We start from the raw sequence: 48,818 nt of genomic DNA on the forward strand, positions 1-48,818 counted from the left end.
GTTCTCGGAGAAACCGTTTGAACCAGTTGGCCCGGAGATAGAGGCCGGTGGTCAGGACCATCCGCGTCCGGGCCGGCAGGTCGGCGGCTCGCAGCATGCCGACGATCTTCCCGCCCGTCCGCGAGGCGGTCCAATCGTTGATGACGCGGCACGCCTCGCCGGGGCGGCCGGAGAAATCGACGGTTTGAGGGTCGAGGGCGAATCCATTGCGGAGGGTCGCTCGGTAGGTGTCGAGCAGGGGATAGCTTTCCTGGACCCACACGGAGTTCGCCGTGCGGATCTGATACGAATGGTCCTCCGCGTCATCATTGAGGTCGCGAACCAGGCCCGCGTAGGCGCGGTCGTCATCTGGGAGACCATCCGGCTTGTGCAGCACACGGGCGATCTGCCGGGCCGTCTCCCCCCGCGCGCCGACGTAGACGAGGGCGAGCCCGGCCGACAGGCAAGCGGGCGAGGCCAGCAAGTTGCCGGGACGAGCCCGCAACCTGTGGAAGAGGTCGAGCGCGAACGAGTTGTTCGCGCGGACGACGGCCTCCGCATCCTCGCGCGGCGAGGCGGCGGGCCGAAACAGGGGGAGTGTGGCGGGCCAATCCGGCGGTGCGGCCGGCTTGACGGCCTGCGGGGCTCGCCAGCATCCGACGAGCGCGGCGGCAATCAGCGGGACGGCAAGCGACCTCGCCCAGGATGCACCGTCGACCATCGCTCCCCTCCCGCCGGCGTCGGTGATACGGTCGATGATCCGTGATCGCAGCGTTCTCCGGCGGACCGCACCTTTTGAGATGCTACTCCGCCTTCTGCAGCGTGTAGACCGACACCACCTCGGGGCGGATGACCTTGTCGCCGGACTGGAAGCCGGGGCGGATGCGGGCGGCGAGGGTCTTGGCGAGTGCCGGGTCGGCGGTGGGCACGGTGGCGACGGCGCGCTGGCGGCGGGGGTCGAAGGCGTCGCCGTCGGCGCGGAAGGGCTCGACGCCCTGGCGGTAGAGGACGTCTTCGAGGGCCGTCTGGATCGAGGCCAGGGTGCCGCGGAACTCGTCGGCGTCGGGGGCGACTGCCGCGGCCATCTTGCCGACGTCGTCGTGGAGCTGGATCAGGTCGACGAAGATCGGCCGCTGCATCTTCAGCAGGACGTCCTGCTTGTACTCCTGCAGCTCGGCGTGGAGCCGGTCGACGATCCGCTCGCGATTGGCCTCGGCGCGGACCTCGCGGTCGAACTGGGACTGGAGCCCGTCGAGCTTCCGGCCCAGTTGATCGCCGAGTCGGGCGACGGCCTCGCGGATCTCGTCGGCGATCGACGGCTCAAGGGCCGTGGGCTCCTCGGGCCCGGACTCCGGCTCCAACCCGGCGTCGACGGGGACCGGCTCGGCCTCGGCGGCCAGGGCGGCCTCGACTTCGGCGTAGTCGGCCGGCGGGACCGCCTCGGGCTCGGCGTCGGTCGGCGCGGTGGCGTAGGGGACCTCGGCCTCGGGCTGGGGCTCGTCGCGATCCTCGGTGTCGGGTGACAAGGCCGGGCGCCTCCGGGACGAGGGGTCTCGATCTCCAAAATCCTTCCCCCCTGGCGGGGGAAGGTGGCCGAAGGCCGGATGAGGGGGGGACGAGCGAGAAGGCCGCCGGAGTCGCAGCAAGGTCTTCCCGGGGCCGACGGCTGTGCGGGCCGAGCTTTGAAATCCGAAGCTCCCCGCGCGCGTCCCCCCCCTCATCTGGCCGCTCCGCGGTCTGTCTTCCCCCGCCAGGGGGGAAGACATGAACACGTCGAAAGACGTTGCTTTGCCTGCTCGTCCGCCTTGATTGTCCCCCTCATCCGGCCCTGCGGGCCACCTTGCCCCAGCAGGGGGGAAGGGATGCTCAGGCGCCGGCGGCGGCCTTGAGGGCCTGGAGGGCCGGCTCGTAGTCGGGCTCCTGGGCGATCTCGGGGACGATCTCGACGTAGGTGATCTTGTTGGAGGCGTCGACGACGAAGACCGAGCGGGCCAGCAGCGGCACGGGGAGGCCCTGGATCAGCACGCCGTAGTGCTCGCCGAAGCTATGGTCGTGGGCGTCCGAGAGGTTGGCGATATTGTCGATCTGGGCCTCGGTGCAGAACCGGGCCTGGGCGAAAGGCAGGTCCGTGCTGACGGTGTAGGCGGCCACCTTGTCGCCCAGCTCCTTGAGCACCTCGGCGAAGTGCTTCGTCTGCTTGTTGCAGACCGGGGTGTCGAGCGAGGGGACGACGTTGAACAGCCGGGGCTTGCCGGCGGTCTCGGCCAGCGTGACGAACGCCAGGCCGGCGCCCACCGCCTTGAAGTCGGGCGCGGCGTCGCCGGCCTTGAGCTTCGGGCCCGCCAGCTCGATCGGGTTCCCCTTGAAGGTCACTTCGCCCTTGCGCGTCTCGGCCATGGTTCGTTCTCTCGCTCGTGAAATCCGGGGGTTCGACGGCCGCGTCTCGCGGTCGCCCTCCACCTTAGCCGCGCGTCGCGAGGCGGTGCAAGCCGCGCCCGGCCGCGTCTCTGGCGTCGATCGCGAGTCGGCGGCTAAGATGAAATTCGTTCCCGATCCCCGCGCCGCGCGTCCGCATCCGAGATCCGCCCCCATGGCCGTCCGCCGTCACCCTTACGAGTTCGACGTGATCGTCGTCGGCGCCGGGCACGCCGGCGTCGAGGCCGCCCTGGCCCCGGCGCGGATGGGCCTGCGCACGGCCGTCTTGACGATGAACTGCGACACCGTCGGCCAGATGAGCTGCAACCCGGCGATCGGCGGCGTCGCCAAGGGGCAGATCGTCCGCGAGGTCGACGCCCTCGGCGGCGCGATGGGCGTCCTCACCGACGCCTCCGCGATCCAGTTCCGGCTCCTCAACCGCGGCAAGGGGCCGGCCATGCACAGCCCCCGCGCCCAGTGCGACAAGAAGGCGTACCAGCTCCTCGCCAAGCTTACCGTCGAGCGCCAGGCCAACCTCACCCTCCGCCAGGAGATGGTCGAGGGCCTGGTCGTCGAGTCGGGCCGGATCGCCGGGGTCCGATGCCGGGGGGGGGCCGACTACCGGGCGAAGGCCGTCATCCTGACCACCGGCACGTTCCTCCAGGCCCTGATGCACACCGGCGAGGTCAAGACCCCCGGCGGCCGCGGGGGGGACGCGGCGGCGATGGGACTCTCCGGGAGCCTCCGGGAACTCGGCTTCGAGCTGCGACGGTTCAAGACCGGCACCCCCCCCCGGCTCAACGGCCGGACCATCGACTTCGACCGGCTGCAGGTCCAGCCCGGCGACGCTGAGCCCGTCGCTTTCTCGTTCCTCACCGACCGGATCGTGCAGGCCCAGATCCCCTGCCACATCACCGCCACCACGCCGGCCGTGCACGACCTCATCCGGGCGAACCTGGACCGCGCGCCGATGTACTCGGGGCAGATCCAGTCCACCGGCCCGCGCTACTGCCCGTCGATCGAGGACAAGGTGGTCCGCTTCGCCGACCGCGACTCGCACCAGATCTTCCTGGAGCCCGAGGGCCGCGACACGCTGGAGTACTACTGCAACGGCATCTCCACCAGCCTCCCGCGCGACGTGCAGGAGGCGATCATCCCGCTGATCCCCGGCCTGGAACACGCCGAGATCATGCGCCACGGCTACGCCGTGGAGTACGACTTCGCGCCGCCGGAGCAGCTCGGGGCGACTCTGGAGACCAAGGCCGTCCCCGGCCTCTTCTTCGCCGGCCAGATCAACGGGACGACCGGCTACGAGGAGGCCGCCGCGCAAGGGCTGGTCGCCGGGGTCAACGCGGCGCTCGGCGTGAAGGGGGAGCCGCCGTTCTTGCCGGACCGCTCCTCGTCGTACATCGGCGTCCTGATCGACGACCTCGTGACCCGGGGGGTGGACGAACCTTACCGGATGTTCACCAGCCGCGCCGAGTATCGGCTGCTCCTCCGCCACGACAACGCCGACCTCCGCCTGACCGAGTCGGGCCGTCGCGCGGGGCTGGTCGACGACGCCCGCTGGGCCCGCTTCGAGGCCCGCCGCGACGCCATCGACGGCCTTCGCCAACGGCTCAACGCGACCCGTCGCGGCGGGACGGCCCTCTTCCAGGTCCTCCGCCGCCACGAGACGACCTGGGACGACCTCGTCGCCCTGGACCCCGAGCTGGCCGAGGCGGGCTACCCCGCCGACGTCGTCGCCCAGGTGACGGTCGAGGCGAAATACGACGGCTACGTCGGCCGCCAGGTCGAGCAGATCGAGCGATTCAAGCGGCTGGAGGACAAGACGATCCCCGCCGACCTGGACTACGCCGCCGTCGCCCAGCTCCGGGCCGAGGCCCGCGAGAAGCTCGCGCGGGTGCGGCCGCGATCGCTGGGCCAGGCGGGACGCATCAGCGGCCTGAATCCGGCCGACCTCGCCACGTTGCTCGTCCACCTACGTCGCCGCAACCCCGCGACCGCCGCGGACGAATCCATCCGCTGAGCTTGCCCCGAGCCCGGAAACCGCGAGGCCCCGTCTCCCTTCGCAGACCTTGATCGCCACCCTTCCGTACCCAGTCGCGGAAGGCAACCGAGATTGACAGAAACCCGCATCCGGTATTTGCTGGGCGGCCTGACGTTCCTTGCCGATCTTCCGAAACCCAAGACCGCAGCCTCCACCCTCTCCCCTCATCTTCCCATGAAGGGGCGAAATCGGGCGAGGAGGGTCGGAGTTCTCACGGACGGTGCCGGAGTTGGGGAGGGACGGGGGCTCTGGGCCCGGCTCCTCCTGGATTGACAATCGAAGCCGAGATTTTACAATTGGCTAAATCGGCAATTTCGGTAATTTTTATAGGCTTCGCAGATTTTAACGCTTAGGCTCTCATCAGGGGCGTTAACGGGCTCGGGACGCAGGATCGCCGCCGCAACGATTTCGGGGACGTGACAGGGACGTTTCGCAAGGAGGCCGAACGGGGCGGGCGTCGGGATCGCACAGGGTCGCCGAAGAGGCGTGATGCGGGTCCGACTCGACCCCGATTGGATAATCGGGACTCAACCAACCATGAAGACCGTTTACACGACGGGCGAAGCCGCGAAGATCTGCAAGGTCAGCCAGCAGACCATCATCCGTTGCTTCGACTCGGGCCAGCTCAAGGGATTCCGCGTGCCCGGCTCGCGGTTCCGGCGGATCCCTCGCGAGGCGCTCTATCGCTTCATGAAGGACAACGGGATCCCGACCGACGCGCTGGAGAGCGGTCGCCGGCGGATCCTGATCGTCGACGACGATCAGGCGGTCGTCGACCTGGTGGCCGAGGTCCTGGACGCCGACGGCCGGTTCGAGCACAAGGCCGTGAACAACGGCTTCGGCGCGGGGATGCTGGCCAAGGAGTACCACCCGGACCTCATCATCCTCGACGTGATGCTGCCGGACATCAACGGCCAGGCGGTCTGCGAGCTGATCCGCCAGGACCCGAGCATCTCCGACATCAAGATCATCTGCATCTCCGGGATGGTCGAGGAAGACAAGATCGCCGACCTGAAGACCTCGGGCGCGGACGATTTCCTGCACAAGCCGCTGGATATCGATCAACTTATCGCCCGGATCTGCCGACACCTGGATATGGAGACCAGCCCCAACGCCTGAGCGCGGGTCGTTCGTCGTCCGACCCCGACCCATCCGAGGACGGGGCGGAGGGCGAGAATGGGGTCGGGAAGGAGCCCGATCGTCGTGCGGTTCCAAACGGGACGAAAGCCGCCGGGTGAGCCCCTGCTCAGCCGCCTGAACGGGCTGACGCACCTGCCGGTGCGCCCCCAGTCGGTCCGCGCCGTGATGGCCGCGCTGGCGGCCGAGCCCGAAGGCGACGACGAGGCGGCCGTCGACCGCGCCTCGCGGGCGCTCCTGGACGTCGACCCGGGCTGGCAGCTCGCCGAGAGTTCGCCGGCGAGGCGGGGCCGGGTCCTCGCCCGAGCGGCCGACTCCGCGTGGTGGCCGTCGACGCTCGCCGTCGGCCCGGCCGCCGAGGCGTTGCAGCGGCTTTGGAGGCACGCCGCGGCCACGGCCCTCGCCTGCCGCAACCTGGCCCGCGAGCACGACGACCGCGACCCCGCCGGCCTGATCCGTGCGGGGCTCCTGCACGGGCTGGGCCGCTGGGCCGTCGCCGCGGTCGACCCCGACTGGCTGGCCCGCTGGATGGCCGAGCCCGACCGCGACGCCCGCCGCCGCCGCGAGGCTGTCGACCTGGGCGCCGACCTGCGCGACGTCGGCCGCCGGATCGCCGAACGCTGGGGGTGCGAGCCCCTGGTGGTCGACGCCGCCTGGCTCCACGGCGAGGACGACGCGGCCCTCGACGCCGCCGCCCGCGAGCCGCATCGCCTGGCCCTGGTCCGCGAGGCCGTCCGCCGCGCCGAGGCCACCCCCTGGGCGCTCGACCCGCCCGAGGGACGCGAACCGGGGATGCCCACCGAGCCCCACCTCCGCATCCTCGTCGCCGAGGTCCAGTCGCGCTGCGGCTCCGCGTTCGCCGCCGACGACGCCACGCCCCACGAGGAGCGGATGACCCGCGAGAACGCCCGGCTGAGACTCCGACTCGCCGAGCTTTCCCGAACCGAGGCCAGCCAGCGCCGGCTGATCGAGGCGATCGCCGACTCGGCGAGCGACGAGGACCCCGAGGGCTGGAGCCTTCGCGCCGGCCGGATGTGGTGCGGCGAGCCCGAGGTCAACGCCGCCCGCGTCGTCTGGCGCGGGCCCCCCGCCGATCCGGCCCAGGCCGCCGACCCCCTCGAGCTCGAGGCCGAGCCCGAAGCCACGGATCCGTCGCGCCGGGGGGCCTCGTGGACGATCCCCCTGGAGGCGTCCGGCGAGGTCGTCGGCGAGGTCCAGCTCTGGCTCGACGGCGACGTCGACGCCCTCCGCGATCGGCTCCGACCGACCCGGGTGGTCGACGCCTGGAAGGCCTGGGCCGCCCGCGTCGCCGACCGCGACCTGCTGGAACGCCGCCTCCGCGCGGCGGTCGAGGGCTGCCGGGCGTCCGCCCGCGCCGAACGGGGACGCATCCAGGCCGCGAAGCTCGAGGCCCTGGCGGAGTTCGCCGCCGGCGCCGGCCACGAGCTGAACAACCCGCTGGCCGTGATCGTCGGCCGGTCGCAACTCCTCATGGCCCAGGCCGCCGACCCCGACGCCGCGCGCTCGCTGGGGATCATCCTCGGCCAGGCCCGGCGCACCCACCGGATCCTCCGCGACCTGATGTTCATCGCCCGGCCGAGCGAGCCCCGGCCCCGGCTCTGCCGGCCGGCCGAGGTCCTCCGCGCGTGCCTGGCCGACTTCGAGGCCGAATGCGAGTCCCGCGGCATCCGCCTGGAAGGGTCGTTCGACGAGCCCGAACTCCAGGCCTGGATGGACCCGGAAGACCTCCGCCACGTGGCCGAGTCCCTCCTGCGGAACGCCATCCAGGCCGTCGCCGCGCCCGCGGGCGGGTCGATCCAGCTCCGCGCCGGCCGCCAGGGCCGCGAGCTTCGCCTCCGGGTCGCGGACTCCGGCAAGGGTGTGGGCGACGCCGAGGCCGTCCACCTGTTCGACCCCTTCTTCTGCGGCCGTCAGGCCGGTCGCGGGCTCGGCCTCGGCCTCCCCCGCGCCGCCCGGATCGTGGAACGCGCCGGCGGCGCCCTGTCGTGGACGTCGACCCCCGGCCAGGGGTCCGTCTTCCAGGTCCGCTTCCCCTGGGGCCGCCCCCCCGAGGAGCCCGCCGCGAAGAGCGCATGAGGCCCCGCGCGACAGGGGCTCAAGGAGTCGCGCGGGCCGATCTCATGACGGGACGTCGCTCAGGCGATCGCCTGATGAAGCACCATGCCGTCGGCGATCGCGTGGCAGTCCGGGCAGAGGAACGTCACGTTCAACGGCTCCTCGTAGTCCCAATGGTGGCGTTGCAGGCGCTGGCGGCGACGGCACCAGGAACAGCACTTGGGGCGATCGATCAGGCCCAGCGACTCGGCCAGGGCCGCCGCGTAACGCGCCGAGCGCGTCCGCATCCGCCGGGGCTTGAGCGAGTCGAGACAGATCTCCAGATGACGGCCGAGACGGGCGAAGAGGGCGTGCTGGCGCTTGCGACGGATTTTTTTCATCGTGCGCAACCCGTAGAATGGTGTCGGTGGCCACCTCAGATCGAACGCCGGGAGACGGGACCGAGCGAGTACGAGCCGCGAGCGGGCTGGATGTGACGTCCCTGAACGACCTCTTCCTGACGGCTCGTTCTCGACATCTCCAGTATAGAGCAAAACCAGGACCGACCTTGCCCCCTCTACTCACCTTACGAGGACCGGCAGAGGCAGGTTCTCGCAATTAGACCGAATACGCGGGCGAATCAGCGATTCCAGCCTTCCCGCCCCGCCCTCGCATGACGGCCCGTGCATCGGTACGAGGGCCGGCGCGGCCTGATGTTCCTGGACAGGTAACGGGCACTTCTGCATACTTTGGACGCAGGTCGGGACCCCGGGGTTCGCACGACGGGAGAGCGCTGGACGATGGCTTCGGATCTTGAACATCGGCCCGATAGGTTCGCGTCGGATCGTCGCGGGTTTCTCGCGGGCCTCGGGGGCGGTTTGATCGGCCTGGGCGGCCTCGGGCGCGGTGCGTGGGGCCTGGCGAGGGCCGACGAGGCGTCCGACGGCGCGGACCGTCGCATGATCGTGCGCACCGAGCGGCCGCTCAACCTGGAATCGCCCTCGGCCGCGCTCGACTCGTTCCTGACCCCGAACGACGCTTTCTTCGTCCGCAGCCACCACGGCGCGCCGGCGGTGGGGCTGAGGCCGTGGGAGGTCGTCGTGGAGGGCCTCGTCGATCGGCCCCTCAAGTTGAGCCTGGCCGAACTGGGGGCGATGGAACCGACGACGGTCCCGGCCGTCCTCCAGTGCGCCGGCAACGGCCGGGGGCTGTTCCGGCCCCGGATGCCGGGCCTGGTCTGGGAGCGCGGCGCGGTCGGCCACGCGGAGTGGTCGGGCGTGCGGCTCGCGGCCCTGCTGGAGAAGGCCGGCGTGAAGCCCGAGGCGGCCCACCTCCACTTCATCGGCGGCGACGTCCCGCCGACCACCAAGGCGCCCCCGTTCATCCGCAGCATCCCGCTGGCCCGCGCGCAGGCCGACGACGTGCTGATCGCCCTGAAGATGAACGGCGAGCCCCTGCCCGTGCTCCACGGCGGCCCGGCCCGGCTGGTCGTGCCCGGCTGGGGGGGCAACGCCTGGATCAAGTGGGTCCGCCGGATCGTCGTCTCCGCCGAGGAGGCGCAGACCTTTTACATGCAGACCGGCTACCGCATCCCGCGCGAGCCGGTCCCGCCCGGCCAGACGCCCGACCCCAAGTCGCTCGTCCCGGTCGAGTGGATGAACGTCAAGTCGCTCATCACGTCGCCCGACCTCGGCGCGACGGCCCCGCTCGGGCCGATCGAGGTCCGCGGCGTCGCCTGGACCGGCGAGGGCCACGTCGTGAAGGTCGAGGTCTCCACCGTCGAGGATCCGACCTGGCGCGAGGCCGAGCTGCTGGACGAGCCCCGCCAGGGGAGCTGGCGACGCTTCAAGATCGCCTGGACGCCCCCCGCCGCCGGGAGCTACACGCTCCAGGCCCGCGCCACCGACTCGAAGAGCCAGGTCCAGCCCGAAGTCCCCCCCTGGAACAAGAGCGGCTACCTCTGGAACGGCTACGACCGCGTCCCCTGCGTCGTCTCGCGAGCATAAATTGATGAAAACACTCTTGATCTTGGTGACGCTGGCGGCGATCGCGGTCGCGGGCCTCATGGTCGGCCAACGCCTCCAGCAGCGACGCGCCCTCGCCGAAGCGGCCGCGGAACGCGCCCATCTCGAGGCGGCCCGGGCTGCCGCGCAGGCCAAGGCCGAAGCGGCCGCGCCAGCGTCCGAGGACGCCGACGACGACGACGACGACGAGGCCGCCTACCGCGACGTGATGGCGAAGCGGGCCCTCACGGACAACTGCCTGGTCTGCCACGAGGAAGGCATGTTCACCGGCCAGCGGCTGACCGCCGCTCAGTGGAAGTCCGAGATCGACAAGATGCTGGGCTGGGGCGCCGTGCTCCCCGAGGCCGACCGCCGGCCCGTCGAGGAGTACCTGACGCGGCACTTCGGCGAGGCGACGCCCGTCCCGCCGCCGGGCCGCGCCCACCTGGCCGACGTGCCGACCCACGAGATCCCCGGCGACCCCGCCGAGGGCTCCGCCGGGGCCGACCTCGCGAGCGGCGGCAAGCTCTACCTGGTCGTCTGCGCGAGCTGCCACGGCCCGGCGGCGCTCGGGACCGAACTCGGCCCGGCGCTCGTCGACCGCGCCGTGCTGACCCACGGCGAGGATTACCACAAGGTCGTCCGCGAGGGCCGTCGCAAGATGCCGGCGATGAACAGCCTGCTCACCGCCGACCAGCAGCGCGACATCCTCGGCTGGCTCCGCGGCCTCGACCGCGACGCCGCCGGGGAAGTGGCCTCGAAGTGAACTGAACGAAGGCCTCAGCCCTGGGCGAGCATCTCGCGGGCGAAGAGCGAGGCGCCCAGGACGCCGGCGTCGTCCCCCAGGGCGGCCAGGGCGAACTTGATGGTCTTGTTCGGGTCGGTGATGATCTGCTGGCGGGCCGACGCGGCGATCATGTCCAGGAACGGCTGGCCGAGCGCCAGGGCCATGCCGCCGCCGATGACGACGATCTGCGGGCCGAAGACGTTGACCAGGCCGCCGAGGCCCAGGCCCAGGTAGAACGCCGCGCGCTCGACCTCGCGGATGGCGACCTCGTCCTTGTCGCGGACGGCCTGCGCCAGGTCGCCGCTCTTGAGCCGCCCCTTGCGGAGGATCTTCTCGCCCAGCGGGCACGACCGCTTCTTGGCGGCCTTGACCAGGCGGTTCGACAGGGCGGTCTTGCTGGCGAAGGCCTCCATGCAGCCCTTCGAGCCGCAGCCGCAGCGGGCGCCCCCCGCCTTGACGACGATGTGGCCGATCTCGCCGGCGTTGTTCGTCGAGCCGGCCACGATCCGGCCGTTCTGGATCAGGCAGCCGCCGATCCCGGTGCCGACGAACGCCGCGATCACGTCGCCGTAGCCCCGGGCGGCGCCCAGCATGAACTCGCCGTAGCCGCCGACGCGGACGTCGTTCTGGACCCGGACCGGCACCCCGAGGGCGGCCGCCAGCTCGGGGCCGATCGGGTAGTTCTTGACGTTCAGGTTGGCGCTGAAGAGGATCACGCCGGCGTCCACGTCGAGCGGGCCGGGCGAGCCGATCCCCCCCGCGGCCAGATCGCCGCGCCGGAGGCCGGCCTGGTCCAGGGCCTCGTCGACGCATTCCAGCATCGTCTTCAGGATGGCCGGGCCCCCCTCCTTGGCCGGCGTGTTGCGCTTGCCCCGGCCGAGGATCCGGTTGTCGTCGGCGACGACCCCGGCCATGATTTTCGTCCCGCCCAGATCGACGCCGATCACGGGAGGGCCGCCGCCCTGAACTGCCATAGGATGCGCTCCAAGCCCGATTCGCGACCGCGGCGCGACCGCCGCCTCCGTCGTCCGCACGATTCTACCGGACCGCCGCGGTCCGCGTAACCCGTCTGGCGCCGGCGAGGGGCCGAGGCGCGGCGGTCAGTCGGCGAGGAGTTCGTCGAGATCGTCGGCGTTGAGGGTCTCGCGCTCGATGAGCCGGGCGGCCAGGCGGTCGAGGGCGTCGCGGCGGGCTTCCAGGATCCCCCGGGCCTTGGCCATCGCCTCGTCGACGATCCGGCGGACTTCCAGGTCGATCTCGCGGGCGGTGCGCTCGCTGTAGCCGCGCGCGGCCGAGGGGCCGCCGGGGCGTGCGGCGTCGCGGTCGCCGCCGTAGCGGAGCCGCCCCAGGACGGGGCTCATGCCGAAGTCCAGGACCATCCGCGAGGCGATCTCGGTCGCCCGGCTCAGGTCGCTGGTGCAGCCGTCGGACGCCTCCCCCAGCGCGATCTCCTCGGCGAGCGTCCCCCCCAGCAGGCCGCAGATCGCGTTCTCCAGGGCGGTCTTCGTGTGCAGGAAGCGGTCGTCCTCGGGGCGGTAGAGCGTGTAGCCCAGCGCCGCCGCGCCGCGGCCGACGATCGAGACCTTGTGCACCGGGTCGGTCTGGGGCAGGCTCCGGGCCACCAGGGCGTGGCCGGCCTCGTGGTAGGCGATCCGGGCCTTCTCGTCCGGGCGGAGGAGCCGCTGGCGCTTCTCGGGGCCGGCGATCAGCCGCTCGATGCCCTCCTCGAATTCGGGCCGGCCGACGTGGTCCTTGCCGCGTCGGGCCGCCAGCAGCGCGGCCTCGTTCACCAGGTTCGCCAGGTCGGCGCCGACGAACCCCGGGGTCATCGCGGCGATCTGCCGGAGGCTCAGGTCGTCGGCCAGGGGGACGACGCGCGAGTGGACCTTGAGGATCTGCTCGCGGCCGACGAGGTCCGGGCGGTCGACGACGACCTGGCGGTCGAACCGGCCGGGGCGGACGAGCGCCGGGTCGAGGGTCTCGGGGCGGTTCGTGGCGGCCAGGAGGATCACCCCCCGGTCGGCGTCGAAGCCGTCCATCTCGACGAGGAGCTGGTTGAGCGTCTGGTCGCGCTCGTCGTGGCCGCCGGAGCCCCCCGTCCCCCGGGCCTTGCCGATGGCGTCCAGTTCGTCGATGAAGATGAGCGACGGGGCCTTGGCCTGGGCCCTGGCGAAGAGGCCGCGGACCCGCGCCGCGCCCACGCCGACGAACAGCTCGACGAAGTCCGAGCCGGAGAGCGAGAAGAAGGGGACGCCGGCCTCGCCGGCCACGGCGCGGGCGAGCAGGGTCTTGCCGGTGCCGGGGGCGCCGACGAGCAGCACGCCCTTGGGGATCCGCCCCCCCAGCGACTGGAACTTGCCCGGGGTGCGGAGGAAGTCGACGACCTCGCGAAGCTCGGCGACGACCTCGTCGTGGCCGGCGACGCTCTCGAAGGTGACGCGGGCCTCGTCGGCCCCGTAGACCCGGGCCTTGCCCTTGCCGAAGGCGAGCGGCGAGCCCACCCCGCCGGAGCGGGCGACCACCAGGGTTAAAACCGCGACCATCATCAGGAACATCGCCGTGGGGAGGGCCATCGCCCAGGCCGGCGACGGGGCCGATTCGGCGTCGTAGTCGCCGCCGGGGACGTGGGCCTCCAGCAGGCGGATCAGGTCCTCGTCGTGCTCCATGCCGAGCCGCGAGACCCGGTAGAGCGCGGGGGCGGCCCCCGGCGAGGCCGGGGCCAGGCGGCCCTCGATCGACGTCGGGCCGACGCGGGCCGACGCCACGCCCCCCTCGGCCAGGCGTTTGCGGAACTGGCCGTAGGGGAGGTCCCGGACGGGGGACCGGAGCGGGGCGGACAGGGCGAACGCCGTCAGGGCGACCGCGACGGCCGTCGCGAGCAGGCCGAGATTCCGTCGGCCGCGCCGGGTGCGGTGCGAGAGCGCGTGCGACAGGGAGAGCGAGAGCGGGAAGCGATCCGTCGGGGAGCGTTTCATGGTGCTCACTTCGTCATGACGATCGAACGGGCGGAAACCATCGGAGAGGACGGGGGCGTCACACCGCCGGCGCGTTCTTCCCCAGGCCCCGGGCGGGGTCCGGGCCCCGGCCGCCGCCCGGCTGCGGGCGCGCGAGGGGCATGTGGGGGAACGACGGCTGGGGCTCGATCCGGCGGGCCTTGGAAAGGTCGATCCGCTCGTCGCTGAGGTTGACCTCGAAGCGGTGGTTGCCGACGAGCTGCAGGGGGAGGCGGACGGTGAACGTGCTCCCCTGGCCGAGCTGGCTGCGCAGCTGGATCTCGCCGCCGAGGAGCCGAGCCAGCTCGCGGACGATCGACAGGCCCAGGCCGGTCCCCTGGTGCTCGCGGGTCAGCACGTCGCCGGCCTGGCCGGGGGCCTTGGCCTGGCGGAACTTCTCGAAGATCGTGTCGCGGTCCTCCTCGGCGATGCCGATCCCTGTGTCCTCGACCTCGAGGACCACGAACCGGCCGTCGGTCCGCGCCCGGAGGGTCACCCGGCCCCCCTCGGGCGTGAACTTGATCGCGTTGGAGAGCAGGTTGTAGAGGATCTGGCGGATCTTCCCCGGGTCCTGGCGCAAGAGCGGAATCGCCTCGTCGAGCCGGCATTCCAGCGTCACGTCCTTGCGGTCGGCCATCGGCCTGGTCAGGTTGGTGAGCGCCTCGCAGACGTCGCGGATCGAGAAGTCCTCGCCGTGGACCTCCATCTTGCCGCTCTCGATCTTCGCCAGGTCGAGGATGTCGTTGATCATCCCCAGGAGCATCTTGCCGGAGGTCTGGATGTTCCCCACGTATCGCCGCTGCCGCTCGTTGAGGTTCTCATTGCCGCCCAGGACCTCCGAGAAGCCGATGATCGAGTTCAGGGGGGTCCGCAGCTCGTGGCTCATGGTGGCGAGGAAGTCGCTCTTCAGGCGGTTCATCTCGTACAGGGCCATGTTCGCCTGGGCCAGCTCGTCGACCTTGTGGTCGAGGTCGCCGTTGACGTCGCGCAGCTCCTGCTGCATGGCGACCAGGTTGTGGAGCATGCGGTTGAAAGCGTGGGAGAGGTCCTCGAACTCGTCGCCGGTCTGGATCTGGCTGCGGATGTTCAGCCGGCCGGCCGCGATGGCGTCGGAGACGTCGCGCAGGTGCTTCACCGGCTTGACGATCACGTAGCGGACGATCATGTACGAGGAGACCATCGCCAGCACGGCCGTCACCAGGGCCGCGGTGATCAGCACGGCGCGGTTGCTGTTGATGGCCTTCTTGGTCTGCTCCATCGGCACCCGCACGACCACCGCGCCGGCCAGGTCGCCGGCCTTGACCGGGACGATGTGCTTGCCGTCGGCGGACGGCCGCCAGAAGTGGTTGTTGTCGACGTGGACCTGGCCGCCGCCGAGGTCGTCCAGGCCGGAGTCGTCGCGGCTGTGGCAGTCCATCAGGCAGCTCGGCTTGAAGGTCACCGCCTGGATGTACTGGTATTCCTTCTGGTCCTGGGAGATCCGGTCCTCCCACATCTTCGTGCCGTCCGCGAACGTGTAGGGGTTCGGGCGGGGGGTCCCCGTCTTGATGAACGCCTCCTCGTCGGCCGACGCCTTGAGGAACCGCGCCAGCGCGGCCCTCTCGAAGTCGTCCGAGGGCTGCTTGGCCGGGTCCTTGTCCTTCTCGCCGTAGGCCTTCAGGACGGTCGCCTTGACGTTCGGCAGGTCGTCGAGCGGCTGCAGAGCGCCCCACAGGGTGTCGATGATCGATTCGAAGTTGTAGTTGCCCAGCTTCTTGTAATGGATGTTCATCAACGTCGGATTGACGAGCATCCGGGCCGTCTGCGTGGTCTGGTTCTTGACCAGGCTCTCCGTCTTCAGGCCGTAGAGCAGGAAGCTGACGACGACCAGCATGAAGATGCCCAGCCCGAAGATGAAGCGGCATTTGCGCTCCAGGCTGGTCTCGCCGAGCAGGTGCTTGAAGCTGCGATAGGACACCGGTCAATTCCCTCAACCAGGCTCCGGGGCCGACCGCGGCGCGGCGATCGGGGCCGGGTCCGCGCGGGTCCATGCGACACGACCGAGCTTCCCACCCCCCTGGCGCCGTCGCGAGAGGAATATCCAACCTAATCGAAACCACCGACCCTGGCCAGTGCGAGATCCGGCCTTCGCGCGGCCGGGCCGCGGGCCCTTGGCGTCCGCCCGAGGGTTCCTGATAGGATTCAGGTGGTCGCCGCTCCCGGTCGCCGATCCGCCCCCCCTCCCCTCGCCAGGAGATCCCCGATGTACGTGGTCTACGGGACGTTCGTGAAGCCCTCCTCGCTCGACGGCTGCCTGGCGCTGGCCGACCAGGCCCTGCGCGACCAGGGGCTGGTCGTGGTGAAGGGGGCGGACGGGGCCGACTACCTGGTCGTGGGGGGCGACGACTCCGTGACCCTGACGATCGTCTGCGTCCCCCAGTCGAACGGGACCTGGATCGTCGTCTCGGCCTCGTCGCCCGACGCCGACCTGGCCGCCCGGGCTCGCGACGTGATCCGGGGGATGATCGAGTCCGCCCCCGCCCCCTGACGCCGGGCCGGGGCCGCCCGATCGACTTGCGGTTGACCGATCTTGAGGATGGATCTAAGATCCCGCCGATTTCCAGGGGAACATCGGCAGCGCCCGGTTCCCCCTCGGTCCGCCGACCATCCAGGCTCATGGAGGAGCAACGACGATGCGAGACCACAACAAGGCGTTCTGCCGCCTTGTGGCCGAGACCTTCGACTGCCCGACGCCCATCGTGGAGTTCGGCTCGTACCAGGTCGAGGGCCAGGAAGGCTACGCCAACCTCCGGGGGATGTTCGCGGGCAAGGCGTTCATCGGCTGCGACATGCGGCCCGGCCCGGGCGTCGACCGCATCGAGGACGTCTCGGCCGTCGGCATGCCCGACGAGTCCGCCGGCGCGGTCCTCTGCATCGAGACCTTCGAACACGTCTTCGAGGTCCGCCGCGCGTTCGACGAGGTCTACCGGATCCTCAAGCCGGGGGGGGTCTTCGTGATCACCTCGCCCCTGAACTTCCGGATCCACGCCTACCCGGACGACTACTGGCGGATGACCCCGAGCTGCCTCAAGCGCATGATGCGGCCGTACGACGCCCGCGTCGTCGGCTCGCAGGGCTTCCGGGCGTTCCCGCACTCGGTGATGGCGGTCGGCGTCAAGGCCCCCGCCCCGGCCGACTTCCAGGCCCGCGCCCGCGCCCTGATCGCCGGCTACGACCGCTGCCTGGCCGAGTTCGAGGCCGCGATCCCGCTCCGCCAGAAGCTCCGCAGGCGGCTGGGCATGCTGTATCGCTCCAAGGGCGAGCGGCAGGCGGCGGCCGGCTACTACCACACCGAGTTCAGCGTGGAGACCGGCGCCGAGTCCGTCGCGGCGACGTCCGCCGCGGCCGCGCGGGAGCACCGCGTCGACCCGGCCGCGAACGGCTCCCCCATCCCCATGATCCACGACACCAAGGGCCAAGGCGCATGGCGGCATCCCTCGATCGCGTACTGATCCTCGGCCTCGACGGCGCCACCTGGAGCGTCCTCGACCCGATGCGGCGTCGCGGCGTCATGCCGAACCTCGACGCCCTGCTGGGCTCCGCGGCGCACGGCGTCCTGACCTCGGTCGAGCCGCCGGTGACGACCGCCGCGTGGACCTCGATGTCCACCGGCTGCACGCCGTCGCGGCACGGGGTCTTCGACCACCGCTACTACGACGCCGCCGCCGACCGGATGAAGGTCAACCACTCCGGCCGCGTCCGCACGCCGAACCTCTGGCGGATCCTGTCCGACGCCGGCCGGTCGGCCGCCTGCCTGAACGTCCCCGGCCTGTTCCCGCCCCCCCGGCTGCCGAACGGCGTGGTCGTCTCGGGCATGGACGCGCCCCACCTCGACGCCGCCCTGCAGGGCTCGCCCGAGTTCGCGGCGAGGCTCAAGGCCGAGGTCCCGGACTACACCCTCCGCTACTTCTGGAAACGCGCGCCCCAGACCCTCGACGAGCTGCGGACCAACGCCGGGCTCACCGTCGAGAGCTTCCGGGGACGCGCCGAGGGGGGCCTGCTGGCCGACCGGATGTTCCCGGACTGGTCCGCGCTCATGGTCCAGTTCCAGAACCTGGACCCGTTCCAGCACCGGGCCTGGCGCTACCTGAACGTGGACGAGACGGGGATCGACGACCCCGAGTGGAACGCCGCCGCCGAGGGGGTGATGCGCGGCCTCGACCGCGCGATCGGCCTGCTCGGCGAGCTGGCCTCGGCGCGAGGGGCGGCCGTCCTGGTCGTCAGCGACCACGGCTTCGGCCCCTGCGCGGGCCGGATCGACGTCAACCAGATCCTGCTCGACGCCGGGGTCGCCCAGCGGGCGGGGCTGGGCCGCAAGCTGATCCGTCGCGGCCGCCAGGCCGTCGACCGGCTGCGGGTCTGGGAGGCCAAGCGGCACGACCCGACGGCGCGTTCGGCGTCGTTCGACCAATCGGTCGCCGGCTCGTTCCCGTTCGACTGGTCGCGGACCCTGGCGTTCGCCCCGCACCAGGACACGGCGGCGATGGTCTACGTGAACTCGCCCTCGCGACGGGGCTCCACCCGCCACGCCGCCCCCCTGTTCACCCCCCGCGAGATCGACGAGGCCCGCGGCGCCGCCGCCGACGCCCTCGCCGAGGCCCGCCACCCGGAGACCGGCCGGCCGCTCTTCCCGAAGATCATCGACACCGCCGAGGCCTACGGCGTCGACCCCGCGCGGGAGGGCTACCCCGACCTCATCGCCCTGCCCGACGCCCCCTTCTGGGTCCGCACCAAGCTGGGCTCGTCCGGCGCCGGCAGCTGGGTCCACGCCGACCCGAACCTCACCGGCACCCACCGCCCCGAAGGCGTCGTGGCCCTCGCCGGCGCGGGCCTCGCGCCCGGCCGGAACCTCCACGGCCGCCTGATCGACGTCGCGCCGACGGTCCTGGACCTCCTGGGCCTCCCCGTGCCGTCGTTCATGGAAGGCTCGCCCATCGGCGCCGCCCGCGCGGTCGGGTCCGCCAGCCGCCTCGACCGGCCGGCCAAGCAGCCGCTCAACGGCCCCCACCAGCCCGCCTTCGAGTACACCGACGAGGAGCAGGCCATCCTCGAACAGCGGCTCGCCGACCTCGGCTACCTGGAGTGATCCGGAAGCGGGACCCCAAAGCCTTCCCCCCGCGCGGGGGAAGGTGGCCCGCAGGGCCGGATGAGGGGGAAGACGAGCGAGAAGGCCGATGGAGCCCTGATGAGGCTCGCCGAGGCCGTCGGTCATGCGGGCCGGACGTCGACTCCCATGCTCCCCGCGAGCGTCCCCCCTCATCGGGACGCTGCGCGGTCTGTCTTCCCCCGCGAGGGGGGAAGACCATTGCTCCCCACCACGTCGACTTCAGATCAGGTCCAGCCGCCGGCGGGGGCTGTGGGAGCGGTCGCAGGACGAGCAGACGCCCTCGATGAGGAAGCGGTGGCCCGTGGCGCGGAAGCCGTGGGCCCGGCTGACCTCGTCGCGGAGCTTGAGCAGGTCGTCGTTGCGGAATTCGACCACGCGGTGGCAGACCGTGCAGTGCAGGTGGTCGTGCGCGGGATAGCCGTAGTCGTGCTCGTAGGCGGAGCGGTTGGTCAGGCGAAGCTCGCGCAGGAGGCCGGCCTCGACCAGCAGGCGGAGGGTCCGGTAAACCGTGGATCGGCTGATGGCGTGACCGGCGTCGTGCAGGTCGCGGACCAACTCGTCGGCGTCGAAGTGCTTGTGCGAGCTGTAGATGTGCCGGACCAGGGTGCGCCGGGGATCGGTGAGCTTCTCGCCCCGGATCTCGAGGAACTCGCGGAACTTGTCCTCGGGCGATTCCTTGACGTCCAGCGGGGTCAAGTCGTCGGCTTGAGTCTTCGCCACGGCCGCGTCCTTCCGTCCAAGCTGCGAGCTTGCACCTGGGCTCGATCAGATCCATCGCGTATCAAGAATGGTTCTCCATTGTAGACGACGATCGGCCCGCTGACCAGTCGGGCGCGCGGACGGGCCCGGGGACGGTCGCGAGTCCGCGCCGCCCCGGGATGGGTCGATCCGCATGGGCTCCGGCGGGCTGGTTCAGCGGGAGTCGGCCGGGGTCAGGGGGATGACCGGGGCGGAGGTCGCGGGGAGCGGCGGCAGGACGCGGCTGACGCCGGGGGCCGCCAGGGGAGTCCGGCTCGGCGCGGCGAAGGCCGCCGGGGCGGCGAGCGGCGGCGACGCGGGGCCGGCGGCCGCCGCATCCTCGACCACGGACGCCGGGGTCGAGGCCGCGACGGGCTGGCCGCTGAGCTTGGCCTGGAGGCCCTCGATCAGCGTGTGCAGTTGTCGGACGGAGGGGTCGCAACCCTGGGGATTGCCGGAGTAGGAGAACGGCTGGGCGGTGAGGCGGCCGAGCCGCCGTTCGAAGACGACGACGTGGACCTCCTCGATGTAGTCGCTCGACGGGGTGCCGCAGTGGCCGCGGTTCCGCCCCAGCTCGCCCGAGGAGACCAGTTCGGCGATCGGCCGGAGGTCGGCCGGGGCGAGGCGGTGGACGCCTTCGGAGTCGATGACGGTGCCGTCGGCGTAGATCTGCAGGAACATGCCGAACTGGCCGCCGTCGTTCGACCGGCCCAGGGCCATGCGGGTCAGGAGCGGGTCGGCGTCGGTCGCGGCGTTGCTGACCCGCGATCGGGGGGTGATCGGCGGGGCGGCCGGCCCGCTCTCGGCGACCGCCGGGGTGGACGGCCCCTCGCCCGACGGGCCGGCGGGGGGCGTCGGCGGCGACGCGGGGCCCCGGGAGCCGGCGGGGGGGACGAAGGCGTTCGCGCCGTGGTCGTGGTCGTGGTCGTGGTCGTGCTTGGGGCCGGGGTTGCGCCCGTTCCCGGGCCCGTTGGGGGCGCCGGGCTCGCCGTCGCCGCCGTAAGGCAGGGGCGCCGGCTTGGACCGGGACGAGTTGGCCCCTCCCAGGCGGAAGAGGCGTCCGAAGAGGCCCGTATCATCGGCCGAGGCGGCGCGGGGCGCGGCCAAGGCGGCGGCGGCGAGCAGGCTCAAGCCCGCGGCCGAGAGACGTTTGCGGCGATTCTGCGAGTGCATGGCCGACCTCCTGTCGGTTCGCCCGGATCTTCCTTGCGGGGGTCCGTCGGATCGATTCAGAACGAGACCACGCGGTAGACCTCCTCCACCGTGGTGACCCCTTCCAGAATCTTATCGACCGCGGACTGCTTCAAAGTTCGCATTCCCAGGTCAACCGCGACGCGACGCAGGACGTCCCGGGGGATCTGCTGGAAGATGAGATCGCGCAACTCCTCGCCGATCATCATGATCTCGAAGACGCCGGTGCGGCCTATGTAGCCGGTCTGGAAGCAGGCCGGGCAGCCCGTACCCCGGAAGAGTTCGGCCCCCTGGTGCTCGTCGGGGTCCAGCTCCAGCGAGAGCAGGAGCTTCTCGTCCGGGGTGAAGCAGACCCGGCAGTTGGGGCAGATCTTGCGGACCAGCCGCTGGGAGACGATCGCCAGCAGGCTGCTGGAGAGCTGGTAGCCGGGGATTCCGAAGTTGTAGAGGTTGCTGATGGTGCTGGGGGCGTCCGAGCCGTGGAGCGTGCTGAACACCAGCACGCCGGTGAGCGCCGCGCGGATGCCGATGCGGGCGGTCTCCTCGTCGCGGATCTCGCCGATCATGACGATGTCCGGGTCCTGCCGCAGCATGGCGCGGAGGCCCTCGCTGAAGCTCATGTCGCCGGGGCCGGAGCCGACCTGGGTCTGGTTGACGCCGGGCATCCGGTGCTCGATCGGGTCCTCGATCGTCATGACGTTGCGCAGGGGGGAGTTGATCCGCTCCAGGCAGTTGTACAGGGTCGACGTCTTGCCGGCGCCGACGGGGCCGGCGACGAGGACGGCGCCGTAGGGCTGGACGATCAGGCGGTCGAGGGCCTCGGCCTGGGACTTGTTCATGCCCAGGTGGTGGAAGCCGACGACGTCGGTGAGGACCTCGTGGATTCGGATGACGATCTTCTCGCCGTAGATCGTCGGGAAGGTGGCCACGCGGAGGTCGCGGGGCTTGCCGTTGTACATGATCGTGATCCGGCCGTCCTGCGAGTGCCGGCGTTCCACGATGTTCAGGTTGGACATCACCTTGACGCGGCTGAGGGCCGCGGCGGCGACCGACGACTCGATGAAGAGGATGTCCTGGAGCTGGCCGTCGATCCGGTAGCGGACGCGCAGGCCGTTGTCGAGCGAGTCGAAGTGGATGTCGGTGGCGCGGCAGTCGATGGCGCGCTCGAGGATCTGGCCGATCAGCTCGGGGACGGGGACCGTCTGGGTGAGGTCCTGCAGCTCCTTGCGGATGTCGCGCTGGATCTGGTCGCGGTCGGGCAGGACCAGCATGGTCTTCGTCTCGGCGGGGGAGGCCGGGGTCGAAGTCGGGGCCGGGGCCTCGGGCTGGGCCAGGGCGCGGAGCCGCTCGAACGCGAGCTGGTTGAGCCGCTCGGGGGAGATGAGGTTCATCTCCAGGATGGCCTGCTTGAAGTCGCGGCGGTGCTCCTCGGCGTAGCGGCGGGCCTCCTCGACCTGGTCGCCGGTGAGGACGCCGTTCTTGATGAGGACGGCCGCCAGGGCCGCATCCTCGGGCGACGGCGCGGGGCCCGCCTTGGCGGCGGAAGGGGACGAGGGAGCGAGGGTGGGATCCATGACTCGGGCCTCTCGATACGCCGATGTGTCGCCGGGCGGCGCCGCGCCGGCGCGACGTCCCCGCCGCCCCGGCGCGCCATCGATCCGGGAGGGAAACGGGCCGCGTTCGTCGCCGTAACGCCTTGAACGGCATTCTTTCCCATATCGGGGGGCCGCACAAGACGGAGGTCGGGCCGATTCGCCGATCCGGGGCCTCCCGTCGCCAACCCCGGCTTGCGGCCGAGGCCGATTTCCGGTAATCGGGACGCTGGAGGGGCCTCCCGGCCCCGCGGATTCCGCCATTCGGGGTAGCCCCTGCCATGAACCCAGCCTCGCGCGGTCACGCCTCGAAGTCGCCCCACGGGCGGGCCCCCGCCCGGGATCGGTCGTCGCTCCTGGCCTGCGTCGCGCTCCTGGCGGCCCCCTGGATCCTCCCCGACGGCGACCTGATGCGCTCGGCCCTGGGGCGGCCCCGCCTCGACGGCGAGCTGCGCCACATGGCCACGCGCGGCTATTACGAGGAGCTGATCGACGCCAATCGGGCCCCCGCGAGCCGGGCCCCGGCGGCAGACCAGCACCCCCCGGGCTGGGTCCCGTTCGGCGCCTCCGGCCTCGTCGAGCCGATCCCCTCGTACCTGCGCTGGCGGCTCAGGCCCGGCCTGGACGCGAGCTGGAACGGCGAGAGCTTCCGCACCAACGCCCGGGGCTACCGCACCCCCGAGGTCGCGAACCCCAAGCCCGACGGGGTGTACCGGATCGTCCTCTTCGGCTCGTCGAACACGATGGGCCACGGCGTGGGCGACGACGACGCCTACCCCCGTCTGCTGGAGCGCTGGCTGAACGAGGCCGCGCCGGCGGGCCGCAGGGTGGAGGTCGTCAACCTCTCGATCTCGGGCGACTCTCCGTCGCGACGGCTGATCCGGATGCGCGAGGAGGCCGAGGCCTACGAGCCCGACTGGGTCCTCTGCGACGCCACCGTCCTGGACCCCGCGCTGGAGGAGGCCCACCTGGAGACCGTGGTGAAGGGCGAGCCGCCGGTCCCGATCCCGCTGGAGTACGTCCGCGAGGCCCTGGCCCGCGCGGGGATCTCCCCCGGCGACTCGGCCGAGGCCTTCCGCTCGAAGCTCCAGGGCCAGGCCCAGGCGCTCCTGGAGGGGGCCTACGCCGGCTGGGGCGAGTTCGCGAGGCGGACAGGCCTCCCCCTGGCGATCGTCCTGATCCCCCGGGCCGATGTGGAGGCCGAGAACCCGGAGATCTTCAAGATCATCCGGGCCTCGATCCGCCGCGAGCGGCTCGACCTGATCGACGCCGCCGGGGCCTTCGCCGGCCTCTCGGCCGAGGAGTTCCGGGTCTCCCCCTGGGACAAGCACCCCAGCGTGCGGGGCCATCGGGCCATCTTCGAGTCGCTCCGCGACGCCCTGTCCCGTCGCGGCTCGCTCCCCGGCCTGACCCTGGCCCCGCCCGCCCCCCCGGCGGGCTGACGGCCCGGAGAAGCCCACGCCCTCCCCCTCGCCGCGCGAGCCCCGGCCGCCGCGCGGTCCTCCCCCTCCGAAATCCCCTCGCGACCGTCGCTCCCGCCGCGCGAGGGCCTTGAAAGAGGCCGAATCCGCCGCCCGTCGAGTTCGCACGCCTTCCTCGGCGTTGTAAGGGTGAAGCATGGCGACCGTGACGGAAGTCCGTCGGGCTCCTACGCCTACGCGCCCGAGGCCTCGACGACGAGGCCCGGTCGGGCCGGCGTCCCTGCGGACGCGCATCTCCCGATCCGAAACACCGAGGAATCCCCCATGCTTCCCCCCCTCCGGCCCGGCGTCGGCAAATCCTCCCTCGAACGCAAGGGCCGGGAACGCGCGCGGCGCCGCACGCGCTCCGTCCTGCAGATCGAGCCGCTGGAGAGTCGCCGGCTGCTCACCGCTCGGATCTGGACGGGGGCCGTTTCCTCGCTCTGGTCGAATTCGGGGAACTGGCAGGGGGGCACGGCCCCGGTGGCGGGGGACACCCTGATCTTCCCCGCCCTCGCCTCCAACCTGATGAACTCCAACGATTTCGCGGCGGACACCAGCTTCGCCGGCATCTCGATCGAGGCGTCCGGCTACCACCTCCAGGGGAACGCGGTTTCCCTGGCCGGGTCGCTGACGACGACCCACGTCTCCGGTACGGCGATCGTCGAGCTGGAGCTGACGCTGGCGTCCGACCAGACCTTCTCGGTCGACGCCGGGGGGACGTTCCTCCAGTCGGGGGCGGTCGCGGGGGTGGGGACCGGCCTGACCAAGACGGGCGAGGGGACCCTGACCCTCTCGGGGACGAACACCTTCACCGGCGAACTCCAGGTCGACGGGGGCGTCGTCAACGCCCAGAACGGCTCCGCGATCGCCGACGCCGCCCGGGTCGACGTGGCCGCGGACGGCACCTTCAACCTGGCCGACGCCGAGGCGATCGGCTCGCTGGCGGGCGACGGGACCGTCACGCTCGGGTCCTACACCCTGACGATCGGCGACGACGGGACGTCCACCGAGTTCTCCGGCGTCGTCTCCGGGACGGGCGGGCTGACGAAGGTCGGGGCCGGGACGCTGACGCTCTCCGGGACCAACACCTACTCCGGCGCCACGCTGGTCGACGCTGGCTCGCTCGCGGCGGCGAGCGACGCCGCCCTGGGCTCGACGGCCCTGGGGACGACGGTCACGTCCGGGGCCTCGCTCCTCTTCTCCTCGGCTTCGAGCCTCGCGATCGCCGAGCCCATCACGGCCGCCGGGCTCGGCTCCGCTTCCGGCGGGGCGCTGCGGGCGGCCGCGGGGACGGCGACCCTCTCGGGCTCGATCACGATGACCGCCAACCTCTACCTCGGCGCGGGCGACGGGGCCGCGCTGGAGATCTCCGGGGTCATCGACGACGACGCTTCGAGCTTCTCGCTCTCGACGATCGGCGGGACGTCGGGTCGGGTCGTCCTCTCGGGCGCCAACCTGTTCGACGGGGGGGTGACCGCCGCCTCGGGATACCTCCGCGTCGCCGCCGACGACGCCCTCGGCGACCCGACCTCCTCGACCACGGCGACGATCCAGTCCGGCGCGACCCTCGAGCTGACCGGCGGGATCTCGCTCCCCTCGACCAAGTCCCTCGCCCTGGTCGGGTTGCCGGTTTCGAACACATCCAAAGTCATGAACGTGCTCGGCGACAACGCGATCGCCGGCGACGTCTCGCTCGCCGACAACAACCAGGCGTTCGCGGTCGCGAGCGGCTGGGTCCTGACCCTCTCCGGCGACGTCTCGGGCTCGGTGGACTACGACAAGAACGACGCGGGGACCCTGATCGTCTCGGGGACCACCTCGCATACGGGGAAGATCAACGTCGGCGACGGCACCCTGCTGATCTCGGGGGACGTCTCCGCCAGCTCCTCGATCTTCGCGGACGGCCTCCTCGGCGGCGACGGGGCCATGCCGGAGGTCACGATCAGCGCCATCGGCACGCTCGCGCCGACCCGGTCCGCGACCGTCCCGACGGCCGGCGACGCCAGCCTCTCGACCGGCGCCAAGTACCGGGTCGTGATCGGCGGGACGACGGCCGGGGCGGGCTACACCCAGCTGATCGTCGACGGCCTGGACCTCAACGCCGACTCCGGCGAGGGCGCGACGCTGGAGGTTTCCCTGGACTCCTTCGCCCCGTCGGCGGGCTCCACCTTCAAGATCCTCGACGCCTCGTCGGCGATCGTCGGGACGTTCCAGGACCTGCCCGAGGGGTCCGTCTTCAGCGTGGGTTCCTCCAGGTTCCGGATCTCCTACACCGGCGGCGACGTGGTCCTGACGGCCCTCGGGACCCCGACCGTCTCGCCGACCTCTCCGGCGAATCCGAGCGTCTACGGCCAGGGCGTCGCGTTCTCGGTCACCGTCTCGGGCTCGGGCGTCACGCCGACCGGGACGGCGACGCTGGTCGTGGGCGGCACCCCCATCGAGGCCGTGGAGCTCGTCTCGGGCTCCGCCACCTTCAGCTCGATCGCGTCCCTCGCCCCCGGCAGCTACAGCGTCGTCGTCGAATACTCCGGCGACGCCGCCTACGAGGCGGGCTCCGCCTCCCTCACCCAGACGGTGAACCAGGCCTCCACGACCGTCACGGTCGTCGCCGCGCCGACCCCCTCGGTCTACGGCCAGTCGGTGACGTTCACGGCGACGGTCGCCCCCGTCTCCCCCGGCGCGGGGACGCCCACCGGCACGGTCACGTTCACGATCGGCTCGACGCCCTACGCGGCGACGCTCTCGGGCGGGGTGGCGACCCTCACCACCAGCTCGCTCGCCGTCGGCTCGACGACCGTCACCGCCACTTACAACGGCGACGCGAACTACACGTCCAGCACTGGGACCGCCACCCAGACGGTGAACCAGGCGACCACCACGACCACCCTGGTCGCCGTCCCGGCCGCGCCGTTCTACGGCCAGGTGGCGACGTTCACGGCGACCGTGGCCGCGGTCGGCCCGGGAGCCGGGACGCCGACCGGCACGGTCACCTTCACCCTCGGCTCGACCTCCCAGACGGTGGCCCTGGTCGGCGGCGCGGCGTCCTGGACCACCAGCGCCCTGTCCGTCGGCTCGAACGGGGTCACGGCCACGTACAACGCCGACGCGAACTACGCCGGCAGCACCGGCTCGACGACCGTGACGCAGATCCCCGGCCCCACGACGACCACGGTGGTCGGCTCGCCCAACCCCTCGACTTACGGCCAGTCGGTGACGTTCACGGCCGTCGTGACCCCGATCGCCCCCGGGGGGGGCGTGCCGATCGGCACGGTCACCTTCATCGCGGGCAGTTCGTCCATGATCGCGGTGCTCGTCGGCGGGGTGGCGACCTGGACCACCAGTGCGCTCGCCGTCGGGACGCACGCCGTCACCGCGGTCTTCACCGGCGGGGCGACCCACCTGGCGAGCGTCGGCGCGACCGCCCAGACGGTGAATCAGGCCGACACGACGGTCGCCGTCGTCGGCGCCCCGAGCCCCTCGATCTTCGGCCAGTCCGTCACCTTCACGGCGACGGTGGCCCCGGTCGCATCCGGCGCCGGCACGCCGACCGGCACCGTCACCTTCGTCATCGGCTCGACGACCGCCACCGTGGCTCTCGTCGACGGCGTGGCGACCTACGCGACCAGCGGCCTCGCCGTCGGCGACTACGGAATGTCCGCCACCTACAACGGCGACGCGATCTACGCCGGCTCCGCCGGCGAGGTCGACCATTCGGTCCTCTCGGGCGACACGACGACCACCGTGGTCGGCGCCCCGACCCCCTCGGTCTACGGCCAGTCGGTCACCTTCACGGCGACGGTCGCGGCCCTGGCGGGCGTGCCGACGGGGGCGGTCGACTTCACGATCGGGTCCCAGACGACGGTCGTGGCCCTCGTGGACGGGGTCGCCACGCTCACCGTCTCCAACCTGGCCGTCGGGACCAACACCGTGACGGCGACCTTCCCCGGCGGCGGCGTCTACTCGGCGAGCGCCGGGACGTTCTCGCAGGCGGTCGCCCGGGCCGCGACCGCCGCGACGCTGGTCGCCTCGCCCAACCCCTCGACCCACGGCCAGGGCGTGACCCTGACGGCGACGGTCGCCGCGACGGCCCCCGGGACGGGCGTCCCGGCCGGCGTGGTCGCGTTCTACGCCGACGCGACGCTCCTCGGCACGGCCGCGCTCGGCGCGGGGGGTGTGGCCTCCTTCGTCGCGACGGGGCTCGGGGCCGGGGACCATTCGATCACGGCCGTCTACCTGGGGAACGCGAACTTCTCCGGGGCGACCTCGGCGGCGGTCTCGCAGGTGGTCCGGCGGGCCGCCTCCACGACGAGCCTGACCTCGTCGCCGATCTCGGGGCGGTTCGGCGACCCGATCACGTTCACGGCGACCGTCTCCCCGGCCCGGACCGACGCGACGGTCACGTTCTTCGACGGCGTGACCGCGATCGGCGTCGGCGCGCTCGACGCCTCGGGCGTGGCGACCTTCACGATCGCGAACCTGTCGGCTGGATCGCACGCGATCTCGGCCCGGTTCGACGGCGACCTGGACGTCCAGCCGAGTCTGTCGGCCCCGACCATCGTGACCGTGACCCAGTCGGAGTCGACCGCCGGCGGGGTGGACGCCTCCAGCGGCCAGTTCTACTACGGCGAGGCCGTCGTCCTGTCGATCACCGTCACGGCGGCCTCGAACGGCGGCGCGGCGATGACCGGGACGGTCGCCTTCTTCGACGGGGACGTCTACCTGGGCTCGGCCCCTCTGACGAGCTTGCCGGGGGCGGTCGGGGGGCCCATCGCCCAGACGGCGACGGTGAGCGGCGTGGCGGCCCTGCCGGTCCGGCTCTCGGTGGGCGACCACGTCATCCGGGCGGTCTACTCGGGCGACGCCCTCTATTCGTCCGCCGAGTCCGAGGCGCCGGTCTCGATCGTCGTCGACCCGGCGACGACGGCGACCAGCCTGGCGGTCGCGGCCACGCCGACCCAGCTCATCCTGACCGCCCGCGTCGTCGCGACCTCGCCGGGCGACCCGGCGCTCGCCGGCACGGTGTCCTTCTACCAGGGGACGACGCTCCTGGGGACCGCCCCGCTGATCGACGGCGTCGCGACGCTCGTCGCGCCGGCCCTCCCGCCGGGCGCCTACGCCTACAGCGCGGCCTTCGCCGACGCCGGGGGCAACGCGACGGGGAGCGTCGAGACGACGCTCGCCTCGACCGAAGGCCCCCGGGTGGTCGGCCTCAGCCGGCTCGGCTTCCACGCCCAGCCGACGGTCCTGGTCCTGACCTTCGACTCGCCGCTCGACCCGGCGCGGGCCGAGGACCTGGCGAACTACCGGATCGTCGACTCCCGCGGCCGGGCCGTCCGGCTGGCGTCCGCGACCTACGACCCGATCGCGGGCACGGTGACCCTCCGCCCCGCCCAGCGGCTGAACCTGCACGCCGCCTACACGCTGACGGCCGTCGGCGCCGCGCCGAGCGGCCTGACCGGCTCGACCATGATCCCGCTGGACGGCTCGGGCCGGAATCAGCCGGGGACCGACTTCGTGACCCGCGTGGGCTGGAGGGCGCTCAACGTCCCCGGCCGGCCGCCGGCGGTGACCTTCGCGAACGGCCGACCGACCGGCGCCTCGACGCCCCGGGGCCTCTACATCGCGACGGTCGTGAAGGCGATCCTCCGCAACACGTTCCTGGTCCTGCCCGGCGTCGCGAGCGGGGCGCGGGCCTTCCGGCCGTTCCGGCGTTGATCGGAAGAGAGAGGATCCCCTCCCCCGGGCCTCGCGCCCGGGGGCCTTCGATTGGGATTGCCGGGCTTGCCGACTTCGACTAAAGTCCGTCGCGCATCGGGACGACCGGGGCGCGATTTCGGCGTCCCGGCGTCGGCGTTCGGACAGCCCTGTTCACGGAAGAGCAGCGCCCCAGGATGAGACGATCGCTCGCCGCGGCCACGCTGGTCCTGATCATCGCCCCGTCGCCGGGATGCGGCATGGCGAAGCCGCGGAACTTCCGCAAGATCGAGCATCCCGCGCCCATGGTCCGCGCCCGGGCCCTCAGCCTGGGGGACCGCCGGCCGGGGGCGCAGGTGGTCCCCGCGCTGGTCGCCCGCCTGGACGACCCCGACCCGGTGGTCCGCCTGGCGGCCCACGAGGAGCTGAAGAAGCGGACCGGCCAGGACTTCGGCTACGTCCCCTGGGAAGAGGGGCCCGAACGCCAGGCCGCCGTCGCCCGCTGGCGGGGCTGGATGTCCGGCGATTCGCCGGTCGCTTCGCCCCAGCAGGCCACGGCGGCGGCCCCCGCGGCCGCGCCCTCGCCGCAGCACCAGCCGACGACCCGGATCCGCCGGACCATCCGGCATTGAGGCCCCCATCATGGCGATGACCGCGAGCGCGAACGCGACCCCGACCGGGCCCGCCACCCCGACCTTGCTGGCACCGATCGGCTGGATCGGCCGGGCGGCCTCGGCGATCCTGGGCCACCTCGGCGCCTCGCTGCTGCTGACGTTCGCGGCGGCGGGGGCCGTCCTGCGGGGCCGCATCCACGCGGACGAGCCGTCGCTCCGCGTCGCGACGATGCACGAGCTGTCCTGGATGCTGGGCGCGGGGCTGCCGCTGGTGGGCCTGGTCCACGTGGCGATGGGCTCGTTCCTGTCGATGCAGGCGTACTTCGGCAGCACGTTCGTGGACGGCACGGGGGCCGTGGTGGGCGTCGGCCTGCTGCGCAACCTGGCCTCGATCATGACCGGCCTGACGCTGGCCGGGCTGCTCCCCGGCCGGATTGTCCCCGAGCTGCGGCGGGCCCGAAACGCGGCGACCGCCGGCGACGACGCCGCGTCCCGGCCCTCCCCCGGGCGGCTGGCGGCGGCGCGGATCCTGGCGGCGGTCGCGGCGACCCCGCTGCTCTCGCTCTGGGGCTGCGTGGTGGGGACGGTCGTGGGCTGGAAGTCGTCCGAGGCCCTGATGGGGCTGTCGACGGACATGTACTTCCTGATGCTCGTGCGGATGCTCTGGTTCCGCGACGTGGTCGGCGTGATCGTCAAGGGGATGACCTTCGGCCTGGTCACGGCGGTCCTGGCCTGCGCCGAGGGCCTCGCCGACGGCGGCTCGCGCCCCGGGGCCGACGAGGCGGCCGCGCTCACGACGTCGGTCGTGCGGGCGGCGTGCCTGGCGATGGCGGCGATCCTGCTCATCAACATGACCTGGTTCCTCTTCGTGTACCACGCGGTCCCGATCTACGGGCCTTCGCTTCTGCAACCGCCGACCCCGTGACGGACCGGCCCCCCACGACGGGGGGCCGCGGCCGGGGAGGGAGCCCCAATGCCTTCACGAACATCGACGCGGGAAGTGTGGATCGGCCTGCTGGTGCTGGCGGGCCTGGCCGGCGTGGTCGCCCTGGCGGGGCTGGCCAGCGACGGCCCGGGATTCCTCGCGCCCCACAAGACGCTCGACGTCGTCTTCCGGGACGGCCAGGGGATCCGGATCGGCAGCCCGGTGCGGATCGCCGGGCTCGACGCCGGCAACGTCGTCGACCTCTCGCTGGTGGAGGTCGAGGGCTCGCTCCGCGCCCGGGTCCGGCTCTCGCTGCCGGCGGGGCTGCTCAAGAAGCTCAAGCAGGACGTGAAGGTCACGATCGCGCCGGGGCTCACCGGCATGAGCCACGTCAACGTCGTCGCCTCGGGCTCGTCCGACGTGGGGCTCGTCGACGGCCAGACGATCCAGGGGGTCGAATCCTCGTTCTTCGACCCGATCATCGAGCAGGTCGGGCTCGGGCCCGAGCAGCGCAGCGACCTCAGCCACACGATCGGCGAGGTCCGCCAGACGGTCGACGCCGTGGGCCCCCGGCTGCGGCAGATCCTGGCCTCGTTCGAGGACGCCTCGGGCAACGTGAAGGAGATGAGCGACGCCCTCCGTCCGGCCGTCGAGACCACCGTCGGCCACGTCGAGGATCTGGCCAAGCGGATCGGCGCCACCGCCCCCCGGATCGAGTCGGCGATCACCCGGGTCGACGTCATCACCCGCCTCGTCGAGCTGATCCTGGGGGACAACCGCGAGAACGTCCGGCTCGCCGTCGGCTCGGCCAAGGACGCCGTCGGCTCGGTCAAGGACATCCTCGCCGTCCAGCGGCCCAAGATCGACCGCACCATCGAGCAGGTGGACATGCTCGCCGCCAGGGCCAACCGGGTCGCCTACCAGGCCGACCTGCTGACGACCCAGGGGGTGCAGATCGTCACCAACGGCCGCGCCGACATCGAGCGCTCGATCTCCAACATCCGCGACGCCACCGACTGGGGCGACAAGCTCGTCCAGAAGATCTACACCAACCCGTTCGTCCTCAGCCCGTTCTACAAGCCCTCCAACGAGGACCTGCGCGTCCAGGCGGTCTACGACACCGCCCAGGTCTTCAGCAAGGGGGCCCAGGAGCTGCACGACGCCGCCAAGACCCTGGACGCCATGCAGGCCAAGCCCGCCAGCCCCGAGCAGCAGCAGCAGGTGCAGCTGCTCCAGCAGAAGGTGCTCAACCTCACCCAGGGGCTGGGCCAGACCTCGCAGCTCTTGGCCGAGGGCCTCAAGGCCCCGGCGCAGGCCGGGCGTGTCCGGCGCTGAGAAGTTGGGATCGGACGAGGGGGAGCCGGGATGTACTTTCGCTCGCTGCAGGTGATGAGGGGCTGCGCGGCCGTCGCCGTGGTGCTGTACCACGTCGCCGAGTTCACGGCGTCGATCGGCGGGGCCCCCGACACGGTCTTCCGCAACTTCGACAACCGGTTCTCCATGGGGGCCTGGTTCTTCTTCGCCCTCAGCGGCTTCCTGATGGCGTACATGCTGGACACCTCGTGCGACCGCTTCCTGAGCCGTCGGCTCGTGCGGATCTATCCCACGCTCTGGCTCGCGGCGGCCCTGACCCTGCTCGGCAAGATCGCGGTCTTCGGCCAGGTCGAGAACCAGGGGCTGATCGGCGCGATGACCCTCCTGCCCCGCGGCGGGAAGGTGACGTACCCGCTCGGCGTCGAATGGACGCTCGTCTATGAGCTGTTCTTCTACCTGGTGTGCGCCGCGTTCACCCCCCGGAGGCTCCGGGGCTGGTTCCCGGCGTTCCTGGGAGTCTGGGGGGCGGCGATCGTCGTCGCCAACCTGAGGTTCGGCTTCCCGAGCCCGATGCTCCCCGCGACGAAGCAGATCCCGCTGTCGCTCTTCAACCTGCTGTTCATCATGGGGGGCCTGGGCTACCACGCGTTCAAGCGCCTCGATTCGACGAGCGTCGTCCGGGCCCTGCTGCTGGCGGCGGCGGTCGCGGGGATCGCCGCGACGTACTCCGGAGGGAACCGCGAGGTCGTCCGATTCCTCGGCCTCGGGCTGACGTTCGCCGCCGTGATCGTGCTGGGCTCGTTGCACGACCGCCGGACCCGGCCGCGGCCCGGCGGGTCGTTCTTCGAGAAGCTCGGCGACGCCTCCTACGGCCTCTACCTGATCCACGTCCCGGTCGCCACGACGTTGATGGCCTACCTCGTCCACCACCGGGGGATCCGGCAGCCGACGCTGGTCTCGTTCGCGGCGCTGACCGCGGCGCTCGTCGCCGGCTGGTACTTCGGGAAGGTGGACCTCCGCCTGCACCAGGCCCTCAAGGGCCGCCTGATCAAGGCCCGTATCCCCGCGGGGGGCGGCCTGGCGGGGCCGCATCGCGAACCGGGGCACCCGGCTCATCGCGAGGCGAGATCGACGCAGTTCGCCCCCACGACGCCTGTCTCCTGATTGACTTATCTTGCTTGATTTATCCAACTTGACCCTGGTCATGAAGCGCGGTTTTTTCCGGTTTTGACTCAACCGGCGGGCCCATGGGGCCGATATTAACGACATCGACGCTCGACCTCGGACGTCTAGGCGGTGAATGGAGACCGGAACGGGGAGCTTCCGGCTGAGTGTCAGCCGGGCCGCTCTCGCGAGAACTTCAGCCGTCCTCATCGAACGGCACCCAGATCAGCCGAAGGCCCGGCCTTCGGACACGGCACCCAAACGGAGGCGAATATGGAAATCTTCGGCGCAGGGGGCGCACAAGGCCCTCAACCCATCTTCCCGCGACTGGCCCCGTTCAGCGTCGACGCCGGCACCACCGTGCAGGCCGGCGCCCCGCGCGACCAGGTCGAAATCTCGCCGCTCGGCCAGATGCTCGACGGCATCAGCCGCCTGCCCGAGATCCGTCACGAGCGGGTCGAAGAGATCCGCCGCCAGATCGCCGAGGGGACCTACGACACCCCCGAACGGCTCGAACTGGCCCTCGACCGGATGCTGTCCGAGTTCCTCGGCTGATCCAGACCGACCTAGACCCGGCACCACCCGCCGGGCGATCGTAACGACCAGGCCGGCCCCGGACGCACCATGCATGGCGCGCCCGGGCCGGCCTGTTGACGTTTCGAAGCCTCGCGAAATCGGCTTCGAATTGGCTTCGTTCGCGCGCCGCCTTCGAGCCGATTGTTGAATACAAATCTCAATCTCGTAACAAGTTGCACCCGCAAAGCCAATTGGCTTCGTTCGACGCGCTTTGATGGGGCCTCGAGACGTCGAGGTGACGAGCCGCCGCCGCGACGGGCGTTCAAGACGTTGGGAGCCAGGGACATGTTTCCCGAACGCGAAGAGGCCGACGCGTTGATGCGCCGGCTCTTGCAGGAGCGCGGGTTCGACTTCGACCGGCCCGACCCGGGGACGGCGTGGGCGGCGTTCCTGGACTTCGTCGTCCGGCCCTTGCCGAACCTGGAGACGATCACGATCGGCTATGAGTGCGAGCACGACGCCGGCCGGGACGGCACGCTCTGGCTGAGCTTCATGCGGCGCGTGACCGAACCCTCGGGAAGCGGATGGGACTGCGGCTGCCTGCTCAGCCTCGACGCGCCGCCGGAGCTTTGGAACGTCGGCGAATCGTGGTGGTGGTGGGAGGAGCACGGCACCATCGAGGAGTGGAGGGCCGACGTCGAAGGGATGCGGAGCTTCCCAATCTGCCTCGCCGCGCGCGGCTGGCGCTGGGAGGGCGTCGCCGGGTGACCCGGCGACCGCCGTCCGCACTGGCCTGAAAACGGCCCCCTCGGCCGTAACGTCTTTCCCCAAAAAGAAGAAACGACCCGAACACGCCGCGCGACATCGGCTTCGTCCGACGCGCCACGGCCTCGACCGAGTTCGTCCGCCCCCGGCCGAGCGGCGTCGTCGCAACCCGCCCGTAAACGAAGCCATCGCACGCCCCCCCCTTCTACAATGGAACTTCGGCGGGGCGCGACGCGACGGCGGAGCCCTCCAGATTGATGATGCCTCCGATCGCCGGGTTGGGGGCGCGAGGGGCCGGAAACCGGGGGAATCCGGACGACCGGCCCGGCCGACCCCGTTCCCTCGCCGAGGGCGCGTCCGCTAGAATCGGACGCGGGACGTCGATACGTGCCGTCACGTCTCCCCTTCTTGCTCCGATCCGCACCCGCATGAATCCCGTCCGAGGGCTCCTCCATCATGTTGCGCCTCCTGCTGCTGCTCGCGTCGAGCGCCGCGACCGCCGCTTTGGCGGCCGCGTCGGCCGGCACGCGAGCCGACGCCGACTCGCCGCCGATCCGCGTCCTCTTCCTCGGCGACCGCGGCCACCACGCGCCCGCCGACCGCGCGGCGCAGATCGCGCCGGTGCTCGCCCTGCGGGGCGTCGACGTGACGTACACCGAGGACGTCGCCTCCGCCCTGAAACCGGAGACGCTCAAGGGGTATGACGCCCTGCTCCTCTACGCCAACATCGACGAGATCGCCCCGGAGCAGGCGAAGGCGCTGGTCGACTACGTCGAGGCGGGCGGCGGATTCGCGCCGATCCACTGCGCCTCGTTCTGCTTCCGCAACGCCCCGGAGGTCGTCGCGCTGATCGGCGGCCAGTTCAAGAGCCACGAGACGGGCGAGTTCGAGACCACGGTCGTCGACGCCGAGCACCCGATCATGAAGGGCCTCGCCCCGTTCAAGACCTGGGATGAGACCTACGTCCACGAGAAGCACAACGCCGAGGGCCGCACCGTCCTCCAGCTGCGCGACCAGGAGCCGTACACCTGGACCCGCGACCAGGGGAAGGGCCGCGTCTTCTACACCGCCTACGGCCACGACTCGAGGACCTGGGAGCAGCCCGGCTTCCAGGCCCTGCTGGAGCGCGGCCTCCGCTGGGCGGCCGGCAAGCCGGTGTTCGACTCGCGGCCGACCGTCGCGTCGGGGCTGAAGCCCGCCGCGGTCGTCGACGCCGGGTCGGACATCCCCAACTACCTCCCCTCGAAGAAGTGGGGCGTGCAGGGCGAGCCGTACCGCAGCATGCCCAAGCCGCTGAGCCCCGAGGACTCGCTCAAGCACCTGATCCTGCCGAAGGGCTTCGAGGCCTCGTTGTTCGCCGCCGAGCCGGAGATCGCCAAACCGATCTGCATGGCCTGGGACCACAAGGGCCGGCTCTGGATCGCCGAGAGCTTCGACTACCCCAACACCAAGCAGCGCCGGGGTTCCGAGGGCCGCGACCGGATCAAGGTCTGCGAGGACCGCGACGGCGACGGCAAGGCCGAGACGTTCACGATCTTCGCCGAGGGGCTGAACATCCCCACGAGCCTCTGCTACTACGACGGCGGGCTGATCGTCCTCCAGGCGCCCGACACGCTCTTCCTCAAGGACACCGACGGCGACGGCAAGGCCGACGTCCGCAAGGTCCTGTTCACGGGCTGGGGGACCGAGGACACCCACGCCGGCCCGAGCAACCTTCGCTACGGCCCCGACGGCTGGATCTGGGGGATCGTCGGGTATTCGGCCTTCGACGGCGAGGTCGGCGGCGAGAAGCACCAGTTCGGCCAGGGGATCTTCCGGTTCAAGCCCGACGGCTCGAAGCTGGAGTTCCTCCGCAGCACCAGCAACAACTCGTGGGGCCTGGGCTTCAGCGAGGAAGGGCTGACCTTCGCCTCCACGGCCAACGGCTGCCCCAGCGTCTTCCTGGGCGTCCCCAACCGCTACTATGAGTCGGTGAAGGGCTGGTCGCCGAGCGTCCTGCGGATGATCGCCGCGACCAACAACATCTACCCCGAGACCGACAAGGTCCGCCAGGTCGACCACCACGGCGGGTTCACCGCCGCCGCCGGCCATGCGCTCTACACCGCGAGGGCGTATCCGGCCCCGTACTGGAACAAGACCGCGTTCGTCGCCGAGCCGACCGGGCACCTGCTGGCGACGTTCACGCTCCAGCCGAAGGGGAGCGACTTCGCCTCGTACAACGGCTGGAACCTCGTCTCCAGCGACGACGAATGGACCGCGCCGATCATGGCCGAGGTCGGCCCCGACGGCAACGTCTGGGTCATCGACTGGTACAACTACATCGTGCAGCACAACCCCACGCCCCAGGGATTCCAGACCGGCAAGGGGAACGCCTACGAGACCCCCCTGCGCGACAAGACCCACGGCCGGATCCACCGGATCGCCTGGAAGGACGCCCCGAAGGCCGCGTGGAAACCGCTCGACCCGGCCGACCCCGACGGCCTCGTCGCCGCGCTGGGGAGCGACAATCAGTTCTGGCGTCTGCACGCCCAGCGGCTGCTGACCGAGCGCGGCAAGGCCGACGTGGTCCCGAAGCTGCTCGCCCTGGCCGCCGACCCGAAGGTCGACGCCGTCGGCCTGAACCCCGGCGCGATCCACGCCCTCTGGACGCTCCGCGGCCTGAACGCCCTGGCCGACGCCGAGGCCCGCGCGGCGGCCGTCGCGGCGCTCAAGCACCCCTCGGCCGGCGTCCGCCGCGCGGCCTTGCAGGTCCTCCCGCGCGACGCCGACGGCGTGAAGGCGCTGCTCGCGGCCGGCTCGCTGGCCGATGAAGACGCGCAAGTCCGCCTCGCCGCCCTCCTGGCCCTCGCCGACGTCCCGACCGACCCGGCGGCGGGCGCGGGGATCGCCGAGGCGCTCGTCGCCGGCCTGGGCGCCCGCGATCGCTGGCTGACCGACGCCGCCACGAGCGCCGCGGCCGCGCACGCCGAGCCGTTCCTGAAGGCGCTGGCCGCGACGAAGGCCGGGGGCGAGCCCTCGCCCACGCTGCTCGCGGTGGTCGAGCGGGTCGCCGAGCATCACGCGCGGGGCGGCCCGGCCGAGACGGTCGGCGGCCTGCTGACGGCCTTCGGCGAGCGGGCCGACGACCCCTTCGTCCGCGCGATCGCCGGCCGCGTCGTGCTGGGCGAGGCCAAGGGCTGGCCCGCCGACCGCAAGCCGACGCTCGACGCGGCGACCGAGAAGGCGCTCGCCGGGCTGCTGGAGAAGCTCCCGGCCGACGCCCGGGGCCGGCTGGTCTTCCTCGGCTCGCGGTGGGGGAGCGAGGCCATGAAGGAGGCGTCCGAGGCCGTCGCGAAGACGATGCTGGCGACGATCGCCGACGAGGCCAAACCCGAAGACGAGCGGCTCGCCGCCGCCCGCGAGGTCGTCGCCCTCCGCCCCGAGGACGACGCCGTGGCCGCCGAGTTGATCGACGCGATCACCCCCCGCACGCCCCCGGCGCTGGCCGGCGGGCTCGTCGAGGCGCTGGCCAAGGGCCGCGCCCGCGAGGCCGGCAAGGCCCTGCTCGACGGCCTGCCGCGCATGACCCCCGGCACCCGCTCGATCGCCGTCCGGGCGCTGCTCGGCCGGGCCGACTGGACGGCCGACCTGCTCGCCGCCGTGGACGACGGCCGGCTCGGCTGGGACGACTTCACGCTCGACCAGAAGCAGGCCCTGGCCGCCCACCCGGACAAGGCCCTGGCCGAGAAGGCCGCCATGCTCATCGCCCGCGGCGGCGCCCTGCCCGACGCCGACCGCCAGGCGGTCGTCGAACAGCTCATGAAGGTCGTCCTCGAAGGGGGCGACGCGGCGCACGGCAAGAAGGTGTTCGTCGAGCAGTGCGCCAAGTGCCACAAGCACGGCGGCGAGGGGGGGAACGTCGGCCCCGACCTCAGCGGCATGGCGTCGCACCCCCGCTCCGAGCTGCTCGTCCACATCGTCGACCCCAGCCGGAGCGTCGAGGGGAACTTCGTCCAGTACACGCTCGCCACGACCGACGGCCGGGTCATCAACGGCCTGATGGCCTCGGAGTCCAAGACGGCCGTCGAGCTGCTCGACGCCGACGCCAAGACCCACGTCGTCCTCCGCGAGGACATCGACGAGATGGTCGCCTCCAAGAAGTCGCTCATGCCCGAGGGCTTCGAGAAGCAGATGAAGGAGGGCGACCTCACGGATCTCCTCGCCTTCCTCACCCAGCGCGGCAAGTACCTGCCGCTGGACCTCCGCAAGGCCGCCACCGTCGTCACGACGAAGGGGATGTTCTACGCCTCCGAGTCCCCGGTGGAGCGGCTGATCTTCCCCGACTGGGGCCCGAAGGAGTTCCAGGGCGTGCCGTATCAGCTGATCGACCCCAAGGGGGACCGCACGCCGAACGCGATCCTGCTCAACGGGCCGATCGGCGAGGTCCCCCCGAAGATGCCCCGGGCCGTCGAGCTGGACTGCAACGCGCCGGCGAAGGCGATCCACATCCTGGGGGGCGTGGGCGGCTGGGCCTACAACGGCGGCGAGCCGCGCAAGACGGTCTCGATGATCGTCCGGCTGCACTACGCCGACGGCAAGACGGAGGACCACCCGCTGCTCGACGGCGTGCACCTGGCGGACTACATCCGCCCGATCGACGTCCCCGGCTCCGATCTGGCCTTCACCCTCCGCGGTCGCCAGCTCCGCCACGTCCGGATCGCCCCCGAGCGGTCCGAGGCCGTGGCGAAGATCGAGCTGGTCAAGGGGGACGACCAGACCGCCCCGGTCGTCATGGCCGTGACCGTGGAGACCGAGTAAACCAAGCGGGCCGGCGACGTCATGCCTTCCCCCCTGGCGGGGGAAGGTGGCCGAAGGCCGGATGGAGGGGGGACGAGCGAGACGTCCGTCGGAGCTTCCGAAGCGACCTCCCGAGGCCGACGGCCGTGCAAGCGGGCTTCATAGGCCCACGCTCCCCGCGGGCGTCCCCCCCTCATCTGACCGCTGCGCGGTCTGCCTTCCCCCGCCAGGGGGGAAGACCGTTTTCGGCCGACGCCTCCTCGCGACGTCCGCCTTGATGATCCCCCTCATCCGGCCCTGAAGGGCCACCTTCCCCCACCGGGGGGGAGGGAAGATGTTGAATCGCAGAATCGTGAGATGGAAAGGATCGACCTCGTGAGACGCCTCCTCTTCGGCGTGCTGTTGGCCGCCGCGCCGGCGATCGCCCTCGCCGACGACGCCCCGGCCTGGCAGCCCGCACAGGCCGCCCTCAAGACCCGATGGGCCGACCAGGTCGACCCGGCGACCGTGCATTCCGAGTACCCCCGCCCGCAGCTCGTCCGCGAGCGCTGGGTCAACCTGAACGGCCTGTGGGACCACGCCGTGCGGCCGTCGGCCGAGGCGCGGCCCGAGGCGTTCGACGGGCCGATCCTCGTGCCGTTCCCGATCGAGTCGGCCCTGAGCGGCGTCAAGAAGGCGGTGAAGCCCGACGAGACGCTCTGGTATCGCCGGACGTTCGACCTGCAGGAGCCCGCCGCAGGCACGCGGTTCCTGCTCCACTTCGGCGCCGTCGACTGGGCGGCGACCGTCACCGTCAACGGCAAGGAGGTCGGCTCGCACAAGGGGGGCTTCGACCCCTTCACGTTCGACGTGACCGACGCGCTCGACTTCTCGAAGGAGGCCCAGGAGGTCGTCGTCGCGGTGACCGACCCGACCGACACCGGCAGCCAGCCGCGCGGCAAGCAGGTCCTCAAGCCCGAAGGCATCTGGTACACGGCCGTCACCGGGATCTGGCAGACGGTCTGGCTGGAGCCGGTCCCGGCGACGCGGATCGACGCGCTCAAGATCGTCACCGACGTGGATGCGAAGGAAGTCCGCGTCACCCCGACGGTCGTGGGCGAGCCCGGCGCGGCGGTCCGCGTGCTGGTCTTCGACGGCGACGACGTGATCGCCGAGGCGACCGGCCCGGCCGGCGAGCCGATCAAGATCGCGATCGCCGAGCCCAAGCTGTGGGGGCCCGACTCCCCCTTCCTCTACGACGTCAAGGCGACCGTGGGAGGCGACGGCGGCGACGCGGTGGGCTCGTACTTCGGCATGCGGAAGATCGCGATCGCCAAGGACGAGGCCGGCGTGCTCCGGCTGATGCTGAACGACAGGCCGCTCTTCCAGTACGGCCCGCTCGACCAGGGCTGGTGGCCCGACGGCCTCTACACGGCCCCGACCGACGAGGCGCTCAAGTACGACCTGGACGTGACGAAGCAGCTCAACTTCAACATGATCCGCAAGCACGTGAAGGTCGAGCCCGCGCGCTGGTACCGCTACTGCGACGAGATGGGGTTCCTCGTCTGGCAGGACATGCCCTCGGCCGACAACAAGACCGACGAGTCGAAGGAGCAGTTCGGCGTCGAGTGGAAGGCCGTGATCGACGCCCTGCACAACCACCCGTCGATCGTCATGTGGGTGCCGTTCAACGAGGGCTGGGGCCAGCACGACACCGAACGCGTCGTCGCCTGGACCAAGGAGTACGACCCGACCCGGCTGGTCAACAACGCAAGCGGCTGGACCGACAAGGGGGTGGGCGACGTCAACGACATGCACAACTACCCCGGCCCCGGCATGCCCGCCCTGGAGGAGAACCGCGCGGCGGTGCTCGGCGAGTTCGGCGGCCTCGGCCTGCCGACCGAAGGCCACGTCCTGCTGGAGAAGGGCAACTGGGGCTACGTCAGCTTCAAGAACCCCGAGGAGCTGGGCGCCCGCTACCTGGGGCTGGTCGACCGCCTGAAGGTGCTCGCCGGCCTGGGCCTGGGCGCCGCCGTGTACACGCAGACGACCGACGTGGAGATCGAGGTCAACGGCTTCATGACGTATGACCGCGAGGTGATGAAGTTCCCGGTCGAGGCCGTCGCCTCGGCCCACGCCGGGCTCTACGACGCGACCCAGCCGCTCAAGGCGAACGTCCTGATCCCCACCGCGCAGACCGCCCCGCAGGAGTGGAAGTACACGACCGACACGCCGGCCGAGGGCTGGCAAGGGCCCGACTTCGACGACTCCGGCTGGGCGACCGGCCCCGGCGGGTTCGGCACGAAGGAGACGCCGAATACGGTCATCGGCACCGAGTGGACCACGCCCGACATCCACATCCGCAAGGAGATCGAGCTGGCCGAGGCCCCGACCGGCCAGCTCTGGCTCTGGATCCACCACGACGACGAGGCCGAGGTCTTCCTCAACGGCGAGTCCGTCGCCAAGCTCGGCAAGTGGGTCACGAACTACGAGTTCGTCCCCCTCCCCGCCTCCGCCGCCCAGGCTTTGAAGGCCGGCCGGAACGTCGTCGCCGTCTCCTGCCACCAGGACAAGGGGGGCCAGTCGATCGACGTCGGCCTGATCGAGGTCAAGCAGGCCCAGCCCTGAATTGCTCCAACCTGCAAACGAAGCGGCCCCGCCGGGATCGGCGGGGCCGCTTCGTTTCGAACGCGATGAGTACGCCACTCGGCAGCTTTCCGAGGCGCGGCTTCAGAGGAATGCGGGCGCGACGCCGGGCCGCAACCATCCCCAGATTCGCACCCTTCCGCCTTCCAGGCTGATCGGAGCACCGACCTTTTTCAGGGTCGCGATGATCTCGTCACGCCGGAGATCTGGGCCGATATCCAGCCACTCGATGGTCTCCCAGGGCCGGGGATGATAGATCCACTCGCGATCCACGGTCGCGGGCCCCGGTTCAAGCCCCTGCAGGTCTTTGATGCGGAAGCCTGGCGGGCCGCCTGCCAACCCACGCATCGCCTCGGTCGCCTCACGCCACTTGGTGGCGTTCATCGCCGAGACGAGATTCTCACGGGCGACGTACCTTCGCCAGGCCTCGAGTTCCCGTTCTTGAGCCCGCATGGGTTTCGGCACATCCGACAGAGATCGCCTTGATGGTCCCCCACATCCGGCCCTTCGGGCCACCTCCCCCCACCGGGGGGGTGAAGGAAGGACTTATATCAACAACCGATCATGCAACGCCCGACTCACTTCGGCGCGGCGGCGGTCTCGGGGTCTTTCTTGCTCTCGGGGCCGGGGTCCTGGCGGAGGACGACGACGCGGTCGTGGAGGATGAGGACGAGGTCGGTGCGGCCGTCGCCGTCGACGTCGCCGGCGGCCATCTCGCGGGGTTCGAAGGAGGTGCCGCCCCCCCGGAAGGACTTGCGCTCGTAGAGCTTGAAGGTCAGGGCGTGGAGCAGGTCCTCGGCGCCGTCGAAGGTGGCGACGTCCAGGGCCTGTTCGACGACGTCGGTGAAGATCACGTCGGCCACGCCGTCGGCGTTGAAGTCGCCGGCGATCAGGTCGCCGAGCCGGCCTTCGACGGTCCGGGGTTCGTAGGAGGCGATGACCTTCAGGCGGCGGCCGGTCCCGCCGGTCTGGAGCACGGCGAAGCGGTCGGTGCCGGCGATCAAGAGGTCGTCGCGGCCGTCGCCGTCGAAGTCGCCGACGTGCAGGCCTTCGAAGTTGATCGAGCCGACCGAGAGCGAGCCGGCCTGGCGGTAGACGCCGTCCTTGGGGGTCAGGAACAGCAGCGATTTGGTGCTGCGGTCGAGCAGGACGAGGTCCTTGCGGCCCTCGCCCGTGACGTCGAGGGCCGCGGCGCCCTGGACCTGGGCGGTGCCGCGCGCGGAGTTGTACTGGTCCTCGATCCGCCACTGGCCCTGGTCGTCGAGCCGGACGTGGCGGGCGAACGTGTTCTGCGAGACGATCAGCGCGGGCTTCCCGTCCAGGTCGGCCGCGGTCAGGGCGGCGGGGGTGGAGCCGCCGAGCGGGCCGAGGCTCCCGGCGAACGGCTTGAGGCCCTCGTCCTTCTGGCCCAGCAGCAGCACCGGCGAGCCGAAGGCGCTGTAGGCCAGCAGGTCGGTCTCGCCGTCGGCGTTCACGTCGAACGCCCGGATGGCGGTGGGGGCCCCCGAGAGGCCGGCGATCGGCACGGCCTCGGCGTCGCCGAACTTCACCTCGGCGAACCCGTCCCGGCCCTCGGCGCGGACGGCCCGCAGCTCGAACGTGTCGGCGCCGGGCTTGGTCCGGGCGGCGTAGACCAGGGCCGGCTTGCCCGACTCCTCGACGTCGGCGAGGGCCATGGCGACGGGCTCCCCCTTGATGGGGAGGGCGGACGGGAAGGACAGGCGGCCCTCGTCGAACCGGCTGCGGCCGATCTGCTTCTCCTGCTCGGAGAGGACGTAGACCTCGTCGCGGCCGTCGCCGTCGAGGTCGGCGAGGACCGTCCCCTTGCCCCCCAGCAGGCCGGGGAAGGACTCGCCGGTGCTCAGGCCCGCCTCGCCGGCCTGGCGGTAGAGCCAGACCTGGGCGTTGGCCGGGTCGGTGACGACCACGTCCTTCCGCTTATCGCCGTCGACGTCCCCCACGGCCAGGCTGCGGCCGCGCTCGTTCCCCTTGGGGAAGCCGAAGTAGACCAGGCGGCCCCAGCGGTCGTCGGAGTCGGGAGCGGAATCGTCCAGGGTGTAGACCTTGCCCCGCCCCGACTGCTCCTCGACCGTCAGCAGCTCCACGCCGGGCTTGCCGTCGATCTGGCCGAACGCCAGCGCCCGGGGGCTCGCCAGGGCGAACTGCCGCTCGGGGCCGAGCTTCTTGTCGGCGGTGGCGAAGCGGACGTGGATCGGGTGGTCGGCGTCGCCGTCCATGATGATCAGGTCGGCCGCGCCGTCGCCGTCGAGGTCGTGGATCTTGACCATCCGGGGGGTGGTCGCCGTGTGGGGCGCCCGCTCGGGCTCCGAGAGCACGCCGGGCTCGCGCTGGTGGATCAGCACCAGCTCGCCCTCGGCCAGCAGGGCCACGTCGTCGCGGCCGTCCTGGTCGAGGTCGCCGACGGCCAGGGCGTTGGGGGCCTCCAGGGCGTCGCCGCACTTGATCCGCTTCGGGGGGCCGAACTTGCCGCCGCCTTCGTTGGGGAGGATGACGATCTCGGCCGGGGTGCCGTAGAAGATCAGGTCGGCCTTGCCGTCGCCGTTGAAGTCGCCCGTGTTCAGGCTGACGACCTCGCGGTCGACCGGCAGGTTGGCGGGCCGCATCCGCTTGTCGGACTCCAGGTCGTTGGCCTGCTTGCGGAAGGGGCGGGCGTCGGCCGCTTCGGCGGGCTTCTCGGTGGAGAGGAGCAGGTCGATCCGCGACCGGGCGTTGTCGGCGACGATCACGTCCTGGATCTTGTCGCCGTCCACGTCCGCGAGGGTCAGGTTGCTGATCCGGTATTCGAGCTTGTACAGCTCCAGCGGCAGGAAGCCGAAATAGTCGGCCAGCCGCGGCTTCGCGGCCGGCGCCCCCTCCTCCGCCGTGGCGCGTCCCGCGCCGGCCGCCCCGATCCCGAGGCAGGCACAAAGGAGGAGGATCCCGCGAATCCTGAGCGGTTTGATCATCGAACGGTTCCCGACGAGCGGCGATTGGGGCCGGTCGGCCGACGCTTCGGCCTCTTCTCGCCCCAGACTACGAGGCCCGCCCGGAATCGACAAGTGGGGGGCTTGTCCGGGATTGGGAAACCTTTTCGGCCCCATGCCGGGGTCCCTGGACGATCACGGGATCGCGACTCCGCGCGTCGGCGTCCAGAATAGTCTCAAGTCGATGGATTGCGGCCGCCGAAGAAGTTCCCGGACGAACCTTGACGATTATTCCGTTTAATCGGCGGCGGACCGCTCATGATGGATTCGCGAACGACGAGCCGGAGGACGACCGGAGGCGGGACTGCCGCGAGGGACCTCCTCGCGACGGCGCTGTTGCTCGCGACGTCTGGCCTCGCCGCGACCGCCCAGGAGGCTCCGGCACCCTCGGCCATGATCCCCCTGCCCCCCCCCCCCCGAGCCGGGGCCGACCTCGACGGCGGCGACGACGCGGCGAGACTGGACGTCCAGGCGCTCCCCGACGCGGCCTCCTCGGCGCCCGTGCTCTCGGGGTCGAAGGCGGCGGCGGTCATCGAGATCAAGGTCGGCCAGGGACGGTTCCTGACCTTGCCCGAGGACCTCGCCCAGCCCGACAAGCCCGCCCCCTTCCTCGCCGTCGGCGACCCCATGGTCGCTGACTTCTTCCAGATGGGGCCGAGGCAGGTCCGCCTGATGGGCAAGCGGCTGGGGATCACCGACCTGATGATCACCACGGCGACGGGCCGGACCTTCGAGTACGAGCTGCGGGTCGTCCCGGACCTCTCGGCGCTGGGGGCGGAGCTGAAACGACTCTTCCCGGACGCCAACCTTACCCTGTCGCCGCTCCGCGACAAGGTGGTCGTCGAGGGCCAGGCCCGCGACGCCAGCCAGGTCGCGCGGATCGTCTCGGCCATCGACGGCTACATCCGGAACGTGCAGCGCGTCATGATCGCCGGCCAGGTCGGCAACGCCCGGAACGCGATCGAGGACGTCGACCCTGAAGGCCCTGAGGTGCCGGTCGGCTCGCCGATGGGCGGTGCCGGCGCGCTGATGGGCGGCGCCGGCGCGTTACCCGCCCTGGGCGAGGACCGCCTGGGAGTCGGCGGTTTCGCCGGCATGGGGGGCATGGGGGGTGGAGCGATGTCGCCCCCGTCCACTCCCGGCTCGATCACGGCCAACCAGATCGCCACCAACCAGACGCAGGTCATCAACCTGATTCGGCTGCCCAGCACGCAGCAGGTGCTGCTGAAGGTACGCGTGGCCGAGCTGAACCGGACGGCCTTCCGGCAGATCGGGGCCGATTTCCTGGCGTCGATCCCGGAGTTCGCCACCTTGTTCGGGTCCCAGATCGGCGGCTCCAGCTTCGTGCCGGGCCGGATCGGCCGGACCACCTTCAACCCCGTCGGCGCCGTGGACCCCCGAAGCCTCACCATCGGGACGGCGTCGACGCTGTTCGGGACGTTCTCCGACGCCCGGTTCACCACGGTGCTCTCGGCGCTGCGGCGGAACAACATGCTGAAGATCCTGGCCGAGCCGAACCTGGTGACGCTCAACGGCCACCAGGCCGACTTCCTGGCCGGCGGCCAGTTCCCGGTGCCGATCAACTCGGGCGTGGGGAGCGGCATCGGCGGCAACATCCAGGTGCAGTTCAAGGACTTCGGCGTCCGCCTGGCGTTCCTGCCGTTCGTGGAGGACGGCGAGACCATCCGCCTCACCGTCGACCCCGAGGTCAGCTCGATCGACTTCGCGCTGGGGACGACGCTCGTCCCAGGCGGCTCACAGGTGCCAGGGCTGAACATCCGGCGTTCGCACACCACGGTGGAGCTGAAGCAGGGGGAGACCCTGGCCATCGCCGGGCTTATGCAGCTGGCCCTCGACGGCGAGACCGAGCGCATCCCCGGCCTGGGCGACCTCCCCTACATCGGGGCCTTCTTCAGCAACACCACCAGCAATCGGATCGAGAAGGAGCTGGTGGTCCTGGTGACCCCCTACCTGATCGAGCCGATGCGGCCCGGCCAGGTCCCCCCCGTCCCCGGCGAAGAGGTGGACCAACCCAACGACCTGGAGTTCTTCTTCATGAACCGGATCGAGGGCCGAACGGGGGTCGACGCTCGGGCGACGACCATGTACGACGATCCGCTCCACCTCGTCCGCCCCGCGCTCATCGAGCGCAAGTACCTGAGCGGCCCGGTGGGGTACTCCAAGTGAGCGAGGAGCGAACCGCGATGAAGCCGACATCCCGGCGCCGTCGGGCGTCCGCCGCGTTGATCCTCGGGCTGGGCCTGGCCCTCAGCGCCCGAGACGCCGCGGCCCAGCAGGCCGTCGAGGCGCCGATCGTGATCCCGCCGCCCCGGCCCCCGGTCGCGCTCCCCGCGCCCGTGGTGATCGAGGCCCCGGCCGACGAGGTGGAGAATCCCCTCGACCGGCCGCCGCTGGACCCGGTGGCCCTGGAGAAGAAGGGGCCGCACTTCTTCTTCAAGAAGATCCGGTCGTGGCCCTGGCGGCGGGTCCAGGGGAAGATGCTGGGGTATCCCGAGGATTTCAAGCCCCGGCCGCTGGGGTCGTCGGTCTACGCCATGGGCCGGACGATGACGGCCAACGGTGCCGAGGCCCGGCTGGCCCTCTACGACTACGACTTCGTGCAGGGCTCCGCCGAGCTGAGCGAGCGGGGCCGGGATCAGCTGGAATTGCTCGCCGCGCAGCTCGCCGCGAGCCCCTACCCGCTGATCGTCGAGCGGACCCCGGGCGACCCGGCGCTGGCCGGCGCGCGTCGGCGGGCCGTCCTGGACGTGCTGACCGCCGCGTCGTTCCCGATCGAGGAGGGCCGCGTGCTCGTCGGCCAGCCCATCCCCTTCGGCATGTCGGGCGTCAACGCGCAGATCATCAGCGCGAACATCCTGAACCGGACCCAGCAGTACGGGCCGCCGGTGCCGATCAACGCGAACGGGGTGAACAGCCCGAGCGGCGTCACCAACCAGATGGTCGGGGCGGTCCCCGGGCAATGACGACGACCGTGACGGATCGCACCCGTCGGCCTCAAGACAAGGATGGATCGATCATGCGAACCGCCCTCTCTCCTCGCGTGCGGATCCTCGGCGGCGGGCTGATCCTGGCGGCCATCGTCCTCGGGGCCGGCTGCCGCGGCGCGGCGGGACGTCGGGCCGAGCACGATTCGGCGAGTCTGCTCAACTCCGGGGGGCCGGCGAAGGTCTCGCGGCGTCAGGCCGCCGACGTCGAGATCGCGATGGGCCGCACGCTCCAGGAGTCGGGAGATCTGAACGGCGCCGAGGCCGCCTTCCGCGACGCCCTGAAGAAGGACCCCCGCCGCGCCGACGCCGAGGCGAAGCTGGCGGTGCTGGCCGAGGAGCGCGGCGATCAAGAGCAGGCGGACGCGCACTTCGAGCGGGCCCTGAAGCTGGCTCCGAAGGATCCGGAAATCCTCTGCGACCGGGGCTACAGCTACTACCTCCAGCGGCGGTGGGCCGACGCCGAGACCTGCCTGCGGAAGGCGCTGCGGGAGGACCCGCGGCACGCCCGAGGTCACAACAACCTGGGCCTGGTCCTGGCCCGCCAGGGAGACGGCGAGGCGGCGCTCGTCGAGTTCGGCAAGGCGGGCTGCGACCGGGCCGACGCCCAGTCGAACCTGGCCCTGGTGATGGCGATGGAAGGCCGCCTGGACGAGGCCCGCGAGCTCTACGCCGCGGCCTCGGCCGCCAAGCCGGGCTCGGCCCCGGCCCGCGAGGGCCTCCGCGCCTCCGGCGCGGCGCTGGCCTCGCGCCTCGCCCCGCCGGCCGGTCCGCTCGCCGCCGCGTCCGTGACGATCCCGCCGCCGCGAAGGCCGGACCCGGCCGTGATCCGGGCCTCAGCGACGCGCGGCGACTGACGGGGCCTTCGCCGTCTCGGCGTCGTCCTA

Annotated in this window: 33 protein-coding genes; 21 read left to right on the forward strand and 12 right to left on the reverse strand. The window is 71.5% G+C overall.

Annotated features, from left to right (window positions below):
- From G6O68_RS28730 to tpx, 3 genes are all read right to left on the reverse strand, one after another.
- Positions 1–700 (reverse strand): serpin family protein (locus tag G6O68_RS28730; protein ID WP_165252663.1); only part of this gene is annotated, 700 nt, incomplete at its 3' end.
- Positions 701–782: 82 nt separating this feature from the next.
- Entirely contained in the window at positions 783–1,505 is a 723-nt protein-coding gene (locus G6O68_RS28735) for a nucleotide exchange factor GrpE (protein WP_165252665.1), read from the reverse strand.
- A gap of 340 nt (positions 1,506–1,845) precedes the next feature.
- Positions 1,846–2,376 (reverse strand): thiol peroxidase, encoded by a 531-nt coding sequence (gene tpx / locus G6O68_RS28740; protein ID WP_165252668.1) that lies wholly within the window; start codon positions 2,374–2,376, stop codon positions 1,846–1,848.
- Positions 2,377–2,569: 193 nt separating this feature from the next.
- On the opposite strand from tpx, the gene mnmG reads away from it, so the two are divergent.
- From mnmG to G6O68_RS28755, 3 genes are all read left to right on the forward strand, one after another.
- Positions 2,570–4,423 (forward strand): tRNA uridine-5-carboxymethylaminomethyl(34) synthesis enzyme MnmG, encoded by a 1,854-nt coding sequence (gene mnmG, locus G6O68_RS28745; RefSeq protein ID WP_165252670.1) that lies wholly within the window; start codon positions 2,570–2,572, stop codon positions 4,421–4,423.
- A 558-nt stretch (positions 4,424–4,981) separates the two neighbouring features.
- Entirely contained in the window at positions 4,982–5,563 is a 582-nt protein-coding gene (locus G6O68_RS28750) for a response regulator (RefSeq protein ID WP_165252672.1), read from the forward strand.
- Positions 5,564–5,647: 84 nt separating this feature from the next.
- Positions 5,648–7,678 (forward strand): ATP-binding protein, encoded by a 2,031-nt coding sequence (locus G6O68_RS28755; RefSeq protein WP_165252674.1) that lies wholly within the window; start codon positions 5,648–5,650, stop codon positions 7,676–7,678.
- A 59-nt stretch (positions 7,679–7,737) separates the two neighbouring features.
- On the opposite strand, the gene G6O68_RS28760 is transcribed toward G6O68_RS28755, so the two are convergent.
- Positions 7,738–8,037, reverse strand: coding sequence for a hypothetical protein (locus tag G6O68_RS28760; RefSeq protein WP_165252676.1), 300 nt, complete (start codon positions 8,035–8,037; stop codon positions 7,738–7,740).
- 558 nt (positions 8,038–8,595) lie between these two features.
- On the opposite strand from G6O68_RS28760, the gene G6O68_RS28765 reads away from it, so the two are divergent.
- The gene (locus G6O68_RS28765) at positions 8,596–9,642 is read left to right on the forward strand and encodes a sulfite oxidase (protein WP_165252678.1); all 1,047 of its coding nucleotides are present in this window, start codon (positions 8,596–8,598) and stop codon (positions 9,640–9,642) included.
- A 4-nt stretch (positions 9,643–9,646) separates the two neighbouring features.
- Complete coding sequence (locus G6O68_RS28770) at positions 9,647–10,405, forward strand: c-type cytochrome (RefSeq protein WP_165252680.1); 759 nt, start codon at positions 9,647–9,649, stop codon at positions 10,403–10,405.
- Between the two features lie 14 nt (positions 10,406–10,419).
- Here G6O68_RS28770 and G6O68_RS28775 read toward each other — a convergent pair whose 3' ends face one another.
- The 3 genes from G6O68_RS28775 to G6O68_RS28785 all read right to left on the reverse strand — a co-directional run bounded on the left by G6O68_RS28775 (position 10,420) and on the right by G6O68_RS28785 (position 15,376).
- A complete protein-coding gene (locus G6O68_RS28775) occupies positions 10,420–11,400 on the reverse strand; it encodes an ROK family protein (protein ID WP_165252682.1) in 981 nt (326 codons plus the stop codon).
- A 126-nt stretch (positions 11,401–11,526) separates the two neighbouring features.
- Positions 11,527–13,401: an ATP-dependent zinc metalloprotease FtsH gene (gene ftsH, locus G6O68_RS28780; protein ID WP_165252685.1), complete on the reverse strand. Its 1,875-nt coding sequence runs from the start codon at positions 13,399–13,401 to the stop codon at positions 11,527–11,529.
- A gap of 58 nt (positions 13,402–13,459) precedes the next feature.
- Positions 13,460–15,376, reverse strand: coding sequence for an ATP-binding protein (locus G6O68_RS28785; RefSeq protein WP_165252687.1), 1,917 nt, complete (start codon positions 15,374–15,376; stop codon positions 13,460–13,462).
- 285 nt (positions 15,377–15,661) lie between these two features.
- On the opposite strand from G6O68_RS28785, the gene G6O68_RS28790 reads away from it, so the two are divergent.
- The 3 genes from G6O68_RS28790 (at position 15,662) to G6O68_RS28800 (ending at position 18,544) form a co-directional block, all read left to right on the forward strand.
- Positions 15,662–15,946, forward strand: a complete 285-nt coding sequence (locus G6O68_RS28790; protein WP_165252689.1) for a hypothetical protein — start codon at positions 15,662–15,664, stop codon at positions 15,944–15,946.
- A 145-nt stretch (positions 15,947–16,091) separates the two neighbouring features.
- The gene (locus G6O68_RS28795; RefSeq protein ID WP_165252691.1) at positions 16,092–16,910 is read left to right on the forward strand and encodes a methyltransferase domain-containing protein; all 819 of its coding nucleotides are present in this window, start codon (positions 16,092–16,094) and stop codon (positions 16,908–16,910) included.
- Positions 16,883–18,544: an alkaline phosphatase family protein gene (locus tag G6O68_RS28800; RefSeq protein ID WP_165252693.1), complete on the forward strand. Its 1,662-nt coding sequence runs from the start codon at positions 16,883–16,885 to the stop codon at positions 18,542–18,544. Before G6O68_RS28795 ends, G6O68_RS28800 begins: the two co-directional genes overlap by 28 nt.
- A 240-nt stretch (positions 18,545–18,784) precedes the next feature.
- Here the strand turns inward: G6O68_RS28800 and G6O68_RS28805 are convergent, their stop codons facing one another.
- The 3 genes from G6O68_RS28805 to G6O68_RS28815 all read right to left on the reverse strand — a co-directional run bounded on the left by G6O68_RS28805 (position 18,785) and on the right by G6O68_RS28815 (position 22,068).
- Entirely contained in the window at positions 18,785–19,285 is a 501-nt protein-coding gene (locus G6O68_RS28805) for a Fur family transcriptional regulator (protein WP_206108240.1), read from the reverse strand.
- 192 nt (positions 19,286–19,477) lie between these two features.
- The gene (locus G6O68_RS28810; RefSeq protein ID WP_165252695.1) at positions 19,478–20,476 is read right to left on the reverse strand and encodes a hypothetical protein; all 999 of its coding nucleotides are present in this window, start codon (positions 20,474–20,476) and stop codon (positions 19,478–19,480) included.
- A gap of 56 nt (positions 20,477–20,532) precedes the next feature.
- Positions 20,533–22,068, reverse strand: a complete 1,536-nt coding sequence (locus G6O68_RS28815) for a GspE/PulE family protein (RefSeq protein ID WP_165252697.1) — start codon at positions 22,066–22,068, stop codon at positions 20,533–20,535.
- 299 nt (positions 22,069–22,367) lie between these two features.
- Here G6O68_RS28815 and G6O68_RS28820 point away from each other — a divergent pair, with 299 nt between their 5' ends.
- The 10 genes from G6O68_RS28820 to G6O68_RS28865 all read left to right on the forward strand — a co-directional run bounded on the left by G6O68_RS28820 (position 22,368) and on the right by G6O68_RS28865 (position 41,924).
- Entirely contained in the window at positions 22,368–23,528 is a 1,161-nt protein-coding gene (locus G6O68_RS28820) for an SGNH/GDSL hydrolase family protein (protein ID WP_165252699.1), read from the forward strand.
- Positions 23,529–23,831: 303 nt separating this feature from the next.
- Positions 23,832–29,264, forward strand: coding sequence for a beta strand repeat-containing protein (locus G6O68_RS28825; protein ID WP_165252701.1), 5,433 nt, complete (start codon positions 23,832–23,834; stop codon positions 29,262–29,264).
- Between the two features lie 176 nt (positions 29,265–29,440).
- On the forward strand, positions 29,441–29,875 hold the full coding sequence (locus G6O68_RS28830; protein WP_165252703.1) for a HEAT repeat domain-containing protein: 435 nt from the start codon (positions 29,441–29,443) through the stop codon (positions 29,873–29,875).
- A gap of 10 nt (positions 29,876–29,885) precedes the next feature.
- Complete coding sequence (locus G6O68_RS28835) at positions 29,886–30,782, forward strand: ABC transporter permease (protein ID WP_240911549.1); 897 nt, start codon at positions 29,886–29,888, stop codon at positions 30,780–30,782.
- A 48-nt stretch (positions 30,783–30,830) separates the two neighbouring features.
- Positions 30,831–32,117 (forward strand): MlaD family protein, encoded by a 1,287-nt coding sequence (locus G6O68_RS28840; RefSeq protein WP_165252705.1) that lies wholly within the window; start codon positions 30,831–30,833, stop codon positions 32,115–32,117.
- 30 nt (positions 32,118–32,147) lie between these two features.
- The gene (locus tag G6O68_RS28845; RefSeq protein WP_165252707.1) at positions 32,148–33,260 is read left to right on the forward strand and encodes an acyltransferase family protein; all 1,113 of its coding nucleotides are present in this window, start codon (positions 32,148–32,150) and stop codon (positions 33,258–33,260) included.
- A gap of 273 nt (positions 33,261–33,533) precedes the next feature.
- Positions 33,534–33,815, forward strand: a complete 282-nt coding sequence (locus G6O68_RS28850) for a flagellar biosynthesis anti-sigma factor FlgM (protein ID WP_165252709.1) — start codon at positions 33,534–33,536, stop codon at positions 33,813–33,815.
- 306 nt (positions 33,816–34,121) lie between these two features.
- Positions 34,122–34,544: a hypothetical protein gene (locus G6O68_RS28855; protein ID WP_165252711.1), complete on the forward strand. Its 423-nt coding sequence runs from the start codon at positions 34,122–34,124 to the stop codon at positions 34,542–34,544.
- A 453-nt stretch (positions 34,545–34,997) separates the two neighbouring features.
- Complete coding sequence (locus G6O68_RS28860) at positions 34,998–39,338, forward strand: PVC-type heme-binding CxxCH protein (RefSeq protein WP_206108241.1); 4,341 nt, start codon at positions 34,998–35,000, stop codon at positions 39,336–39,338.
- A gap of 354 nt (positions 39,339–39,692) precedes the next feature.
- The gene (locus G6O68_RS28865) at positions 39,693–41,924 is read left to right on the forward strand and encodes a glycoside hydrolase family 2 protein (protein ID WP_206108242.1); all 2,232 of its coding nucleotides are present in this window, start codon (positions 39,693–39,695) and stop codon (positions 41,922–41,924) included.
- A 102-nt stretch (positions 41,925–42,026) separates the two neighbouring features.
- Here G6O68_RS28865 and G6O68_RS28870 read toward each other — a convergent pair whose 3' ends face one another.
- Positions 42,027–42,395: a DUF6678 family protein gene (locus G6O68_RS28870; protein ID WP_315852145.1), complete on the reverse strand. Its 369-nt coding sequence runs from the start codon at positions 42,393–42,395 to the stop codon at positions 42,027–42,029.
- 125 nt (positions 42,396–42,520) lie between these two features.
- Entirely contained in the window at positions 42,521–44,908 is a 2,388-nt protein-coding gene (locus G6O68_RS28875) for an FG-GAP repeat domain-containing protein (RefSeq protein WP_165252716.1), read from the reverse strand.
- Between the two features lie 354 nt (positions 44,909–45,262).
- Between G6O68_RS28875 and G6O68_RS28880 the strand changes: the two genes are divergently transcribed.
- Genes G6O68_RS28880 through G6O68_RS28890 form a run of 3 tightly spaced genes read left to right on the forward strand, consistent with a single transcriptional unit; the run spans position 45,263 to position 48,788 of the window.
- A complete protein-coding gene (locus G6O68_RS28880) occupies positions 45,263–47,113 on the forward strand; it encodes a type II and III secretion system protein family protein (RefSeq protein ID WP_165252718.1) in 1,851 nt (616 codons plus the stop codon).
- A 17-nt stretch (positions 47,114–47,130) separates the two neighbouring features.
- Positions 47,131–47,910 carry a hypothetical protein gene (locus G6O68_RS28885; RefSeq protein WP_165252720.1) on the forward strand — a complete coding sequence of 260 codons (780 nt, stop codon included), beginning with the start codon at positions 47,131–47,133 and terminating at the stop codon, positions 47,908–47,910.
- A 53-nt stretch (positions 47,911–47,963) separates the two neighbouring features.
- Positions 47,964–48,788 carry a tetratricopeptide repeat protein gene (locus G6O68_RS28890; RefSeq protein ID WP_165252722.1) on the forward strand — a complete coding sequence of 275 codons (825 nt, stop codon included), beginning with the start codon at positions 47,964–47,966 and terminating at the stop codon, positions 48,786–48,788.
- Positions 48,789–48,818: the final 30 nt, after the last annotated feature.

The sequence above is a fragment of the Paludisphaera soli genome (assembly GCF_011064595.1).
GTDB classification, from domain to species: Bacteria; Planctomycetota; Planctomycetia; order Isosphaerales; family Isosphaeraceae; genus Paludisphaera; species Paludisphaera soli.

Bases quoted from the DNA above. Each gene is read 5' to 3' on its own strand.
- tpx (WP_165252668.1), bottom strand. From the start codon at position 2,376: ATGGCCGAGACGCGCAAGGGCGAAGTGACCTTCAAGGGGAACCCGATC.
- mnmG (WP_165252670.1), top strand. From the start codon at position 2,570: ATGGCCGTCCGCCGTCACCCTTACGAGTTCGACGTGATCGTCGTCGGC.
- G6O68_RS28750 (WP_165252672.1), top strand. From the start codon at position 4,982: ATGAAGACCGTTTACACGACGGGCGAAGCCGCGAAGATCTGCAAGGTC.
- G6O68_RS28760 (WP_165252676.1), bottom strand. From the start codon at position 8,037: ATGAAAAAAATCCGTCGCAAGCGCCAGCACGCCCTCTTCGCCCGTCTC.
- G6O68_RS28765 (WP_165252678.1), top strand. From the start codon at position 8,596: ATGATCGTGCGCACCGAGCGGCCGCTCAACCTGGAATCGCCCTCGGCC.
- G6O68_RS28770 (WP_165252680.1), top strand. From the start codon at position 9,647: ATGAAAACACTCTTGATCTTGGTGACGCTGGCGGCGATCGCGGTCGCG.
- G6O68_RS28775 (WP_165252682.1), bottom strand. From the start codon at position 11,400: ATGGCAGTTCAGGGCGGCGGCCCTCCCGTGATCGGCGTCGATCTGGGC.
- ftsH (WP_165252685.1), bottom strand. From the start codon at position 13,401: ATGAAACGCTCCCCGACGGATCGCTTCCCGCTCTCGCTCTCCCTGTCG.
- G6O68_RS28790 (WP_165252689.1), top strand. From the start codon at position 15,662: ATGTACGTGGTCTACGGGACGTTCGTGAAGCCCTCCTCGCTCGACGGC.
- G6O68_RS28795 (WP_165252691.1), top strand. From the start codon at position 16,092: ATGCGAGACCACAACAAGGCGTTCTGCCGCCTTGTGGCCGAGACCTTC.
- G6O68_RS28800 (WP_165252693.1), top strand. From the start codon at position 16,883: ATGGCGGCATCCCTCGATCGCGTACTGATCCTCGGCCTCGACGGCGCC.
- G6O68_RS28810 (WP_165252695.1), bottom strand. From the start codon at position 20,476: ATGCACTCGCAGAATCGCCGCAAACGTCTCTCGGCCGCGGGCTTGAGC.
- G6O68_RS28815 (WP_165252697.1), bottom strand. From the start codon at position 22,068: ATGGATCCCACCCTCGCTCCCTCGTCCCCTTCCGCCGCCAAGGCGGGC.
- G6O68_RS28820 (WP_165252699.1), top strand. From the start codon at position 22,368: ATGAACCCAGCCTCGCGCGGTCACGCCTCGAAGTCGCCCCACGGGCGG.
- G6O68_RS28825 (WP_165252701.1), top strand. From the start codon at position 23,832: ATGCTTCCCCCCCTCCGGCCCGGCGTCGGCAAATCCTCCCTCGAACGC.
- G6O68_RS28830 (WP_165252703.1), top strand. From the start codon at position 29,441: ATGAGACGATCGCTCGCCGCGGCCACGCTGGTCCTGATCATCGCCCCG.
- G6O68_RS28835 (WP_240911549.1), top strand. From the start codon at position 29,886: ATGGCGATGACCGCGAGCGCGAACGCGACCCCGACCGGGCCCGCCACC.
- G6O68_RS28840 (WP_165252705.1), top strand. From the start codon at position 30,831: ATGCCTTCACGAACATCGACGCGGGAAGTGTGGATCGGCCTGCTGGTG.
- G6O68_RS28845 (WP_165252707.1), top strand. From the start codon at position 32,148: ATGTACTTTCGCTCGCTGCAGGTGATGAGGGGCTGCGCGGCCGTCGCC.
- G6O68_RS28850 (WP_165252709.1), top strand. From the start codon at position 33,534: ATGGAAATCTTCGGCGCAGGGGGCGCACAAGGCCCTCAACCCATCTTC.
- G6O68_RS28855 (WP_165252711.1), top strand. From the start codon at position 34,122: ATGTTTCCCGAACGCGAAGAGGCCGACGCGTTGATGCGCCGGCTCTTG.
- G6O68_RS28860 (WP_206108241.1), top strand. From the start codon at position 34,998: ATGTTGCGCCTCCTGCTGCTGCTCGCGTCGAGCGCCGCGACCGCCGCT.
- G6O68_RS28870 (WP_315852145.1), bottom strand. From the start codon at position 42,395: ATGCGGGCTCAAGAACGGGAACTCGAGGCCTGGCGAAGGTACGTCGCC.
- G6O68_RS28875 (WP_165252716.1), bottom strand. From the start codon at position 44,908: ATGATCAAACCGCTCAGGATTCGCGGGATCCTCCTCCTTTGTGCCTGC.
- G6O68_RS28885 (WP_165252720.1), top strand. From the start codon at position 47,131: ATGAAGCCGACATCCCGGCGCCGTCGGGCGTCCGCCGCGTTGATCCTC.
- G6O68_RS28890 (WP_165252722.1), top strand. From the start codon at position 47,964: ATGCGAACCGCCCTCTCTCCTCGCGTGCGGATCCTCGGCGGCGGGCTG.